Genomic DNA, 57671 nt, shown 5'->3' with positions numbered 1-57671 from the left:
CCGCTGTCGGCGCATCGCGGCTTCCTCGGCTGCGGGCATTTCTCCGCCACCAACGAATCCCTGAGCCGCCACGGCCAGACGCCGATCGACTGGTCGCTGCCGCCGCGCGCGGCGCTGGCGCCCGCCGCGCATTGATCGCACTGCAACATCGCCGGCCCGGCCGCGGGCCGGCACGGCATGCTCCGGATTCGCGTTGACAACGCTGTCAACAACCGCTAGAACAGGCTCCGCGCCCGGATCGTGGCAGGGCGCACGGGGCCGCGGCCGTACCGCGGACGACGACGATGGGCAGGTGGGACGTGCGCAAGCGCAGCGATGACAGGCAGGCAGCGAATCCCCTCCGCAGCACGCCCCCCGCCCCCGGGGCCCGGTCTCGCGGCCTGTCCGCGCTCATCGTCGCCGGTGTGTTGACGCTGTCCGCCGTCGGCGGCGCCCAGGCCGGACACTCTCCTGCTGGCGCGGGCGTCGCCGACGGTGCTTCAGCCCCCACGGTGCATCCCGATCGCTGGCCGGCGGTGACGTGGCCGCTGGCGGCCGACCCCGCGATCGAGGCCCGCATCCGCGCGCTGCTGGCGTCGATGACGCTGGAGGAGAAAGTCGCGCAGACCGTGCAGGCCGACATCAACAGCATCACGCCCGAGGACATGGCGCGGTATCGGCTCGGTTCCATTCTCGCCGGCGGCAACTCCGGGCCGGGCGGCAAACCGTTCGCGACCCGCGCCGAATGGCTGCGGCTGGCCGACGACTTCCACCGCGCCTCCACCGCGCCCCGCGACGGCCGACCGGGCATCCCGGCGCTGTTCGGCATCGATGCCGTGCACGGCCACAACAACGTGGTCGGGGCCACGCTCTACCCGCACAACATCGGCCTGGGCGCGGCGCGCGATCCCGCGCTGGTGGCGAAGATCGCGGCCGCGACCGCGCTGGAACTGCGCGCCACCGGCTTCGACTGGACTTTCGCGCCGACGCTCGCGGTGCCGCGCGACGAGCGCTGGGGCCGCAGCTACGAAGGCTTCTCCGAAGATCCGCACGTGGTCGCCGGCTATGCCGCGGGCATCGTCGAGGGCTATCAGGGCCGTGCCGGCGCGCCGGATTTCCTCGGCGCGGACAAGGTGATCGCCACCGCCAAGCATTTCATCGGCGACGGCGGCACCGCCGACGGCCGCGACCAGGGCGACGCACGGATCGAGGAGGCCGAGCTGCGCGACGTGCACGGCGCCGGCTATCCGCCGGCGATCGCCGCGGGCGTGCAGGCGGTGATGGCGTCGTTCTCCAGCTGGAACGGCGACAAGCTGCACGGCCATCGCGGCCTGCTGGAGGACGTGCTGCGCGGACGCATGGGCTTCGGCGGTTTCGTGGTGAGCGACTGGAACGCGCACGGCCAGTTGCCGGGCTGCAGCAACGACACCTGCCCCGCCGCGGTGAACGCCGGCATCGACATGGTCATGGCGCCCGACAGCTGGCGCGGTTACTACGAGAACACGGTGAAGGACGTGCGCGCGGGCCGCATCCCGATGACGCGGCTGGACGAAGCGGTCGCGCGCATCCTGCGGGTGAAACTGCAGGCCGGCCTGTTCGACGCGCCGGCGCCGTCGCAACGCCCGCTCGGCCGTCGTACCGATCTGGTCGGACATTCCGACCATCGCGCGCTCGCGCGGCAGGCGGTACGCGCGTCGCTGGTGCTGCTGAAGAACAACGGCCGCCTGCTGCCGCTGTCGCCGAAGTCGCGGGTGCTGGTGGCCGGCGACGGCGCCGACGACCTGGCGAAACAGTCCGGCGGCTGGACGCTGACCTGGCAGGGCACCGGAACGCGACGCGAGGATTTCCCCGGCGCCACGTCGATCTGGGACGGTCTGCGCCGCCGGATCGAAGCCGCGGGCGGCGAAGCGACGCTGTCGATCAACGGCCACCACGCAGGCCGCCGGCCCGATGTCGCCATCGTGGTGTTCGGCGAGGATCCCTACGCGGAATTCCAGGGCGACGTACGCACGCTCGCCTACAAACCCGGCGACGACGCCGATCTCGCATTGCTGCGACGGCTGAAGGCCGAGGGCATTCCGGTGGTGTCGGTCTTCCTCTCCGGCCGGCCGCTGTGGATGAACCGCGAGATCAACGCGTCGGACGCGTTCGTCGCCGCGTGGCTGCCGGGCTCGGAAGGCGATGGCGTCGCCGACGTGCTGCTGCGCGGCGACGACGGCGCCATCGCCCACGATTTCCGCGGCCGGCTCTCGTTCTCGTGGCCGCGCACCGCGGTGCAGGTGCCGCTGAACGTCGGCGATGCCGACTACGCCCCGCAGTTTCCGTTCGGCTACGGCCTGCGCTACGGCGAACACGCCGAACTGCCGCTGCTGTCCGAGGATGCGGGCATCGCCGGCGGCCTGGTGCCGCACGGGTTGTATCTGGCGCGCGGCGCCGCGGCGACCGGTTCCCGCATGCAGCTGATCGGCGCGGACGGTGCGGAGATTGCGGTCGCCGGCGCCACCGCCGCGAGCGCCGACGGCAGCATCGCGCTGCGCAGCATCGACCATCGCGCGCAGGAAGATGCGCGCCTCATCGAGTGGCGCGGCAGCGGCCGCGCGGCCTTCGCCCTGAATACGTTTGCAGCCAACGACCTCACCCGCGAGACCAATGGCGACGTGCTATTGATGCTCACGCTTCAACTGCGGGAGGCGCCGACGGCGGACGTCTGGCTGGACGTGGGATGCGGCGCGGACTGCGCGGCGCGGGTGCGGATCGATGCGGATCTCGGGGCGCTGCCGACCCACGCATGGCTGCGCGTCGGCGTGCCGCTGAAGTGCCTGCAGGGCGCGGGCGCGGACATGCGGCGGATCGATCGCCCGCTGCGGATCGAAACCGCCGGACGCCTCGCGCTCGCGCTGACGCGGGTGGAACTGGGGACCAATCCGGATCGCACGCTGGCCTGCACGACGCGATGACGCATTCCGCCGACCGCGACCGCGCGGCTCGGATCATCCAACCATGAAGCCGCGCAGACGGCGAACGCCCCGGGAGGGAACGTGAATCTTTCTACGATCGATACCGTGATCGTGCTGACCTATCTGGTCGGCATCTTCGCGCTGGCGCAATGGGTCTCCCGCGAAAAGGCCGGGCATCGCAAGGACGCGCAGGATTATTTCCTCGCCGGCAAATCGCTGCCGTGGTGGGCGATCGGCGCGTCGCTGATCGCGGCGAACATCTCGGCCGAGCAGATCATCGGCATGTCGGGATCGGGCTACGCGCTGGGCCTCGCCATCGCTTCGTACGAATGGATGGCCGCGCTCACGCTGCTGATCGTCGGCAAGTTCTTCCTGCCGGTGTTCCTGCGCAACGGCATCTACACCATGCCGCAGTTCCTCGAGGAGCGTTACGGCCCGACCATCCGCACGATCATGGCGGTGTTCTGGCTGGGCCTGTACGTGTTCGTGAACCTGACCTCGATCCTGTGGCTGGGTTCGATCGCCGTCACTCAGGTCACCGGCATCGACCAGTTTGCGGCGCTGGCGCTGCTCGGCGGTTTTGCGCTGCTGTACCAGCTGTACGGCGGGCTGAAGGCGGTGGCGCTCACCGACATCGTGCAGGTCGCGCTGCTGGTGCTGGGCGGATTGCTGATCGTCGGCATTTCGCTGGACCGCATCGGCGGCGACGGTGGCATCGTCGGCGGTTTCAACACGCTGATGGCTGCGCATCCGGGCCACTTCGAGATGATCCTCTCGCCCGACAATCCGTTCTACAAGGATCTGCCGGGGCTGAGCGTGCTGATCGGCGGCATGTGGATCATGAACGTCAGCTACTGGGGCTTCAACCAATACATCATCCAGCGCGCGCTGGCGGCGAAGGACATCGCCGAAGCGCAGAAGGGCGTGGTGTTCGCGGCGTTCCTGAAGCTGCTGATGCCGGTGATCGTGGTGCTGCCGGGCATCGCCGCGCTGATGCTGGTGACCGATCTCGAAAAGCCCGACCAGGCCTATGCGAAGATGATGGCGCTGCTGCCCACCGGCGTGCTGGGCCTGGTGTTCGCGGCGCTGATCGCGGCGATCGTGGCCTCGCTGGCGTCGAAGATCAATTCGGTCTCGACCATCTTCACCCTCGATTTCTACGCCAAGCGCGGCCGGACGGGCGAACGCAAGGCGCACGAACAGGCGCATCTGGTGAAGGTCGGCCGGATCGCGGCGACCGTGGCCATCGTGCTCGCGGTGCTGACCGCGAAGCCGCTGCTCGGCGGTTTCGATCAGGGCTTCCAGTACATCCAGGAATACACCGGCTTCTTCACTCCGGGCATCGTGGTGATCTTCGTGCTCGGCCTGTTCTGGAAACGTGCGAACGAGGCCGGCGCGATCGCGGCCGCGGTCGGTTCGTTCGCGCTGTCGATCGCGCTGAAACTGGCGTGGCCGTCGCTGCCGTTCATGGATCGGGTCGGCCTGGTGTTCCTGCTGGCGCTGGCGCTGGCGGTGGTGGTGTCGCTGACCACGCGCGCGCGCGGCGACGCCAACCGCATCCGCACCGACGACGTGCGCTACGCCACCGGCGCATCGTTCAACGCCGGCGCGGTCGGCGTGATCGGCATCCTCATCGCGCTGTACGCGGCGTTCTGGTGACACCGGCAAGGCGGTGAAGGCGCGTCCGGCGTCGCGATGCGCCGGATGCGCTCAGCGGCGGCGGCCCGCGCGCGTCGGCACCGGGCCGGTGGAATCGCGCAGCGACAGCGCGTACGGCACTTCGACCATCGTGCCGGCGCTGGCGTCGCGGATCGAGAGCAGCAATTGTTCCGTGGCGATGCGCCCCATCGCCGCGACCGGCTGGCGCACGGTGGTCAGCGAGGGCCACAGCTGCCGCGCCATCGGCTGATCGTCGAAACCGCAGACCGACAGATCGTCGGGAACGCGCAGGCCGCGCGCGAGCGCGGCGTGCATCACGCCGGCGGCGGTGTCGTCGTTGGCGGCGAAGATCGCGGTCGGCGGCGCGTCCAGGGCCAGCAGCGCCTGCAGCGCGGCCGACCCGGATTCGAACGAGAACTCGCCGGGAATCACCAGCGATTTGTCGTACGCCAGACCGGCGGCGCGCAGACCGTCGCGATAGCCGGCGAGGCGCCATTCGGTGGCGCCGTGATCGCGACGACCCTTCACGTGCGCGATGCGGCGATGACCGAGCGCGACCAGATGCGCCATCAGTTCGCGCACCGCGGCGCGCTCGTCCATCCGTGCGCCGACCCGGGCCTGCGCATCCAACGGCGACACGAACGCCAGACGCGTGCCGGCCTCGGCGAGCCGCGCGAGCAGCGCCGCGTCGTCGGTGAGCGGCGGCACCAGCAGGATGCCGTCGGGCGCGTACTGGCCCACGCATTCGGCGATCACGTCGACGTGCGAATGGCTGTCGTAGTCTACCGGCCGCATCATCATGCTGTAGTGCGCGGTTTCGCAGGCGTCCACCACGCCCGACATCAGGTCCATGATGTAGTGGCCGGGCGGGTTGTCGTAGGCCAGCGCGATCAGGTACGAACGATGCCCGGCGAGGCTGCGGGCCGAAGGGTTCGGTCGATAGTTCAGCGCCTTCGCGGCCGCTTCGACCTTCGCGCGGGTTTCCGGGCGCACGTTCGGTTCGTGGTTGAACACCCGCGACACCGTCTTCATCGACACGCCTGCGGCGCGCGCGACCGCCTCGATTCTCACTCCGGAACTCATCGTCCACCCCGGCCTGCACTCGGGCGATGATACACCGCGTACGGCGCCGCCCCGCCGGGCCCTCAGCGTCGCCGCGGATGCGTCGGCACCGGTCCGGTGGAATCGCGCAGGCGCAGTTCGTAGGGCACTTCGACCATGCCCGCGGCCTCGCCGCGGATCGCGCGCAGCAGCTGCTCGGCGGCGATGCGGCCCATCGCGCGGCTGGGCTGGCGCACGGTGGTCAACGCCGGCCACAGCTGCCGCGCCATCGGCAGATCGTCGAAGCCGAAGACCGAGACATCCCGCGGGATCCGCAGTCCCTGTCCGGACGCGACCCGCATGATGCCGGCGGCGGTATCGTCGTTGGCGGCGAAGATCGCGGTGGGCGGCGCGTCCAGCGCGAGCAGTCGCTCCGCCGCCGCCGCGCCCGACTCGAACGAGAACTCGCCGGCCACCACCAGCGCGCGATCGTAGGCGATGCCGGCCGCGCGCAGACCGTCGCGGTAGCCCGCAAGGCGCCAGTCCGTCGCGCCGTGATCGCGATGCCCCTTGACGTGGGCGATGCGGCGATGCCCCAGCGACACGATGTGCGCCATCATCTCGCGCACCGCGCTGCGCTCGTCCAGATGCGCGCCCAGCCGCGCGTTCGCGGTCTTCGGCGAAATGCTGGCGTAGCGCACGCCCTGCGCATCCAGCCGGCGCAGCAACGCGGCATCGTCGGTCAGCGGTGGCGTCAGGATCAGTCCATCCGGCGCGTACTGGGCCACCGTCTCCGCGACCAGTTCGACGTGATCGCGGTCGTCCAGCTTCACCGGGCGCACCATCATGCTGTAGCGCGCCGGCTCGCAGGCGTCGAGCACGCCTGAAATCACTTCCATCACGTAGCTCGCCGACGGATTGTCGTAGACCAGCGCGATCAGGTACGAGCGATGCCCGGCGAGGCTGCGCGCCGACGGATTCGGCCGGTAGTGCAACGCCTTCGCCGCGGCCTCGACCTTCGCGCGGGTGTCCGCGCGCACGTTCGGCTCGTGATTGAACACCCGCGACACCGTCTTCATCGAGACGCCGGCAACGCGCGCGACGTCCTCGATCCGGGTGGCCCCGCCTGTGATTTTGCCCATGACGTTTCCTGTACCGTCCTGTCCTCTGCGCCGTCGACCGCGACCGGATCAGGCCTGCACGCGTGCGCGCGGCGGATCGGCGCACAGCGCGTCGAGCAGGGCGCGATGCGGCGGCAGATCGTCGACCGCCCGCGCCGCGACCGCGCGCAGCATCCGGAATTCCTCGCGCGCGCGCGCCGACTGCGCGTGCATCGGCCGCAACGCGGCGGGATCGGTGGCGAACTCCATGCCGTAGAGCACGAACTGCCAGCTCGCGGGCAGGAACATCTCCAGGTCGGTCACGAAATCCAGGCGGTGCGGCGGACGGTGCCGCCACAGCGCGAGCAGATCGCGCAGCGACGCAGGGATGCTCGCCGGATCGGCGTTGTCGCGCCAGAACGCGCTGTCGGTGCGGCGTGTGAGGCAATAGTGCAGCTTGAGGAAATCGACGATCCGCGCGTAGCGCGCGTTCATCGCCTCGTTGAAGCGCGGTGCGATCCGGGCGAAATCGCCGTCGGGCGGCAGCAGATGCGCCACGAGATAGGTCGCGATCTCGATCAGGCCGATCCCGGTGGATTCCAGCGGTTCGAGGAAGCCCGCGGCGAGCCCGATGGCGACGCAGTTGCGCTTCCATTGCATCGGGCGCCAGCCGGCGTCGAAGGCGAGCAGCCGCGGCGTGAGCGCGTCCGCCCGCGGGCCGATGTAACGCCGCAGGACGGCTTCGGCGCGCGCATCGTCGCTGTGCCGGCTGGAATACACGTAACCCACGCCGCGACGCGTCTGCAGCGCGATGTCCCAGGTCCACCCGGCCTCGTGCGCGGTCGAAATCGTGTAGGCGGGCAGCGGTGCATCGGCGCGGTCGTCCGGCACCTGCATCGCCAGCGCACGGTCCACGAACAGCGTGTCGCGCACGCTGCGCAACGGCTCGCCCATCGCTTCGCCGATCAGCGCCGCGCGGAAGCCGGTGCAGTCGATGTAGAGATCCGCGACCAGGGTGCCGGCTTCGCGGGTCTCGACACCGACGATGTCGCCCGCTTCGTCGCGCTCGGCGCGGACGACCGTCGCGATCGTGCGCTGCACGCCCAGCGATTGCCCGTGCTCGGCCAGCAGCGCGGCGAAGCGGCCCGCGTCGAAATGGTAGGCATAGTTCATCCGGCCCTGATAATCGGGATCGCCGATCCGCTTCGGCGCGCGGCCGGCATCGGCGACGCGCTTCTGCATGGTCGCGGCCTCGGCGAAGGGCACGCCCGCGCCGGCGTCGCCGAGCAGCCAGTACGGCAGCGGGTCGGGCGCGCCGGGTCGCTGGCTCGGTGTGTTGAACGGATGGAAATAGTGGTCGATGCCGTCGCCGCCCGGCGCGCGCACCCAGTCGACGAAACGGATTCCCTGCTTGAAGGTCGCACCGCACGTGCGCAGGAAGCGCGCCTCGTCGATGCCGATCGCCGAAAGCGTGCCGCGGATCGACGGGAACGTGCCTTCGCCCACGCCGACGCCGGGAATCTCCGACGATTCCACCAGCGAGATCGCGATCGCGCCCGGGGCGCGACTGTTGAGCGTCTTCGCCAGGTAACACGCCGCCAGCCAGCCCGCGGTACCGCCGCCGACGATCAGGATCCTGCGTACCGGATGCATCTCCCCTCCTCGCGAATGTATGCTGCGCCGCAACATCGGATGGCCCGGAATCCGCATGATTTCAGGCGATTCCGCGCTGGATCGGGGGCAATATACGCCCCGATGACTGCGCTGTCATTTTTTTGTTGACAGCGCTGCCATCGTGGGTGCAGTGTCCGCCGCGTGGCCTCGGACGCCGGGGCCCACGCGCTGCGCGACACTCAAACTTCTGGGGAGGACCCGTTCGATGAAACACCGGTACAAGACTCTGTCCGCGACCATCCTCGCCGTGCTCGCGGCAGGCCACGCGGGCGCGCAGGACGCGCCTTCGACGGGCGATGGCGATCAGCAACTCGACGAGATCGTGGTCACCGCCACCAAGCGCAGCACGCCGCTGCAGCGCACCCCCGTCGCGATCTCGGCGATCAGCGCCGACACGCTCGACAAGGAACGCGTGATGACCGTCCAGGACGTCACCTCGCTGGTGCCCGGCTTCCAGGCCACCACCCAGGGCGACCACGGCGTGATCACCCTCACCCTGCGCGGCATCGGCAACGACAGCGCCAAGACCGAATACGCCGACCCCGAGGTCGCGCTGTTCGTCGACGGCATCTACACGCCGCGCGCCGAAGGCGCCGCCGCGCTGCTGATGGATCTGGATTCGGTGGAAGTGCTGCGCGGCCCGCAGGGCACGCTGTGGGGCCGCAACTCCACGGTCGGCGCGGTGAACATGCAGACCGCCAGACCGGTGATCGGCGACAGCTCGGGCACGGTGCAGTTCGGCATCGGCGAATACGACCGCTTCGGCGCGCGCGCCGCGGTCAACGTGCCGATGACCGACACCTGGGCGCTGCGCGTGGCGTTCGCGCACGAACAACACGACGGTTACGTCGATTACCAGGATCCGATCGGACAGATTCCCTCGCTGGCCGACCAGCAGGCCGCATGGCTGGCCAGCGGCGGCGCGGCGGCGGATTTCCAGCCGATCAATCCCAACCTGTTCGTGACCAGCGGCGACAAGTACAACGCGCAGAACCAGTCCGCGTTCCGCATCAGCAGCCTGTGGCAGCCCAGCGACGCGCTGAGCTGGAACCTGTCGGTCGAGTATTTCCGCGACCGCGGCACGCCCAACGCCAACCTGATGCAGAAGCCGCGCGCGGGCCAGCCGTTCTGGTCGGCGCTGATCGACGTCGCGCCGCATCTCGAACGCGACGTGCTCGCGCTGCGCAGCCGCGTCGACTACGACATCAACGACCATCTGAGCCTCAGCTACATCGCGGGCATCAGCGATTTCAGCGGATCGAGCGACTACGACCAGGACGGCGGCGCCCAGGTGCCCACCAGTTTCTCCACCGGCGCGACCTTCCAGCAGGACCGCACCAACTACTCGAACTACTTCAGCCACAGCCACGAGCTGAACCTGAAGACCACCGGCGAGAACACGATCGACTGGATCCTCGGCCTGTACTACGCTGCGGAAGAGAACGACATCCGCTTCGACATCCCGATCTTCAACGGCACCCAGCAGGGCACCGTGGCGTGGCAGGGATCGTTCATCCAGCCCGAGCAGAAAGTGTCTTCCACCGCGATCTTCGGCCAGGCCACCTGGAACATCAGCGACGACGTCCGCCTCACCGGCGGCCTGCGCTATACCGACGATCACAAGGAAAACAACGGCGGTCGCGGCTGGGGCTGGCAATACAACCCGGCGGTGCCGCAGGTGCCGATCTCCACCGGCACCACGCCCGGGCCGGGCACCGGCTTCGGCTTCGGCGTGGGCGGCATCAACGATGGCGAGTACGACCACGAACAGACGACGTGGCTGATCCGCGCCGACGGCGACATCACCGACAAATTCCTGATCTACGGTTCGGTCTCGACCGGCTACAAGTCCGGCGGTCTGCAGGACGGCGGCGTGCCGTACGACCACGAAACCCTGACCAGTTACGAGATCGGCACCAAGAACAGCTTCCGCAACGGCCGCATCACCTGGAACAATGCGCTGTTCTACATGGACTTCCGCGATTTCCAGCTTGCCGCGCCGATCACCTTCGTCGACGGCAGCCGCGGGCTGGGCTTCTCCAACGTGGAAGGCAGCACCAAGGTCTCGGGCTTCGAGTCCGAACTGAACGCGCGGCTCACCGACAACGATCGCCTGCAGGTGGTGCTGTCGCTGCTGCACCAGAAAAAACTCGGCACCCTGCGCTACGCCGGCAGCAACGACTACCAGGGCCTGCCCGCGTGCCCGCCGGCGTCGGGCATCGGCAACTGCCTGGACGTGACCGGCAACGAACTGGCGCACGCGCCGGACGCGCAGCTGCATGTCGCCTACGAACACGATTTCGATCTCGCCAGCGGCGCCCGGATCACGCCGCGGATCAGCGCGCACTACGAGACCGAAAGCTGGCTCAGCCCGTTCAACCTCGGCGACGGCGACAAGCAGAAAAGCTATGCCCGCGGCGATTTCACGCTGCGCTACGAGGCGCCGCAGAGCAAATGGTGGATGGACCTGTACGTCGACAACGTCGCCGACGGACGCGTCCGGACCAACGCCGGCCGCACCCAGGTCTCGCCCGGCAACTTCATCTATCTGTCGCAATACCTGCCGCCGCGCGTGATCGGCGTGAACTTCGGCTTCGGCTTCTGACCGGCGCCGGCAACGGCGCACGGGACACGCAACGGCCCGGCCAGTCCGGGCCGTTGCGCGCATGCGGAGCGCGGCTGTCCTGAACGGCGCGCACCGGATGGCGCGCCGGGCCGCATGTTTCTGAAACACGCATTCTTGAAGCAGGCATGCCTGAAGCAGGCATTCCCGAAACATGTCCTCCCGAAACGCGCAGTTCTGGAACACGCAGTTCCGAAGCATGCATTTCCGAAACGTACACAGCAAACCGCATACGCCCGCGCATGGCGGCATGCAAACGTATGCATGCTTTTCCGCCATACTTCCGGATTACGCTTGCAGGTTCTCCACGACGGACCCCGCTGTGACCACATCCCCCGCTTCGCTGTTGACCATCTTCGGCGCCACCGGCGATCTCGCCCAGCGCATGCTCCTGCCCTCGCTGTACGGGCTGCAGGGTGACGGGCTGCTGCCGGCGTCGATGCGGATCCTCGGCACCGCGCGCAGCACGCTCGACGACGACGCGTTCCGCACCCTCGTCGCCGACGCCATCGCCCGCTTCGTGCCGGCGGAACAGCGCAACGACGCGACCCTGCAGGCGCTGCTGGCACGGGTGCATTACCAGCCGGCCTCGCTCGACGACGACGCGTCCGTCGCCGCGCTGGCCGAGCGCATCCGGGGCCTGCGCAGCGGCGACATCGTCTATCACCTCAGCACCTCGCCGAAGTTCTACGAACAGGCCTGCGCGGCGCTGGCCCGCCACGGTCTGGCCGGCCCCGGCACCCGGGTGATGCTGGAAAAACCCATCGGCCACGATCTGGCCGAAGCCATCGCGATCAACGACGGCGTCACCCGCAGCTTCGACGAAGACCGCGTCTACCGCGTCGATCATTACCTCGGCAAGGAAGGCGTGCAGAACCTGCTGGCGCTGCGCTTCGGCAATGCGCTGTTCGAACCGCTGTGGAACGCGCGCCACATCGAACAGGTGCAGATCACCGTGGCCGAGACCGTCGGCGTCGAAGGCCGCGGCGATTACTACGACCATTCCGGCGCGATCCGCGACATGCTGCAGAACCATCTGCTGCAACTGGTGTGCCTGACCGCGATGGAGCCGCCGTCGCAGTTCGAGCCGACCGCGGTGCGCAACGAGAAGATCAAGGTGCTGCGTTCGCTGCGCCCGATCGGCCGCGCCGAGGTCGCCATGGAAACCGTCGCCGGCCAGTACACCGCCGGCGCGATCGGCGGCAAGGCGGTGCCGGGCTATCTCGACGAGCTCGGCCGCGCCAGCCGCACCGAAACCTTCGTCGCGATGCGCGCGCACATCGACAACTGGCGCTGGTCGGGCGTGCCGTTCTATCTGCGCACCGGCAAGCGCATGCCGAACCGCTGCACGGAAATCTACCTGCAGTTCCGCGAAGTGCCGCATTCGATCTTCGCCCGCGGCGGCGCCGCCAGCCAGCCGAACGCGCTGATCATCAAACTGCAGCCGGAAGAACGCATCGAACTGCAGCTGATGCACAAGACGCCTGGCCTCGACCGCAGCGGCCTGCGCCTGTCGCAGGTGTCGCTGGATCTGGATCTGGACGAGCGCTTCGCGCACGAGCGCCGCCGGCTCGCCTACGAACGCCTGTATCTCGATGCGATTGAAGGCAACGGCACCCTGTTCGTGCGTCGCGACGAAACCGAGGCGGCATGGCAGTGGGTCGATGCGATCCTCGACGGCTGGAACCACGCCGGCAGTGCGCCCAAGACGTATGCCGCCGGCACCTGGGGCCCGAACGCGGCGGTCGCGATGACCGAACGCCACGGCCACAGCTGGCGCGAGTGAGACGACGGCCATGGCCTGGATCGAACACGACTATGCCGACACCGCCGCCCTGACCGCGGCGGTCGCCGGACATCTGCACGCGGCCTGCGCCGATGCGCTGCAGGCGCGCGGCCGCGCGCTGCTGGCGCTGGCCGGCGGCAGAACCCCGTTCCCGATCTATCGCGCGCTCGCCGCCGAGTCGATGCCCTGGTCGGACATCGTCGCGATGCCCGGCGACGATCGCTGCGTCGCGCATGCGCACGCCGCCAGCAACGTCGCCGCGCTGCGCGAGGCCTTCGCCGCGGCCGACGGCCTGCGGATCGAAGCGCTGACCGTCGCCGAAGGCGACGCGCAGGCATCGCTGCGGCACGCGCGCGACATGCTCGCGCGGAATCGCGACGCCTTCGACGCCGTCGTGCTGGGCATGGGCGAAGACGCGCATACCGCTTCGCTGTTCCCCGGCGCGGAGGCGCTGCCCGCGGCGATGACGATGGACGCGCGCGAGGATGCGTTCCTCGTCGTTCCCGATCCGCTGCCGCCGGAAGCGCCGTTCCCGCGCATCACCCTGGGCCTCGCGCGGCTGCTGCGCGCGCGCGGCCTGCACCTGATCGTCACCGGCGCGCGCAAGCGCGACGTGCTGCGCGCCGCGCAGGCGACGCACGACCCGCTGCGGATGCCGATCTCCGCGCTGCTGCACGCGCCGGACGCCACGGTGCACATCCACTGGAGCCCCTGATGAGCCGCTGCCATGAGCCTGCCGTCGTGAGTGTGTTGTCATGAGCCTCCATCCCGTCGTCGAACGCGTCACCGCGCGCATCGCGGACAAGAGCCGGCGCACCCGCGAGACCTATCTCGCGCGCGTCGACGCCGCGCGGCCGCAGGGCCCGACGCGCCGCCATCTGGGCTGCGGCAATCTCGCCCATGCCTTCGCCGCGTCCGGCAGCGACAAGCCGATGCTGAAAACCGGCGCCGGCGGCAACATCGGCATCGTCACCGCCTACAACGACATGCTCTCGGCGCATCAGCCGATGGAGCAGTATCCGACCCTGATCCGGATGGCCGCGCGCAACGCCGGCGGCAGCGCGCAGGTCGCCGGCGGCGTGCCGGCGATGTGCGACGGCGTGACCCAGGGCCGCACCGGCATGGAGCTGTCGCTGTTCTCGCGCGACACCGTGGCGCTGTCCACCGCGGTGGCGCTGTCGCACGAGATGTTCGACGCCGCGCTGATGCTCGGCGTGTGCGACAAGATCGTGCCCGGCCTGCTGATCGGCGCGCTGAGTTTCGGCCATCTGCCGGTGATCTTCGTGCCCGCCGGGCCGATGCCCTCCGGCCTGCCGAACAAGGAAAAGGCCGCGGTGCGGCAGCGTTATGCGGAAGGCAAGGCCAGCCGCGACGAACTGCTGGAAGCAGAATCCGCCTCATATCACGGCGCCGGCACCTGCACGTTCTACGGCACCGCGAATTCCAACCAGATGCTGATGGAAGTGATGGGCCTGCACATGCCGGGCACCGCCTTCGTCAATCCGAACACGCCGCTGCGCGACGCGCTGACCGTGGCCGCAACCGAGCAGGCGCTGCGTATCACCCACCTCGGCGACGACTATCGCCCGATCGGCAGGACGGTGGACGAGAAGGCCATCGTCAACGCGATGGTCGGCCTCGCCGCCACCGGCGGTTCGACCAATCACGCGCTGCATCTGGTCGCGATCGCGCGCGCCGCGGGCCTGATCATCGACTGGGACGATCTCGACGAACTGTCGCAGGCCACGCCGCTACTGGCGCGCGTGTATCCGAACGGCAGCGCCGACGTGAATCACTTCCACACCGCCGGCGGACTGGGCTTCATCATCCGCGAGCTCATCGACGCCGGCCTGATGCACGCCGACATCCGCTGCGTGCACGGCGGCGATCTGCGCCAGCAGGCGCAGGCGCCCGCGCTCGACGGCACGTCGCTGGTCTGGCGCGCACCGCCCACGCAATCGGGCGACACCGCGATCGTGCGCGGCGTGGCCGAGCCCTTCGATCGCGAAGGCGGTCTCCGTCGCCTGCAGGGCAATCTCGGCCGCGCGGTGGTGAAGATCTCCGCGGTCGCGCCCGAACATCGTGCGATCGCCGCACCGGCGAAGGTCTTCGACTCGCAGGACGCGCTGCTCGATGCGTTCAAGGCCGGCGCGCTGGGCGGGGACTTCGTCGCGGTGATCCGCGGCCAGGGCCCGCGCGCGAACGGCATGCCGGAGCTGCACAAACTCACGCCCACCCTCTCGGTGCTGCAGGATCGCGGCCAGCGCGTCGCGCTGCTGACCGACGGCCGCATGTCGGGCGCCTCCGGCAAGGTGCTCGCCGCGATCCACGTCAGCCCGGAAACGGCCTGCGGCGGCGCGCTCGCGAAGGTGCGCGACGGCGATCCGATCCGCATCGACGCCGAAGCCGGCGTCATGCAGGCCGACGTGGCCGACGCGGAATGGGCCGCGCGCGCACCGTCGATCTCCGACCTGTCCGGCAACGCCCACGGCCTCGGCCGCGAGCTGTTCGGCCTGATGCGCGCGAACGTCGGCACCGCCGAGGAAGGCGCATGCAGTCTGTTCTCCAATGATGTCGCCGACGACACGCTGCACGCGCACCGCTGAGGACCGCCGAGCGATGAAAGACACCGTGACCGCTTCCCCGCTCGCGCTGATCGCCGACATCGGCGGCACCAACGCGCGCTTCGCGCTGACCGATCTGTCCGCGGCCACCGCGCAGGTGCTCGAACCGCGCAGCCTCGATGCCTCGCGGTTCGCCAGCCTGCAGCACGCGGCCGAACACTATCTCGACGGCGTCGGCGCCAAACCGCACCACGCCGCGATCGCGGTCGCCAGTCCGGTCAACGGCGAGGAGATCCGGCTCACCAACCGCGCCTGGTCGTTCACGCGCAGCGAACTGCAGCGCGCGCTCGCGCTGGACACGCTGCACGTGCTCAACGATTTCGGCGCGGTGGCGTGGTCGGTGCCCGCGCTGCACGCGAACGAACAGATCGCGATCCACGGCGGCGACGAACCGACCCTGCACGGCCCGATCACCGTGCTCGGCCCGGGCACCGGCCTCGGCGTCGCGATGCTGGTCGGCGGCGCCGGCCGCTGGCAGGTGGTCGAAACCGAAGGCGGGCACGTCAGCTTCGCGCCGCTGGGCGACGAGGAGCTCAACATCGCGCGCTGGTTCACCGCGCGCTTCGGCCGCGTCTCCAACGAACGCCTGCTCTGCGGCAGCGGACTGTCGCACATCGACGCGGTGCTGCGCGGCGCGGTCGATCACGCCACCGGCCAGCACGAGGCGCTGCGCGAACCGGCCGACATCGTGATCGCCGCGCTGGAAGGCCACGACCTCGCCGCACGCCGCACGCTCGCGCGCTTCTGCGCCGTGCTCGGCAGCGTCGCCGGCGACGCCGCGCTGATCCACGGCTCGCGCACGGTGATGATCGCCGGCGGCATCGTCCCGCGCTTCGTGCCGTTCCTGCGCAGCAGCGCCTTCCGCGAACGCTTCCTCGCCAAGGGCCGCTTCGCCGCATATCTCGAATCGGTCAATATCCGCGTGATCACCCACACCGGCCCGGGCCTGCTCGGCGCCGCCATGGCGCTGCGCGCCGACCTCGCTTCAGAAACATCACGATGAGATGCCGCACGATGACGCCCGAGACCCTGCAACGCATCGATGACATCCTCCGCCAGGCGCCGGTGGTGCCGGTGCTGGCCGTCGCCGATGTCGACGACGCGATTCCACTGGCCGAAACCCTGGTCGCCGCCGGCCTGCCGGTCCTCGAAATCACCCTGCGCACGCCGGTCGCGCTCGAGGTCATCCGCCGCATGCGCACCGTCCCCGGTGCGATCGTCGGCGCCGGCACCGTGCTCACCGCGGCCGACCTCGCCGCGGTCGAGGAAGCGGGCGCATCGTTCGCGATCTCGCCCGGCGGCACCGATACGCTCTACGCCGCGGCGACACAGGCCGGCATTCCGCTGTTGCCCGGCATCGCCACCGCCAGCGAACTGATGCGCGGCCTCGAACACGGCTGGACCCGCTTCAAGTTCTTCCCCGCCGAATCCAGCGGCGGCATTCCCGCGCTCAAGGGCTTCGCCGGTCCGTTCGCGCAGGTGAAGTTCTGCCCCACCGGCGGCATCGACGCCGCGAAGGCGCCGTCCTATCTCGCGCTGCCCAACGTGATCACCGTGGGCGGATCGTGGATGGTGCCGGGCGACGCGTTGAAGGCGAAGGACTGGCCCACGATCGGCGCACTCGCCCAGGCCGCCGCCGTGCTGCGCGGCTGACGCCGGCGGGTTATCGACGCAGGCTGGCTTCCCGTAGGCTGGGCTGCCAAGCCCAGCATTTTCGTCAAGCATCACGGCTGGGCTTGGCAGCCCAGCCTACATCGATCGCGTTCAACCAACTCGCATCAATGCCTGGGCCCGCTCGCCGCGACGGCGAGCATTTCCGACTCCGCCCATTCGCGCAGCGCGCGTTCGACCGCCTCGGCCTCGAACGCATGCCACGCATCCAGCGCCCGTTCGCTCTCCAGCATCGCCTTGAACCGCGCATACGCACCGCGCGACGCGAACATCTCGTAGGTGTCCTCCAACCGCGCCGGCAACGACGCCTGCACGAAGCGCACCGCAAGCCGCTTGCCCAGACGCAGATCGTGCCGCGTCGGCACGATCGCGTATCTCGCCACGTCGTCGAGATCCGACGGCAACGCCGCATTGGGCGCATCGCCGAAATCTTCGTCCGAGGTCAGGAAGACCTGCCCGGTTTCGCGCGAAACGAACGCCATGTTGCCCAGCCCCGACGTGTCCGACGCCCAATCGAGCGCCTGGATCAATTCTTCGAGATCGACGGCTGCGGGGATGGGCGTCAGGGGCATCGGCGAGGCGCTTTGCGATGGGATGACGGCAGACGATACCTTCGGCTGCCAGGCGCGGCAATCGTAGCGACACCATCTTCCGATGCACGGCGATGACGCGATGGGTGAAGCGTTCGCTCGATCGCACGATGGCATCGACGAAGCGGCGTAGGCTGGGCTGGAAAGCCCAGCTTTTTCATCGAACTTCGAACATCGGGCTGGGCTTGGCAGCCCAGCCTACGCGGTATCAACCCGCTTCATCGCCGTCGCGGCTCGCACCCCACGCCATCGCCATCGCGATCCAGATGCGGTCCGTAGCCGGGGTCGCCGCGACGCACGGGCGCTGCGCCGGTTGCGCGCGCTTCGCTGCAGTTCGCGAATGCGCGCGATCCCGGTGCGGCGCGTGCGGGCGCAAGTCGAGATGGGGAGACGTCGTAGGCGTTCGGCGCATCGCGGGATGCCGGTGCTGCACCACCGCGATGGCAGTGATAGCTGCCGCGTTTGCGATCGTTGTGGCAACCGTGTTTGTCGAGTCCGCCGCCGTGCGCGGCAGCGTGGCCGGTGAAGCACAGCGCGAATGTCGCAGCGAACGCCTGCACCGCAGGATTGCGTTTCGATGACACCGTACGCGTCAGTATTTCCGCGCCTGCCCTGGCCATGCGGCATTCCCCCTGTGGAACGTCCGCGCTTCGATCCGAAGCGTGTCTCGAGTCTGTTGCTCGCGCGCAACGCGTGTCAATCACTTTCGCGTATCCGCCAGCGGCAGGGCGCAGAGTGAATCATGGTCTCTGTGCTGCAAGGCATGCATGTCGATGGTTGCCGCAATCGACATGCAATATTCGATTCATTGCGCCAATGGCACAGCGATGTGCGGATGCACGCAGCAGGACGTGCATCCGCAGGCTGCGGTGTCATCACACCGGCCGCGTGGTCGCCTTGTACGCACCGGGCAGCAGTGTGATTTCGACGTAGATATCCGGGCTCGGGGTGAAGAACATGTCGGGGTCGCTGGGACCCTGCAGGCGGTCGGTGAAGGCCATGTTGTAGGCCTTGGTCAGGCTTTGGAAATCGCTGGCGTAGTTGTTGTAGAGGGTCGGCTGGTTGGGCTGGATCGACGCGCCGAACCATTGCGCGAGCGTGGCGGTATCCGGCTGCAGCGACAGCAGATAGAACAGTTGTCCGGTACTGAGTTGGCCGATCTGTTGCTGCGCGAGGGTGCCGCTGGCGACATCGAATACGGTGCCGGCGAGGGCCGATGCGGTGCCCGTGGCGGTCGCGTGATCGGCGACGACGCGCGTGCTCGCGGCCCAGCCGAAGTTGAAGCCGGCGAGCAGGTCGCCGACGACGCGACCGGCGAGGTCGTTCTCGATCTGCGTCTGCGGATAGGCGGTCGCGCCGCCGGGATCCGCGGTCCAGTCGACGATGTACGGCGGATTCGCGCCGTAGATGCCGCTGGGCTGATCGAGATCGGTGTTCTTGAGATAGACGCTGAAGTCGCCGACCACGCCGCCGTTGCCGCTGAGGATCATGCCCGGCACGCCCTGCAGGGTCGGGATGCGCGGGTTCGCGCCTGAGGGATTGAGATCGCTCACGGCGGTTGCGGTGAGGGCATACGACTGCCCCTGGCTCCAGGCCGTCGCGATGGTGGAGCCGGGGCTGCCCGCGAATCCGAACAGGGTACCCAAGGACACCGACACGCCGCTGTCGATGGTGGTGTAGCTGGCGACGCTCAGCGACGTGCCCTGCTGCTGCAGCGTGTCGATCAGGCCGCCGCTGCTTGTCCAGTCGTGATACGGCTGGGCGTTGGCGATCATCGTCGGGACGTACAGCGAGGGCGAGAGAATGCGCGCGGTCCCGGTGATGCCGAAGGTGCCGGCATTGGCGACCGTGCTCGCGGCGACGACGGTGCCCGTCGGCACATTGGCGTCACCGGTCAGCGCGTCGAACAGCGACATGCCCGACGGCGAGGACAGCGGATTGTTGGCCGGTGGATTCGCCAGCGAGCCGTCGGCGAGATTGCGGATCGCGATCGAGATCGGAATGCCGACGAAGTCGACGTAGGACGCATCGAGGTTGGTCGACCCGAGCGTGGCGTTCGGAAAGACCGACGGCTCGACATAAGCGTAGACGGTGTTGAAATCGGGATCGTCCGGGTTCTGCGCCGCCGGGATCGTGGTCGAATTCAGCGCCGCGCCGAGGCTGAAGTAGATCCGCCCGCCGGAGTAATCGTTGATCGCGAACGTCGGCAACGCGCCCAGCGACGCCGGTGCGCCCGGAATCGTGGCGGTCATCGCGGCGAGACTGTAGGACGCGGTCGAGGTCGCGCTGCCGGTGCCGAGCGGCTGCGCGTCGCCATAGGTCTGCGCGACGCTGCCGGCGTTGATCTGCGCGCCGAGGAATTTCACGTACACCAGATCGTCGGGCACGCCGGTCTTGTTGACGATCGCGAACACCGCGTTTTCGGTCTGCGGCACCGCGTAGGTGAACTGATCCGCGGTCACGACCGGCGAGAGCCCCGTCGGCACGTTCACGCGCACGTCCACGGTGCCGAGCGCCTGCGCGGGCGAAAGCACGGTGACCTCGGTGTCGGTGACCGTCACCGGATTCGCACCCACGACGCCGAACTGCACGGCTGTGGCGCCGGTGAAACCGCTGCCGGTGATGGTGACGAGGGTGCCGCCGGTGGTCGGCCCCTGGGTCGGCGAGATGGCGGTGATCGAAGCGCTTGAACCGCTGCTGGCGTCCTGCGACATGGTGTGCGTCCTGCGTCGGAAGGGAATTCGGATCGCAGGGTGGTGTTCGCGCGTCTTGTTCCGGCGTCGCATGCGCGATGCCGTCGACCCCCTGTCGATGCGGCCGATGGTGCAGGACGTTGCGCGGGCGGGTCAATCCGGCCGGCGCGCTCAGCGCTCCGCCACCTGCCCCAGCCAGATCACCGCATAGTGCCGGGACACGCTCACGCCGAGCGCGCGCCACGGCGTGTCGCGCCAGGGACCGCGGTTGAGCAGCACGCCATGGTGCTGACGGCTGTTACGCCAGCACGCCATCGCGGCGTCCGCGGTCATGCCGTCTTCGTTCCAGCAGACGATCTCGAAGCCGTCGCCGGTGTAGGCGCCGCGGGTGATCTCGCGCGGCTTGTCCCACATGCAGCGCGCCTCGTCGTGTTCCGGGGTGTAACAGCAGGCGGACCACGGTCCGTCGGTCGACCAGCTGTGGGCAGTGCAGCGGCCACGCGGCGGATGGCGTTCGAGGTCGGCGACATGCGCGCGCGCGACCCGGGTCATGGCATCGGACAGCGGAATCGCCGGCAGTCCGTTCTGCGCGCGATAGTCGAAGACGCGGTCGATCAGCTGCGATGTGGCATCGCCGTCGTCGGCCCGGGCCACCGGAAGACATGCGGCGACGATCAGCAGCGATGCCCACCGGATTCGATGGCGACTGGTTGCGGATCGATCGCGCGGCTCGGGCATGCGGCATTCACCGGAAGATCGGGCGAGTCTAGCGCCCACCCTGCGCGCGGAACTGCGGCGTCCGTCGCGGCTGGCGCCACCAAAGAAAAGGCCCTTGCCCGGGGGGGAAACCGGACAAGGGCCAAGCTCGCCTGTCGAGAGTGTTGCTTAGAAGCGGTAGTTCACGCCGAACAGGTAGGTGCGGCCGTATTCGAAGTACTCGCGCGGCTGCGCGCTGTTGCCGTTGAAGGACGAACGGAAGGGTTCGTTCTCCAGGTTGTTGACCTGCAGGAGGATGCCGAGATTCTCGAGCGGGCCCGACTGGAAGGTGTAACCCAGCTGGACGTCGGTGACGGTCTCGCCTTCGAAGGTGCGACGGGTGCGATCGCCGCCGAAGCCCTGCACTTCACCCACGAACGCCGAGCGGTGACGCTGGCTGACGCGCGCCGAGAAGCCGAAGCGCTCGTAGTAGGCGGTGATGTTCGAGATGTACTTCGACAGGCCCGGCAGCGGTTCATCCGGGAAGTCGGGGCCGAGGGGCTGGATACTGCTCTTGGTGTCCGAATAGTTGGCCTGAATGCCGAAGCCGAGCAGCGGTTCCCACAGCACGTCCAGCGGCACCGAAACGGCGAACTCGAAGCCCTTGATGGTGCCACCCTCGCCATTGACAGGGCGGGTGAAGCCACCGAGATTGCTGGGCGGGACAAGCAGCGGATTGACCGGGTAATCGGCAGGCGTGATCGAAGTATCGTTGATGTCGAAAATGCCCTGCTCGCGATAGATGTAGGTCCTCAGGTCCTTGTAGAAGTACGCGAGGCTGACATAGGCCTTGCTTCCGCCGAAATATTTTTCGTACGAAACGTCGTAGGCGTTGGCTTCCCACGGCTTGAGCTTCGGATTGCCGCCATCGCGCATCCAGAAGCGGGTGAGCTGTCCTGTGGCGGGATCGATCACATTGGGTGCGCCCGTCAGCGGATTCTCCGCGAGACCGACGCCGATGCTCACATTATTGTTCGCGCGCAGATCGTCCATGCGCGGACGTGCCACCTGACGACCGGCGCCGACACGTACGACCTGATCCCAAGGCAGATCGAACGAGAGATTCAGGCTGGGCAGGAAATCGGTGTAGGCGGCGCCTGCTTCGAGCGGACGGCCATTGCCGCCGCCCTGGAATGTCTCCGATCCGCGCGAGGACTGATCGACGCTGACTGCCTGGAAGCCGATATTGCCCTTGACCGGGATCGAACCGATCTCGGTGTTGATGTTGGCCTGGACGTAAGCGGTGGTGACCTGCTCGTTGACTTCCCAGTTCTTGTTCGAAATATCGCCGTTCGCGTTGGCGCGGCGGGTATACAAGGTCTGGTACGCACGGAGTGCGTCGTAACCGTAGATCGAGCCGACGCCGTAGGCGTTGAAGGCGGAGTTGGTGCGCAGATCGGTCGGGATCGGCTGCGAGAAGCCGTCGGTGCAGGCCGGCGAGACGCCGCCGAGGCAGGCGCTGAGGTCCAGGAAGGCTTCGTTCGAGGCGCGGCTCTTGGTGCGGTCGGTCAGGTTGGCGCCGAATTCGAGACTGCTGAACCAGCCGTCGTCGAAGCTGCGCTCGAAGTCGAGGCGGAACGAACTCAGGCTGTCGTTGACCTCGAAGTCCTTGATGTAACCGTCCTGGCCCCAGCCGCCGGCATCGCCGAGGCGGAGGATGTTCGGATCGCCGTAGTCGTAACCGAAGTCGTGACGGAAGAAGCCATCCGGATCGAACACCACGTTGAGCGTGTCGCGCGCCAGCGCCGGATCGACGCCCGCGTAGGTCTCGAGGATCCGCTCCTTGCGCTTGGCATCGGAGTAGCCGATGTCGGCGGTGGCGGTCCAGTGCTCGCTCAGGCGAAGTTCGTGCTTCCAGCCGATGGCGAACAGATCGTCGTAGGTGGCGTTGAAATCGTTGCGGATCACCGGATTGATATTGGTGAACGAGGTGTTGGCCGGCGTGCTTCCCGGCTGGACCGTGCCGCCGAAGGCACCGGCGAATTCCATGCCGCGCTTCTGCTCTTCACGATCGAACTGCGAATAGAAGATATCGAGGACGGTGTGGTAGTTCTCGTTCGGACGGAATTCGAGCACGCCCATCAGGCCGTCGCGCTCGTTGTCATTTTCGAGGTCATAGAGCTTGCCGCCGCCGAACAGGCCGCCGCCGTCGTAACCCCAGGTGTCGCCGAACTGCTTGGCCTGACCGGGATTGTTGAGGTGGGCGTAGCCGAGGGCGATGCCGACGGTGTTGTCGGCGAACTGGTCGATGTAGGAGAAGCTGTAGCGGTAGCCGTTCTCCTTCTCGTCGCCGACCTTGTTCATGTCGCCGCGGACGTTGGCGGCGAAGGCGCGTTTGCCGAAGGCCAGCGGACGCACGGTTTTCAGGTCGACGGTGCCGGAGAGGCCCTGGCCGACGAGTTGGGCATCGGGCGTCTTGTAGACGAGCACCTGACTGACGAGTTCCGACGGGTACTGGTCGAACTCGACGCCGCGGTTGTTGCCGAGGCTGACCTGCTCGCGACCGTTGAGCGTGGTGGTCGAGAAGTCGCCGGCGAAGCCGCGGATGTTGATTTCCTGCGGACGGCCGCCGAAGCGCTGCGCGGTCAGACCCGGCAGGCGCGCGAGCGAGTCGGCGATCGACGTGTCGGGCAGTTTGCCGATGTCTTCGGCCGAGATCGCTTCGACGATCGACGTCGATTCGCGCTTGGTCTCGGTCGAGGCCTCGATACTGCGACGGATGCCGACGACCTTGATCTCATCGATGTCTTCGGCCTGGGTTTGGTTCTGGTCGGCCGACTGCGCATAGGCGCTGTTGGCCAGCATCAGCGTGGCCGAAGCCAGCGCCACGCTCAACAGGTTTCGCTTCAAAGGCTGCATGGATCCCCTCCACAGCAACTGGAATTCGTTGGCAGGTCCATGCGCGATTCCCGTCTGAGGCGAGGTTCCGCAGTTCCCGGCATGTCCGGAGTCCAGCCTGTCCCCGGCATGCAGCCGCGATGGTAGTCGGTGGCCGCACGGGGGGAAGGTGCCTGCATACGTATTCATGCAAAAACCCGTTCAAATCAGCGTCATGGGCGCACGAACGGGTGGAAATCGTCGTCTTTGACAGCCCCGTTCCCGCCGCTGCCGGGCCCCGCTCGCCGCCTGCCTGACCTTGGCACTGACCGCAGCAACCGGGTTTCCCTGGAAAGGCCAGATCGCCGCGGGCGGCACCCTCGCGGGGCGAGGACACCGGCCCGCCGCAACGTCGCGGGAGGATCGTTCAGGCCCGCAGACGTCGGAGGCAGCTCCTGTGGGAGCGACGGAAGTCGCGACAGTCCTCGGCAGGTGTTGACCAGCCTTCGGCTGTTGAAGGCCTGCAATCGGTCGCTCCCGCAGGGGCGCCGGTGACAGGTCCGGTCGCTCCGGCCTCAGCCCTTCGTCCAGAACGCCACCGCCAGGCCGACGAACACCGCCATCCCCACCCAATGGTTGTTGAGGAACGCGCGGAAACAGGCGTCGCGCGCGCGGCTGCGGCCGATGGCGAATTGGTAACCGACCAACAGACCGGCGACGCCGAGCCCCGCCCAGTACGCCGCGCCCAGCGTCATCTGCCGGCCGATCAGCGCCAGACCGGCGAAGAACAGCGCGTACAGCACCCCGAGCGCGACCAGATCGAGATCGCCGAACAGGATCGCGGTCGACTTCGAACCCGCGCGCAGGTCGTCCTCGCGATCGACCATCGCGTACCAGGTGTCGTAGCCGGTGGTCCAGAAGATGTTGGCGACGTACAGCACCCAGGCGATCGCCGGCACCTCGCCGCGGATCGCCGCGAAGCCCATCGGGATGCCCCAGCCGAACGCCAGCCCGAGATAGACCTGCGGCAGATAGGTGTAGCGCTTGAGATAGGGATAGCTGGCGGCCAGGAACACGCCGACCACGCTCATCAGGAGCGTCAGCCGGTTCATCGTCGACACCAGCGCGAACGCGACCAGCATCAGCACCGCGAACACCGCCAGCGCCTCGCGGCCGCGCACCGCGCCGGTGGCCAGCGGCCGCCCCCGTGTGCGCTCGACCAGCGGGTCCAACCAGCGGTCGGCGTAGTCGTTGATCACGCAGCCGGCTGAACGCGTCAGCCATACGCCCAGCGAGAACACCACCAGCGTCCACCACGGCGGCACGCCCTCCGCGGCCAGCCACAGGCCCCACCAGGTCGGCCACAGCAGCAGCAGCCAGCCGATCGGCCGGTCGCCGCGCACCAGCGCCCAGTACTGGCGCAGACGCTCGCGCCAGACGGGAATTTCAGCGGAAATGTCGGAGGTTTCGCTCATCGGTCCGGTCGTGGGTCCGGGGTCGCCGCGCGGAAAGCTCGCGCCGCCCGCCCGAATCGGGGAGAATAGGCGGCACGCGCCTGTAGCTCAGCCGGATAGAGTAGCGGCTTCCGAAGCCGTTGGTCGGGGGTTCGAATCCCTCCAGGCGCGCCATTTTTCCTGCGGACACACGAGTCCGTCCGGAAATATCAGGCCGGCAGCATCGGGTGTTCGATCGCGAGCCCGGCGAACGTGATGGAAAGCATCGACGGATGTGGGGCGGCCGCAACGCTTCGTGCCCACCTGATTGCGCATATGGAGCGTGCCGTGAACCGCGACAACCACTTCGATGCCGACCGACTGGCAGCCGTGACGCGCCTGTGCGCCCTGATCCTCCCGGCCGAAGCGCAGTCGCCCGGTGCCGTCGAGCTCGACGTGCCGGCCTTTCTCGGGGATCTGATCGCACACGCACCCCAAGCCTGGAAGACGCTGTGGGAGACCGGTCTGGAAGCGCTCGATGCCTGCAGCCAGGCACGCATGGCGATGCGGTTCGCGGCGCTTCCGGACGATGCGGCGATCGCGCTGCTGGACGACGGCCTGGCCGGCAGGGCCGATGCCGCACCGCTCACGCCCTTTCTCCAGGCGGCGAAGGCGACGATCGCCAAGGCCTACTACCGCACCGAACATGGTCTGCACGTGGAACTCCGCGTCCGCAAGGTGCCCAGGCCCGCGCCCACGCAGCCCGCGGAAGAGCATCGGCCGTCGTTGCCGAAGACGCATTACGACGTGATCGTGGTCGGCTCCGGCGCCACCGGCGCGTGGTCGGCCAAGGAACTGGTCGAAAAAGGCCTGGATGTGCTGCTGCTCGAAAGCGGTGCGCTGCCGACCCGCAACCCGCGCGCGAAATATCCCTACGAACTGCGGTTTCGCAACCTGTTCGACAACGACGTGCTGCATGGCGCCGCGCAGCCGATCCAGACGCGGCTCTGGGCCTGCGACGAATACCGGGCCGATTTCTTCATCGACGATCTGAAGAATCCCTACGAAGGTGCGGACGCATACACCTGGATCCGCGGCGCGAAAGTCGGCGGCCGCATGAACATGTGGGGCCGCCAGGTCTACCGCTACGGCGAGCGGGATTTCAGTGGCGATTTCCATCCCGCGGGCGCGCCGGCGTGGCCGTTCGGCTACGACGAAATCGCGCCCTACTACGACGAAGTGGAGTCGACGATCGGGGTCAGCGGCGCGGAGGACGGCATCGAAACCCTGCCCGACGGCCGGTTCCTGCCGCCGATGGACTTCACCGACGGTGAGCTGCACCTGAAGGCGCGCGTCGAAGCGCGCTGGCGCGAGCGCAGGATGATCATCGGGCGCACCGCGATCCTGACGGTCGACCATCAGGGCCGCAAGGCCTGTCGTTCGATCGGCCACTGCTACCGCGGATGCGACAGCGGTTCGTTCTTCGATCCGGTCGGTACGATCATCAACGGCCTGGCGGCACGCGACAATTTCCATCTGCAACCGAACGCCAAGGTCTCGCGCCTGCTCTGCGGACAGGACCCGCGCAGGGCGAACGGCGTCGAGTTCGTGGACACCGTCAGCGGCGAACGCCGGAAGGTCTTCGCGAAGTCGGTCGTACTTGCGGCATCGACGATCGCCACGACCCGGATCCTGCTCGCGAGCCGGACCGCCGATTTTCCCGGAGGCGTCGGATCCAGTTCGGGCGTCCTCGGAAAATTCCTGCACGGCCACGTGCACTCGGTTACCTGTTCCGGCAGCGTCCCCTGGCTGCGCAAACCCGTCGGCGTGCACGACGAAGGCCGCTCGAACCAGTTCTACATTCCGCAGTTCCAGAATCTCGGGGAGCGACTCGACGGCGGACACTACGGCGGTTTCGGCATCGAGGGCGCGGTCAAGCACTACATGCAGCCGCGCGATCTCGCCACCCGGCCGGGCTTCGGCGTGGCGTTCAAGCGCAGCATCCGCGAAGACGACAATCCCGCGCACTTTTTCCTGACCGCGTTCGGCACGATGCAGCCGCGCGAGGAGAATCGCGTCACCCTGAGCGAGCGCGTGGACCACTGGGGCGATCCGGTGGCGAAAGTCGAATGCCGCTACGGCGGGAACGATCTGGCCATGGTCGAGGCGATGCGCCGCGCGGTGGAGGAGATCGCCATCGAAGCGGGTTTCGACATCGCCCATGTGACGCCCACCGCCGGCACGCCGGGCATGTGCATCCATGAAGTGGGTTCGGCGCGGATGGGGCTCGATCCGGCCACCTCGGTGGTGGATCCCTGGAACCGGGTGTGGGACATGCCGAACGTGCTGGTGGTGGACGGCGCCTGTTTCCCCAATGTCGGCCCCCAGAATCCGACCCTCACCATGATGGCGGTGGCGCTGCGGGCCAGCCGTCGGTTGGCGATCGATCTGCTTCGTCCGCTCGATGCCCGAGCATCGAGCGATGCGCGCGATGCGCAGCCCGCCTGAACATCGATCCACGACAGGGAAGTAATTGCATGCCATCCCCGAAACATCAGGCCATCGCTTGCCTGCTGTGGTGCGCCGCCTTCGCCTGCGACGCGCAGCCGGACGAGCGCTGCCCGACACCATCCGCCGGCGAAGTCGCCGGCATCCCGGCGCCGGCGGACGGCAGCGGGAAGGCGCGGTGCGTCGATCCGGCGACGAACACCGGCCGCGCCACCGCCAACGCGATCGTCCGGGCCGACGATGCGTTCGGCACCAGCGTGGGACGGGAGTCGATCGGGATCTACACCGCAGGCAGCGTGCGCGGTTTTTCCGCGGTCGCGGCGGGAAACGTGCGGATCAATTCGATGTATTTCGACCAGATCCAACCCCTGTACCCGATGATGCGCGAAGCGACGAACATCCGCATCGGCCTGTCGGCGACCGCCTCTCCGTTTCCGGCCCCGACCGGCATCGTGGATTACACGCTGCTGACCCCCAAAGCGGTGCCATCGACATCCGCGACCGCCGCGATCGACAGCTGGGGTGGCGTCAGCGTGCAGATCGATCGGGATCAGCCGCTGTTGGCCTCGTTGCGCATGGCCGGCGCCATCGGCCTGTACCGGAACGAGTTCCGCAACGGGACGGACAACGCGCAGGTGGTGAGCGCTCTCGCGGGGCGCTGGGCGCCGAACGAACAGATCACGGTGCAGCCGTTCTGGCAGCACTCCACCGTGCGCGACGACGACACCGGCCCCCTGTACATGACCGCCGGCAACTACCTGCCGCCGGAGATGGAACGCCGTCGTTTCGCGGGGCCCTCCTGGCTCGATGCGAACTCGCGATCCGATGTCTACGGCGTGGTGGCCAACGTCGCGATCAGCCCCCGCACGCAACTGCATGCCGGCATCTTCCACTCGCGCATCGACATGCGCACCGATGCGGCCAATCTCTATGTCGGCGTGGATCGCGACGGATACGGTCGACAGATCGCGATTCTCGATCCGCCGAGCGCCTACACCGCCACCAGCGGCGAGACCCGGCTCACCCGCGCCTTCGTCCACGGAAAGACGTCGCACCAGCTGCATCTCAATCTGCGCGCGCGCCGGAAGGAACGCACCTACGACGGCTCTTCGGAGATCGACCTCGGTCCCGCCCGGATCGGAGCGCGGCGCGACATCGAGCGGCCTGAGGTGCGATTCCAGGAACAGTCCCGCTATGCCCTGCGTCAGGCATCGGCGGGCGTGGCCTATCGGGGACTGCTGGGGAAAGCGCTGGAGGTCGGCGCCGGCGTGCAGAAAGTCCGGTACGAAAAGACCACCACGCTTCCCGGCCTCGCACCCGCGTCCAGCCGCAGCGACCCATGGCTCTACAACCTGTCGGTCGTGGGCATGGTGGGGGATCAATTGTCCGTGTACGGCGGCCTGGTGAAGGGCCTCGAAGAGAACGGCGTGGCGCCGGCGAGCGCGGCCAATCGCAACCAGCCGCTCCAGGCCATCGAAACGTCGCAGCGCGATCTTGGCGTGCGCTGGCAGATCCACCGGGACATGCGCCTGATCGTCGGCGCGTTCGATATCGAAAAACCTTATTTCCAGACCGGAAACTCGGGCACCTTCGAACCCCTGGGGTCGATCGGCAGTCGCGGGCTGGAACTCTCCCTCAGCGGAAAGCTCAGGCCGAACCTGACCGTCGTCGCCGGCGGCGTCCTCATGCGTGCCGAGGTCACCGGGCCGCAGGTGGCCGCCGGAGCGATCGGATCGCACCCCGTGGGCATTCCCGACCGGGTCTTCAGGCTCAACATGGACTGGAAACCCGACGCCGCCGGAGGCGCGCTGTCGTTCGACATGGGCGCGGCGCATGCGTCGGCGAAGTGGGCGAACCGAAGCAACACCGTCCGGATTCCGGCGCGCACCATCGTCGATCTCGGCGCCCGTTATCGGATCGCGTCCGGCGATCGGAACATGCTGCTGCGATTCGTCGTCAGCAACGTCTTCGATACATTCGGATTCGAGGCGCTCGCCTCCGGACTGTACGACACGATCCCGGGCCGCCAGGCCTTCCTGTCGCTCACGGCCGATTTCTGAGCATGGACGCCACGTCTTCCGGCGACAACCCGATCGGGCGGCACAAGCCGGCGTTCCGCTTCGTGTTCCTCAGCGTCCTGATGAGCGCGATCTCTTTCAGCATCGTCATTCCGATCCTGCCCAATCTGGTCAGGCAACTGTCGGGAGGCGACTATGCGACGGCCGCGATGTGGATGATGCTGTTCCCGGCGGCGTGGGGACTCGCCCAGATCGTGTCCGCGCCGATCCTCGGCGGCGTTTCGGACCGCTACGGGCGCCGACCCGTGCTGCTGATCTCGTCGCTGGGGCTGGGCATCGACTATGCGCTGATGGCGATCGCGCCGAACCTGTGGCTGCTGCTGGCGGCACGGATCGTGAGCGGCGCCACCGCGGCCAGCTTCTCCACCGCGCATGCCTACGTGGCGGACATCACCGACCAGGACAACCGCGCGGCCTTCTTCGGCAAGCTGGCGTCCGCGATCAGCATCGGCTTCATGGTCGGACCGGTGCTCGGCGGTTGGCTGGGCGAAATCGACCTGCGGCTTCCCTACGTCGCCGCGAGCGCGGCGACGCTGCTCAACGTGTTCTACGGCTGGCTGGTGCTTCCGGAATCGCTGCCGGCGGAGCGCCGCGCCGACCGCGTGAAGATCAAGTCGCCGTTCAACGCCGCCGGCATCAGGCTGCTGTTCGGCAGGGGCGATCTGCGCAGCCTGTCTTCGATCAGCTTCCTCTACAGCCTGTCGAACATGCTCTGGGGCAGCGTCTGGGTGCTGTTCTGCACGCATCGCTTCGGCTGGTCTCCCGTCGGCGTGGGTCTCGCGACGGCGGCGGCCGGCGTGGCCGGCATCGTCGTGCAGACCTGGGCGGTCGGCCGGATCGTCGCCCGGGTCGGCGAAAAAAAGGCGCTCGAGATCGGCACGGCCGTCGCCGCGCTGTCGCTGTTCTACATCGCGTTCTGTCCCGACACCTGGTGGTACGCGCTCAGCATCGCACCGGCGGCGTTCAGTCTGCTGGTCGGGCCGGGATTGCAGGGCCTGGTCAGCGCGGCGGCGAAACCGGACGAACAGGGCGCGGTGCGCGGCGGTCTGCAGTCGCTCGGCGGCATCGCGACCGTGATCGGTCCATCGCTGTATGGCGGCGTGTTCGCCTGGTCGGTCTCGGTCGAATCCTCGGTCGATTTGACCGGGTTGGCGGTGCTGCTATCGTCGGCCTGCATGGTGGTGGCGTTCTTCATCGCCAGACGATTTTCCCGTCCGGCGCGGATCGAGAGCGTTCCCGCGGCGGCATGACGAGACGTGCGGATGACAGGCGAACCCGAAGTCAGGTGGGGCATGATCGGCGTGGGCTCGGTCGCGGAGCACAAGAGCGGCCCGGCCTTCCTGCAGGCGGCGGGCGGCATGCTCGCCGCCGTGGCGTCGCGACGGGCGGACCAGGCCCGCGACTATGCGACGCGCCACGGCGTGCCGATGGTGTTTTCGACGCCCGAGGCGCTGATCGCATCCGACCGGGTCGATGCCGTGTATATCGCGACCCCGCCTTCGTCGCATGCGCGCTATGCCCTGGCGGCGGCGCGCGCCGGAAAACCCTGCTGCATCGAAAAACCGATGACGGTCCACCTGGAAGACGCGATCGAGGTCTGCCAAGCCTTCGAAGCGGCCGATCTGCCGTTGTTCGTCTCCTACTACCGGCGCAGCCTGCCGCGATTCCGGGCGGTGGCGGAAGCCATCGAACGCGGCGACATCGGGGACATCGAATCCGTGGCCTGGACCCTGACCCGCGTCGGCGCGACGCCGGTGGCGGGCGAGAACTGGAGGGTCCATCCGGATGAAGCGCCCGGCGGCATTTTCGAGGATCTGGCCTGCCACGGGCTCGATCTGTTCGACCAGTTCTTCGGCCCCGTGACCGAGGTCGAGGGCTCGACCCTGACCTACCGCGACGCGCCCGTGCCCGAGCGGGTGGAAGCGCATTGGCGGCACGGCGCAGCGATCGACGGGCATGGGCTGTGGGATTTCGCCGCGACACGACGCAGCGACGAAGTCACGATCCGGGGCCACCGGGGCCGCCTGCGCTTCGCGATGTTCGACGATCATCCCATCGAGGTGATCCCCGACGATGGCGATGCGTCGCAGCTGCGGATCGACAACCCCGTACCGATCCAGCTGCCGCATGTGATCGCCCTCAACCGGGCCCTGAATCATGGCGCGCCTCACCCATCGACCGGCCGCTCGGCGCTGCGGACCCAGCGGATCAGCGATCGGATCCTCCGCGGTCCGGACGCGCGGCGCGTTTCGGCCACGACCATCGGCAGCCCGGCGGACTGAGCCCCAACCCGGGCGCGACGCGATCTCGACGGTCTCTGGCCGCCGCATCGCGGCGCTCGCGTTTACCGTCCATGTGCCAACCATCCGTCCGCGGCCGAGTCCGATGACAGGTCGATGGCGACGGGAAACGCGCACGGTGTCATGTCCACGCCCGACGGATCGGCGGCGGCGGGGACATGGCGACCGGAGGGATGTGTTCTTCACGGGTGGGGGAGGATCGGATGGCTCGCGGAGGCGGACAGGACGAGAAATCGCCGCGCAATCGCATCGAGATCCCGAAGATCGAGCTGCCCAGGGGCGGCGGCGCCACGCGCGCGATCGACGACAAGTTCCAGGTGAACTCGGCCAACGGCACCTCCTCGTTCTCGGTGCCGCTGCCGTTCCACCCCGGTCGCGACGGCTTCGGGCCGGCGCTGTCGCTGGGCTACGACTCGGGCGGCGGCATGGGGCCGTTCGGGCTCGGCTGGTCGCTGGACCTGCCTTCGATTTCGCGCGCCACCGGCAAGCGCTTGCCGCGCTATGACGATGCCGCCGGGAATGGTGCCGGGTCGGACGATTTCCAGCTCACGGGCTTCGACGATCTGGTGCCGGCGATGCGCGCCGACGGCACGCCGGACATCGAGGACGTGGGCGGCTATCGCATCCAGCGCTATCGCCCGCGGATCGAAGGCACGTTCGCGCGGATCGAGCGCATCCACAAGACCGGCGAAGTCGCCGCCTACTGGCGGGTGATGCCGGGCGACGGCACCACCACGGTCTACGGCCGCAGCGCCGCCGCGCGGATCTTCGACCCCGAGGCGCCGCATCGGGTGCTGCGCTGGCTGCCCGAGTGGCGTTTCGACGATCGCGGCAACTGCTTCGAGTACCGCTACAAGGCCGAAGACCTCGCCAACGTGCCCGGGCATGCGTCCGAAGCGCTGCGCCGGGACGGCGACGCCGCGTACGCCAACCGCCATCTCAAGCGCATCCTGCATTGCAACCGCATCGCCTATGTGCCGGGCGACGACAGCCCGCCGCACGATCCGCCGCCGCCCGCCGGGCTGGGCTATTTTTTCCAGGCGCTGTTCGATTACGGCGAACACGACGACGACCTCGATCCGATCGAGGCGCGGGCATGGATGGCGCGCGGCGATGCCTGGTCGGACCGCCGCGGCGGTTTCGATCTGCGCAACAACCGGCTGTGCCGCCGCATCGTGTTCTACAACCGCTTCGAGGAACTCGATCCCGGCCAGCCCGATCCGGCGTGGATGCCGACCAAGGGCATCGAGTTCGACTATGCGCACGCCGATTTCTCGCAGCCGGCGGCCGCGCCGGTGGACTGCGAAACGCTGCTCGGCATCGCCGAGGTCGGCTATCGGCCGGACGGTACCGGCGGCCTCGGTCGCACCGCGCTGCCGCCGATGCGCTTCGCCTATCACCCGGCGACGATGGATGCGACCGTCCACCGCAGCACCCGCGCGGACCTGCCGAACGCGCCCAGCGGACTGATGGGGGAAGTCCACGCGATCGATCTCTACGGCGACGGCGCGCCGGGGCTGCTGACCGAAGTCGGCAGCGAATGGTTGTACGCCCGCAATCTCGGCAACGCCCGTTTCGAGCGCGCGCGACCGGTCTGGTCCAGACCGTCCTTCGCCGGCATCGCCGGCGGGACGCTGCAGGTCCGCGATCTCGACGCCGACGGCTCGAAGCAGGTGGTGATCGAGCAGCCGGGTCTCGCCGGCTATTTCGAACTCGAAGAGGACGCGCGCGCGTTCGCGCCGATGGTCGCGTTCGCACGTCCCGCGGTGATGCCGCCGGGCGCGCGACGCAAGCTGATCGATCTCGACGGCGACGGCCGGCCGGAGATCGTGATCGCCGGCGAGCACGCGCTCCACTATCTCGAAAACCGCGGTCGCGAAGGCTACGGCCGATGGTGCAGCGCCGCCTATCCCGCCGGCGAAGGTCCGCAACGCCTGCTGTTCGCCGACGAGAGCGAGGGCATCCATCTCGCCGACATGACCGGCGACGGCCTGAGCGACCTCGTGCGCGTGCGCTGCGATTCGATCGCCTATTGGCCGAATCTCGGCCATGGCCGCTTCGGGCCGCTGGTGCGGATGGACCGCAGCCCGGTGCTCGACGCACCGGAGCGCTTCGATCCGCGGCGGGTGCAGTTCGCCGATCTCGGCGGCAGCGGCGCGGCGGATCTGGTCTACGACGCCGACACCGGCCCGGTGGTGGCGCTGAACTTCGCCGGCAACGGCTGGGGGCCGACGACCCGCTTTCCGGGTCTGGCCGGCGGCCGTCCGGGCACCCAGCTCACCGTCGCGGATCTGCTCGCCCAAGGCACGCCGTGCCTGGTCCGCGCATCCAGCCTCGCCGCCGATGCGGGCGCACCGCTGGCCTGGATCGATCTCTACGGCGGACGGCGGCCGAACCTGCTGGCGCAGGTGGACAACGGCGCCGGCAAGACCGTCTCGATCCATTATCGAAGCTCGGTCCAACTGCAGCTGGAAGACGAGATGGCGGGGCGGCCATGGATCACCCGCCTGGCCTTTCCGGTGCAGTGCGTGGTCCGCACCGAAACCCGCGAGCGCGTCACCAACAGCCTGTTCGTCTCCACCTACCGTTATCGCCACGGTTATTACGATCACGCCGACCGCGAATTCCGCGGCTTCGCCTTCGTCGAGGAGATCGACACCGAAAGCTATTCGGCGCTGGCCGGATCGCAACCCGGCAACGCGCCCGCGCCCGAACTGCACGAGGCGCCGACGCGCACGCGTCACTGGTACCACACCGGCGCGTTTCCCGGCTGGTCGCTGCCCGAACGACTCGCGGACGAATTCGCACCGCTGCCCGCGGCCGCGGCGGGGTTGAACGGACGCATCGACGAAGCCTCGGCGATCGGCTCGCCCGTCGACCGTCTGCGCGCGCATCGCGTGCTCAAGGGCAAACCGCTGCGCACCGAAGTCTGCGCGCTGGACGGCAGCGCGGAAGAGGAACGGCCGTACCGGATCAGCACCCACGGTTACGCGATCCATCTGGTCCAGGCGCGGGGCGACAATCGCTACGGCGTGTATCAGGCGACCGAGACCGAGTCCGTCGAGATCCACATGGAGCGCGACGACGACGATCCGCGGATCGCGCACCGGCTCACGCTCGCGGTCGACGACCACGGCATTCCGCTGCGGGCGGCCGAAGTCGCGTATGCCCGCGCCATCGTCCCCGCCGGGCTGGATGCCGAGGTCGCCGACGCGCAGCGGGCCAGCCGGATCACGATCCGCACGCTGCGCAACATTCCGGATCTCGGCGGGCCCGCGTTCTGGCGCAAGCGGATGATGTGCGAGACCGCCACCTACGAACTGACCGGTGCGAATCCGGGTGCGAATCCGGGTGCGGGTCCGGGTGTGGTTCCGGGCGCCACGCACTGGACGCCGGCCGCGCTGGACGCCGCATTCCTCGCCGCCGCACCGCGCGACTACGCGTCCGCGCTGCCCGCCGGCCCGGCCCGGCGCCTGATCGAACTGGAGCGCGTGCTGCTGGCCGACGACAGCGATCCGGCGATGCCGCCGCTGCCGCTGGCGACCCCCGCGCGCCGCGGCATCGTGCGCGAAACCTACAAGCTCGCGTTCGACGCGACCCTGCGCCAGTCGTTGTACGGCGCCGACATCGCCGACGCGGATCTGGCCGCGGCGCACTACGTGGCGCAGGCCGATCTCGTCGCCGCCGGCCTGTTCCCCGCGGGCGAACCCGCGCGCTGGTGGACCGCATCCGGTCATGTCGAATACGGCGCCGACCCGGCCGCGGCCTTCTTCCGCCCGATCGCCTACATCGACCCCGTCGGCCAGCGCACCGAGGTACGCGAGTATCGCGACTACTTCCTGTTGCTGGACCGCATCCGCGACGCCGCCGGCAACGACATGACCGTCACCGGCTTCGACTTCCACGTCGTCGCGCCGCGCGAAGTGCGCGACATCAACGGCAATGTCTCGGCGGTGGCCTACGACCGCCTCGGCCTGGTCGCGGGTTCCGCGGTCATGGGCAAGGGCGCCGAAGCCGACACGCTGGCCGGTTTCGTGCCGGATCTGGACGGCGCCGATATCGACGCCTTCTTCGCCGATCCGCTCGGACAGGCGCGCGCGCTGCTCGGTCGCGCGACCACGCGCGTCGTCTCCGATCATCGTCATCAGCCCAACTGGTCCGCGGTCATCGGTCGCGCGATGCACGACGCCGACGAAGTCGCGAGCGGCACGCAGGGCCAGTTGCAGATCGCTTTCGACTACACCGACGGCCTCGGCGCGGTGGTGCTGCGCAAGCTGATGACCGAGCCCGGCGAAGCGCTGGCGATGGTGGACACCGGCGGCGGCCCGGTCGCCGTCCGCGTCGACAGCGGCAGCGATCCGCGCTGGGTCGGCAGCGGCCGCAAGGTGTGCAACAACAAGGGTCGCGCGGTCCTCGAATTCAATCCGTATTTCGCGCTGGATCACGGCTACGACGATGCCGACGCGCTGGTCGCCGCCGGTCGCTCGAAGCGCAGTCACTACGACGCCTTCGGCCGCCTGACCGCGGTCGATCATCCCGACGGCAGCCGCGAGGAAACGCGGATCGCGGCGTGGTCGCGCGCCCGCTACGACCGCAACGATCTGGTCGCCGGCTCGGTGTGGCGGGTGCTGCGGATCGGCGGCGCGCGCGGGCCGGCGGCGCAGGCGGCGGCGGTGCAGACCGATCTGCATGCGGACACGCCGGCGATCGAGCATGTCGATGCGCTCGGCCATGTCGTCGCGCGCATCGATCACAACCGCTTCGTCGATCGCATCACCGGACTGCCCGTCGACGAGTCGCTGATCACCCGCAGCCGCACCGACATCGAAGGCAATCTGATCGAGGTCGTCGACCCGCGCGGCATCGCGATCGTGCGCCACGCCTACGACATGGTCGGCACGCGCGCGATCTCGACCACCGCCGACGGCGGACGCCGCTGGCGGCTGTCGGATGCGCTGGGAAAAATAATGCTGGCCGGCGATGCGAAGAACAACCGCATCCGCATCGTCTACGACGCGATGCAGCGGCCCAGCGAATTCCGCGTCCGTCCGTTCGGCGGCGCCGAATTCCTGCGCGAGCGGCACCGTTACGGCACCGCGGCGCACAGCGCCGTCAACGCCAACGGACGGCTGCTGGAAGTGTTCGACGGCGCCGGTACGGTCGCCACGCCGCGCTACGATTTCAAGGGCAATGTCCTGGAAACCCGCCGGCGCTTCCTCGCCGATCCGCGCCTGGTGCCCGACTGGAGCGCGCTGCCCGCGCCCGCACTCGCCGCGGGTGCGCAGACCACGCTGACCGTCCACGACGCGCTGAATCGTCTGACCGCGCTGACCGCGCCCGACGGCAGCGTCGAGACCTACGCTTACAACGAGACCAATCTGGTCGAGACCGTGGCGGTCGCGCCCGCGGGCGGCGCCCCCGTGGCGTTCGTCGAGGACATCGACTACGACGCCAAGGGCCAGCGCAATTTCATCCGCTACGGCAACGGCGTCGAGACCGACTACGCCTACGACGCCGACACCGATCGCGTCGCATCGATCCGCACCCGCCGCCTGGCCGACGGCGCCGTGCTGCAGCAGCTCGCTTACACCTACGACCCGGTCGGCAACGTCACCGCGATCGTCGACGGCGCGCTGCCGACCCACTATTTCAACAATGTCGCGGTGGACCCGGGCGGCAGTTTCGCCTACGACGCCATCTACCGCCTCGCCAGCGCCACCGGCCGCGAACACGCCGCCGCCAACACCCCGCCCGACTGGTCCGACGCGCCGCGCATGATGCTGCCGCACAAGACCGACGGCGATGCGCTGCAGCGCTATCGGCAATCGTTCGAATACGACCGCTCGGGCAATCTCGTCCGGATCGAGCATCACGCCGGCCGCGGCGCCTTCATCAACGCCTGGACCCGCACGCTGGCCTACGCCGCCGCCAGCAACCGGCTCGAATCCTCGACGGTCGGCGCCGCGCCGCCCGAAACCTTCGTCTACGACGTCCACGGCAACACCCTGTCGATGCCGCATCTGGGCGGCCTCGACTGGGACGAGGACAACCGCCTCATCCGCGTCCGCAACAACGCCGGCGACAAGGTCTGGTACGGCTACGACGGCGAGGGCAACCGTGTCCGCAAGTTCGTCGAGCACGCGGACGGCAGCACCGAGGACCGGATCTACGTCGGTCGCTGGGAACGCATCGAACATCGCCGCGCCGACGCATCGCTGCGGGTCGCGCGCGAGACCCTGCACGTGCTCGACGGCCAGACCCGGATCGCGACGATCGAACGCCGCACCGCCGGCGCCGACACCGGTCCGGCATCGCTGACCTGCTACCAGTTCGGCAATGCGCTGGGCACCGCGGTGCTCGAACTCGACGAGCACGCGCAGATCCATTCCTACGAGGAATACCACCCGTTCGGCACCACCGCGCTGCAGTCGGTGAGCACGCTGCGGCGGGTATTGCCCAAGCGCTACCGCTTCACCGGCAAGGAACGCGATACCGAGACCGGGCTGTACTACCACGGCGCGCGCTACTACGCGCCGTGGCTGTGCCGATGGACCGCGCCCGATCCCGCGGGCGCCGCCGACGGCCAGAATCTCTACGCGTATTCGGGCAATCGCCCGATCGGATCGAGCGACCCGACCGGCCTGTGGGAAACGCCCAGTTGGCGCACCGTGGCGATCGTCGCCGCGGTGGTCGTGGTTGGCGCGGTGGTCACGGTGGCGACGGCGGGCGTCGCGGGGCCGGTCATCGCCGGCGCGGTCGCCAGCGTGGGCCTGACCGGCACGGCGGCGACGGTGGCGACCGGCGTCGCGGTGGGCGCCGTGTCCGGCGCGGTGGCCGGTGCGGCCTCGGGCGCGGCGGGCGAAGTCACCCGGCAGACGGTCAACAGCCGCGCGCTGGGCCTCGGCAATCAGGAATTCTCCGGCCGCGCGATCCTGCGCGAAGCCGGTTCGGGCGCGGTCACCGGCGCCGCGGTGGGCGCGGCGATCGGCGGCGCGGCCGCGTTCGCCGGCACCGCCGCGGGCGCCGCGGCGATCGGCGCGGCCGGGCGTGCCGCGACCGCGGCGACGCGCGCGGTGGTGCCCGCGGCGATCCGCTCCGGCGCCTCGACGGCCGCGCGCACGGTCGCCAGCGCGGCGGGCAGCGTCGCCAGAACGTCCGGCGGGCAGGTCGTGCGCCGCGGCGTGGAGGCGGTGGGGCGGCGGATGGCGGCGATCGAGGCGGGCGCCGCGCAGCGCGGCCTGTCGGCGTCGCGGGCGATGTTCCGCCCCGGCTCCGCAGGGCTGCAGGCCGCCGAATCCCAGGCCGCGCGTTCCATCGGCGGCGTCCGGATCGCCGCGTCGGAAAGCACGCCGAGCGGTTCGGGATCGCTGCTGCCGACCTCGTCGCTCAATCCCCGGCAGGCGGCGATGCACGGCCGGCTGCCGACGCCCGGTTCGACCGCGGTCGTGCCCAAACGCGCGGTCTCGATGTCCGACCTGCGCGCGATCGGGCGCGTCACCGGCGACGAGTACAACATGTTTACGATCGGTTCCCGGCGGCTCATCGTCCGCGGCGTGGGACGCGAAATCACGGTGTCGGAAGGCATGTACAAAGATCTGGTGGCGGGCCGATACGGCCGCTGGTCGGGGCATACGCACCCACCCGGCTACGCGATCGATCCGAGTACGGTCGATCGTTCCTTCATGGGTGCGATGGGACAGCAGCGAAGCGGCATCTGGGGCGACGCGGGACACACCGTCTACGGTCTCACCCCTGCCGACGACGCCAGGATCATGGCGGACATCCGCCGTGCGATGAACGAACGCTGGTATGGGAGCGGGCGATGACGCGACAACAGATACGGGCCATCGACGCGGCGGTGGCCGCCGCGGAAGCGGCGCTCGAAGCGCGCCACCCGGCCGCATCCCGGCCGGCGTGGTTCGCCCGCAGCGTCGCCCAGAGCGTGCGCGTGCCTGCGCACGACACGGTCGAAGTGCGTTATCGCGCGGAGCGCAAGGTGCCGCTGAAACCGAATCAGTCCTGGGAGGATTCGCCCGGCGGCCGGCGCCTGATCGAGATCGACGAGAACACCGGCATGCGCCACGTCGTGATCACCCGCGACACCGGCGAATTCCTCGACCTGTTCACCGTCGTGTTCGACATCCCGACGGGCGCGATCGACATCGTCGTCGATGCCGACCTGGACGCCATCGATCCCGAGGGGATCGAATCTCCGGGGTGACGGCGACAGCGCCGGGCAGACCCCGCGCGACGTTCACGCCGCCGCAGACAGGCGGCCACATTCAAGGGCAAGGCAGGAGAGCACCATGACCGCTTCGATCACGTTGATGAGCAGCATCGACCATGCGGATGCGACCCGGATCGCGGCGCTGCAGCAGGCCCTGATCGCGCTGGGGTTCGCGATCGACGCGCAGGAGCGCTCGTCGGGCAAGGCCGGACGCGGCACGTTGCTGGCGGTGCGCGCGATCGAACGCGGCGCCGGTCTCGACATCGACGACCGCGTGCTGCTGAGCGCCGGTGCGGCCGCCGAAATCAATCGTCGCCTCGCCCTCGCCGGGCTGGTCGCCGGGCCCGCGGACGGCCCATCGGAAACGCTGCTGGTCGAGGGCCGCGTGCTCGGATCGGACGGTGTGCCGATCGGCGGGCTCGGCGTCGAAGTGTTCGATCAGGATCTGCGCAGCCGCCAGTCGCTCGGCAGCGCGACCACCGATCCTTCGGGCCGCTACGCCGTGGCCTACCAGGCCGGGCAGTTCCTGCGCGCCGAGAAGGGCTATGCCGACATCGTCGTGCAGGTGTCCGGCGCCAACGGCGAAAAACCGCTGTACGAAAGCGAAGTCCGCTTCAACGCGCCGCCGCATCTGGTCCACGACGTGCGCCTCGATCTGCGCGGGCCATCGCTGTACGACCGGCTGCTGGCGGCGATCGAACCGCTGGCCGCGGCGCAGAAGGTCGCGCTGGAAGAACTCGACGAGAACGACCGCTTCCGCGATGTGCGCTTCCTCGCCGGCGAAACCGGATTCGAAGCCACGCCGATCGCCGCGCTCGCGGTCGCCGCGCGCCTGTCGCGCGACAGCGGGCTCGATCGGGCGATGCTGTTCGCCGCGATCCTCTCCGGCATCTGGCCCGAACCGGCGGTCGATCAGGGCCGCGAACTGCGCGACCTCGACGCGCGCGCCGCGAGCCTGCGCCGCCGTTTCGGCGAACCCTCGCGCGACGCGCTGCGCGACGCGCTCGCGACCGCGGTCGCGCGCGGCATCGTCGACGCGGATGCGCCGCGGATCGAACGCTTCGTCGAGGCGTTCGCCGACTTCGCCGGCCGCGACGGCACGGAGGGCAACCATACCGATCGCCCCGGCCAGGCGCTGTCGCCCGCGCTGCTGCGCGAACTGCTCGGTCCGCAGGCCAAGGATCTCGACCGCCATCTCGACGCCGGCACCGGCGTCCGGCTGGTCGCGCGTTTGAAGCAGGATCCCGACATTCCGGTGGCGCTGCGGCGTCGCGTCGAAGCGCTGGTCGCGCTCGACGACGCGACCCTGGGCGACCGCGATCTTGTCGGCGGCCTCGCCGGCGACATCGCGACGCCCGAACAGGTCGGCGTGCTCGCACGGCACGACGCCAAGGCCTGGACCGGCCTCCTGAAGAAGGCGGGCAAGCGCGAACCGCCGGCCTACGTCGCCGCCGCCGGCGGCGACATGGCGCGCTACGGCGAGCTGCTCGCCGCGCGCTTCCGTTCGCGGTTTCCGACCCAGGCCTTCCTCGGCGACCTGGCGCGCGACAGGAAATCTCCCAAGCCGCTGCAGGCGCTCGCCGCGCTCGTGGACGCGGACCCCGCGATCGATTTCGCGTCCCTGTCGCTCGACCGCTACGCCGCGCGCGCGAAAAAGCGCGCGCCCGAACGCAAGCAGCTGCTCAAGACCGTCGAAGCGCTGAAGCCGGTGCAGCGCCTGTACAAGGTGGCGTCGGACTACGCCGCGGTGAAAACGCTGTCGAAGCACGGCCTCGGCTCGGCGCAGGCGGTCTACCGCCGCGGCCAGGACGCGGTGGTCGACATCCTCACCCGCGAGGCCGGCATGAGCGCGCGCGCGGCCACCCTCGCGTACGAACGCGCCGCCGCCACCTCCGCCGCCAGCCTGCAGCTCGCCGTCGGCCTCGCCGCCGAGGCCGAAGTGTCCGGAATGCCGGTGATGGCCGCGCTGTCCGCCGCCGACACCTCGGCGTTGCCCGAGCTGGGCGCGCTGTTCAATCTCGGCAACGACTGCGCCTGCACCGACTGCAGTTCGGTGCTCAGTCCCGCGGCCTATCTCGCCGATCTGATGCTGTTCCTGTCGAACCGCGACGTGGGCGGCGGTCGCGACGCCCGCGACGTGCTGCTGTCGCGCCGGCCGGACCTCGACTGGATCGATCTCAACTGCGCCAATGCCTTCACGCCCTTGCCCTACATCGACCTCGCGATCGAGGCGATGGAGGATCTGGTCGCCGCGTTCGCGGTCGGCACGCTCACCGCCGCCGAACGCGCGACCCTGCCCGCGGACAGCGACGACCATCCGGTGCCCGCGGCGGCGGTGGCGGCCTTCGCCGGGTTCGTTCCCCCGATCGCGCTCGGCGCCGCGGCGCGCGTGCGCAAGGCCGGCACCAGCTGGGTGCTGCGCGACGGCGACCGCAGCGTCCGCATCACCGCGACCGGCGAGGCGCGGGTCCTGCGCAACACACACGGCACGCCCGCCGAACGCGCGCTGATGCCCGAATACACCAGCCCGCCGGCGGTCGCCGCGCTGGCCGGCAAGAGTTTCCCGTGGACGCTGCCGCTGGACCTCGCCGGCGCCGAAACCCGGCTCTCGCTGTCCAAACTCGGGATCGAACGCGACGCGCTGATGCGCGAACTGCGCGGCCCGGCGGCGCCGAACAACGGCACCGACTTCGAGCTGGCGGCCGCCCGGCTGGGCATCGGCCCCGCACTGGCGACGCTGCTGGTCACGCCCGCCGCCAATCCCGGCCCGCATTGGGGCACCACCACCGCGGCGCAGGCGGTCGCGCGCTGCACGCCGGTGCCCGCCTTCCTCGCCGCGACCGGCCTGAGCTACGCCGACCTGCTGCGCCTGCTCGCGCTGCCCTACGCCAACCCCGCCGGCGCGCTGTCGATTCAGCACCTCGACGACAGCTGCGATCTCGCCCAGAAGCGCATCGTCACGCTCGACGCCGGCCATCTCGACCGGCTGCACCGCTTCCTGCGCCTGGCCCGCGCCCTCGGCGCCAGCACCGCCGACGCCGATCTGCTGGTGCGTCGCTTCGGTGCTGGCGGGAACCTCGCGACCCCGGCCGACCTCGTGGCCATCGCCGATGCCACCCGCGTGCGTGCGCTGCTGGGCGATCTGCCGGTCGACGAACTGGTCGCGCTGTTCGGCCCGATTCCCACCGACGACCGCTTCGATGCGCTGCACGAACCGCTGCTGCCCTCGCTGTACCGGCGCCTGTTCCTCGACCCGCTGGTCCATCGTCCGGTCGATCCTGCATTCGCGGTCTCGGCGGTCACCGCGGTCGCACCTGCGGCGCTGATCGCGCAGCACCGTCCGGCGATCGTGGCGGCGCTGCAGATCGCCTCGACCGATCTCGACGCGCTGCTGCCGCTCGCCGGGCCGGCCCTGTCGCTGGCCAATCTGTCGCTGCTCTACCGGCACGTCCGCGTCGCCCGCGCGCTGGAGCTGCCGCTCGCCGAATGGCTGGCGGTCGCCCGACTGGCCGGCGGCAATCCGTTCGCGAGCCCTGCCGACCTGATCCGCACGCTCGATCTGGTCGCCCGCAGCCGCACGCTGGAACTCGACGCGGCCGCGCTGATGCACCTGCTGGAAGCGCGGCTGGATGTCTCCGGCGCGCTCGCCGCCGATGCCGCCGCGGAATCGCTGGCCGCGCTGCGCGCCGCGCAGCAGGCGATCGATGTCGACACCGCGCTGCCCGCCGCCGACAGCGACCGGCAGTCGCTGATCGAACGCCTCGACGGCGCGCTGGCGCCGCTCGATCCCGACGCGAGCCGCGCCGCGCGCATCGCCGAAGTGGTCGAGAACCGCTTCGTCGCCCGGGTCGAGATCAGCCCGGTGCCGGCGCAGGCCCGGGTGTTCACCGCGGCCGTCGCGGCGCTGCCCTTCACCGCCGTGGTCGACGGCGCCCGCCTGGTGCTGAGTTACACCGGCGTGATGGGCCCTGCCGCGAAGGCGCTGCTCACCAGCGCCGCGGAGGTGGGCCCGGTCGCCGGCAACGCCGCCTGGGCCCCGGCGATCGATGCGCTGGCGCAGCAGCCGCGGCTGCACATCGCCACCGTGTCCACGCGCTACGAGGCGCCGCTGTCGGCCTGGCCCGCGGGTCTGGCGCTGCCGGTCGCGCTGAAGCGCCGCGTCCGTCCGCTGGCGACGCGCAACCGGGTGCAGTTCGACGGGATCATGACCGCCGACGAACGCGCCGCGCTCAACGCCGCCTCGGCCGATCCCGCCTGGATCGCCGCGGTGACCGCGCTGTACGACCAGCCGCGCGCCGATCCCGTCCCCGCCGCCGAGCGCCTCGCCGACTTCGCGACCTGGCAGTTCGCCGCCGCCGCGGACGACGAGGCCGCCGCGGACGCAAAGATCCGCGCCAATCTGCTCGCCCTGCTCGGCGTGCTGCTGCCGCGGGCGCGCGCCGCCGCGTCCGAAGACGCCGCGATCGCCGCGATCGCGACGCTGACCGAACTCGACCGCGAATCGTCGCAGCGGCTGCTGCGCCGGGTCGTCATCGCCGGCGGCTCCCCGCTGGCCCTTCTGACCGATCGCGCCGGCTTCGTCGACACCAGCGGCCCGGTCGCGCCCGCCGCGCTGGCGCCGCAGTTCCAGGCGGTCGATCTGATCCATCGCGCGGCGCGCATCGCCGCCACCTTCCGCATGGGCGCGCGCGAGATCGATCTGACCCTGACGCTCGCCGCCGCCGCCAATTCGGATCTGCTGTCCTTCGCCGCGCTGCCGCTGGCCTACGCCGCGCCGCCGCCGGCACCGCCCGGCCCACCGGCGCTGTCGCCGCTGGCGCGGCTGGTGCGCCTGGGCGAACTGCTGCTGCTCGATCGCAGGACCGCACGCAAGCCGGTGCGCCTGCTCGAACTGATGGCGCGCGTGCTCGCCGATGCCGCGAGCGTGTCGCTCGGCCCGGTCGCCGGCAAACTCGATCTGTTCGCCACCGCCGACACTGCGCTGGCCTGGAGCGCGTCCGATGTCGCCGCGCTGGCCGCCCCGGGCGCGGGCCTCGGCCTCGCCTATCCGCAGGATTTCCGCAACGCCCAGGCCTGGCTCCGGCTCTCCGGCGCATTGACGCTGATCCGCCGCACCCGGCTCGCCGCCGCCGATGCGCTGAAGCTCGCCCGCGCCACGCCCACCGGCGACGATGCCGCGATCGCGCGCCAGGCGATGCGCGCGCGGCTCGGCACGCAGTTCGACGAGGCCGGGCGCCAGGTGCAGGACGCGCTGCGCACGCTGCGCCGCGATGCGCTGTGCGATTACATCCTCACCTACGTCGAGCCCGGCACCGGCGGGTTGCCCGCGTCGCCGACCGGCGGCTGGCGCAAACCCACCGACGTGTTCGCCTATCTGCTGATTGATCCGAAGATGGGCGCCTGCCAGATGACCTCGCGCATCGTGCAGGCGACGATCGCGATCCAGACCTTCGTCGACCGCTGCTTCATGGGCTTCGAGCCCGACGTTTCGCCGCACATGGCCGCGGATGGTCGCTGGGACCAGTGGAAGTGGATGAAGGCCTACCGGCTGTGGGAAGCGAACCGCAAGGTCTTCCTGTTCCCCGAAAACTGGGTCGAACCCGAACTGCGCCGCGACAAGTCCTATGCGTTCAAGGATCTCGAAGACGAACTGCTGCAGAGCGAGCTGACCGAGGACAGCGCGCGCGACGCCTTCCTCAATTACATCGACAAGCTCGACCAGGTGGCCAATCTCGACGTCACCGGCGTGCACTGGCAGGACGGCGACGGCTATGGCCGCGGCGCCTTCCATGTCGTCGGCCGCACCGCCGGCCAGGAGCCGCACGCGTACTTCTACCGTCGCTTCGACCATCCGTCGGAACGCTGGACGCCGTGGTCGAAGATCGAGATCGACCTCAAGAGCGCGCCGGTCGTGCCCTTCATGTACGACCGCCGCACCTTCCTGGTCTGGCCCGAATTCCGCGAACAGAAACCGGAGACCGGTTCGACCATCGCGATTCCGGCCTCGGGCGGCGGCGGCGCGACCGTGCCGGTCGCGCGTCAGCTCATCGCCACCGGCGTCGCACTGTCCGAGCTGCGCAACGGCAAGTGGACGCCGCGGAAAGTCGCGACCGAACTGATGCCCGCCGCCGACCGGCCCGGCCTGCAGGAAGCGTTGGCCTGGATGCCGATCGACCTGCGCCGCACCGCGCCCGACGGCCGCGTCTATTTCCAGGACATGGATGCCCGCCATTACGCCAGTACCGGCGACGTCTACGAATTCCTCGGCTGCCGCGGTTATCCCGAGCGCGCCTCGCGGTATCTGCACATCCAGACCGTCGGCTTCCAGAACATGGGGCTGCAGGCCGCGCGCGATGTCGAGATCGACAACGTCGACCAACTGATCGCCTACGGCACCAGCACGTATCTCGGCGGCACATCCATCCTCGATCGCACGCCGGACCGGGTGAAGATCACCTTCCCGCATCACTTCAACAGTTTCGATCTCAATTACCTGCAGTCGCTGCGGACGCTGTCGGCGCTGCTCGGCACGCCGTCGCCGGCGCACGGCAAGGACCGCTATTCGCTGACGGCGGGCACGCGCGCGCCGTGGATCTTCGCCGACAAGGGCCAGAGCTTCTTCGTCGAACCGGTGTCCGCCTTCGACGACGGACGGATCTTCACCGGCTCGGAGATCCTGGACCTGTGGCGCGAATGGATGGGCGAGGTTCCGCCGATCCTGCAGCCGCTGGTGCAGATGTTTCTCGAATACGCGCTGTGGGTGGACCCGACGCGGCGCCTGCGCTTCTCGATGTTCTATCACCCGCGCGTGTGCAGCTTCCGCAATGCGCTGCTCGAAGGCGGCGTCGGTCAACTGCTGGCGCGGCCGACCCAGTTCGGTCGCGGCGCGCTCGATTTCGATACCCGCTACGGCCCGGTCGACGGCGTCGTGCTGCGCGACGACGCGGACGGCGTGCCGGTGTACCACCCCGTCGAAGATGTCGATTTCAGCCCGCGCGGCGCGTATTCGCAGTACAACTGGGAACTGTTCTATCACGCGCCGTTCCTCGTCGGCACCCAGCTGATGAAAGCCGGCAGGCACGAAGAAGCGATGAGCTGGTTCCGCCACATCTTCGACCCGGCCGGTGCCGACGGCAAGGATCCGGTCACCGGGCTGCCGCTCGCCGCCAACGACACGCGCCGCTTCTGGATCACCCGCCCGTTCTTCGAACGCGAAGCCACCGGCTACACCGCGCAGCGGATCGACAAGATCCTCCGTCTGCTCGCGGCCGATCCTTCCGACCCCGGCGTCGATGTCGCCGCGCGCGACGAACTGATCCGCCAGGTCGCCACCTGGCGCGACAATCCCTTCGACCCGCATCTGGTCGCCGCGACGCGCGACATCGCCTACCAGAAGGCGGCGTTCATCCGCTTCGTCGAAAACCTCGTCGCCTGGGGCGACAAACTGTTCGCGCGCCCGGACGTGGAAAGCGTGATGGCGGGCGGCGCGCTGTATCTCTACGCCAAATCGTTCGTCGGCGACATGCCGGAACGGGTGCCGCCGCGCGCCAAACCGCGCACGCGCACCTACGCCGAACTGGAACAGGACATCGACGCGTTCGGCAACGCGCTGGTCGCGATCGAAGACCTGCTGCCGGTGCTGCCGCCGGTCGGCCCGCCGCAGACGGGTCCAGCGCTGCCGTCGGTGCTGCACTTCTGCATTCCGCGCAACGAGAAGCTGCTGGCGCTGTGGGAGCTGGTCGACGATCGCGTCCGCAAGTACCAGAGCTGCCTCGATCTGCTCGGCCAGCCGCGCAGGACCTCGCTGTTCGCGCCGCCGATCGATCCGGCCGCCGCGATCGCGGCGATGATGGCCGGCGCCGGCGCCGGCGATTCGCTGTCGGATCTCGCCGCGACACTGCCGCCGCATCGCTTCCAGGTGTATCTGCAGAAGGCGAACGAACTCGCCGGCGACCTCAAGGGCTTCGCGGGCGCGCTGCTGTCGGCGCTGGAGAAAAAGGATGGCGAAGCGCTGGCGCAACTGCGGCAGACCCACGAACTCAAGCAGCTCGACGCGGTGCGCGCGATCAAGTCGGCGGCGATCGCCGACGCCGAAACCGCGGTCGCCAATCTCGAGATCGCCCGCGAGATGGCGCGGCTGCGCAACGAGTACTACCGCTCGCGCGAATTCATGAACACCGGCGAGAAGGTCGCGCTCGGGCTCAACACCGCGGCGCTGGTGATTTCGGCCGGCGCCGCCGTCGCCGACACCCTCGGCGGCGTGCTCGCGGCCATTCCCAACTTCAACGCCGGCGCTTCCGGCTTCGGCGGTTCGCCGCACGTCGCCGTCAGCACCGGCGGCATGTCGTTCTCGCGCGCGCTGGAACTGGCGGCCAAGGCGCTCACCCAGGCCGCCGGCATCGTCGACAAGACCGCGGGCATGGTCTCCACCGTGGCCGGGTACCAGCGTCGCTACGAAGACTGGCAGATGCAGGCCGGCACCACCGCGAAGGAGATCGAGCAGTACGGCGTGCAGATCGCCGGCGCCCGGATCCGCGTGGACAACGCCCGGCGCGAACTCGCCAACCACGATCTGCAGTTCGAGAATTCGAAGGCCATCGACGAGTTCATGCGCTCGAAGTACACCAACCGCGAGCTGTACGCGTGGATGGCGGGCGAGATCGGCAAGACCTTCTTCGAAAGCTACAAGCTCGCCTACGCCCACGCCAAACTCGCCGAACGCTGCTACCGCTTCGAGCACGGGCTGACCACGTCGTCGCTGATCGGCTTCGGCGCCTGGGACAGCGCGCGCAAGGGCCTGCAGTCGGGCGAACGGCTGCAGCTCGACCTGCGCAGGCTGGACGCCGCCTATCTCGCCGCCAACAAGCGCAAGTTCGAACTGACCAAGCACGTCTCGCTGGCGGTGTCGGCGCCGCTGGCGCTGATCGAGCTGCGGCGCACCGGTCGCTGCGAACTGGATCTCGGCGAAGAACTCTTCGACCTCGACTTCCCCGGCCACTACTTCCGCCTGATCAAATCGGCCGCGATCTCCATTCCCTGCGTCGCCGGCGCGAACACCACCATCGCCTGCACCCTGCGGCTGCTCGACAACGCGATCCGCGTCGACACCCGGCTGCCGGGCGGTGCCGCCGGCTATCCGCGGCGGATGCAGGCCGACGGCACGCCGCTGGACGATCCGCGCTTCCGGGTCGAACAGGTGCCGGTCTCGGCCATCGCCACCAGCAGCGGGCAGAACGACTCGGGGATGTTCGAGCTGGCGCTGAAGGACGACCGTTTCCTGCCGTTCGAAGGCGCCGGCGCGATCAGCCGCTGGTCGATCGAACTGGTCGAGGACGAAACCCTGCGCGCCTTCGATTACGACAGCATCGCCGACGTGATCCTGCACCTGCGCTACACCGCACGCGAGGAAGGCGGCGCGTTCAAGGCCGCGAGCGTCGCCCATCTGCGCAATCAGCTGGTCGCGGCGCAGAGCCGGCTGGAGATGCGGCGCGTGTTCCGGGTGTCCTCCGACTTCGCGTCGAGCTGGGCCGCCTTCCGCAACCCCGCCCCCGGCGCGGTGCCGGAACTGCTGCTGCATCTGGATCGCAGCCGCTTCCCGGGCGGCGACGAGCGCCTGGTGAAACTGCGCAACGTGCAGCTGATGGCCGAATACCCGCCCGCCGCGGGCGGGGCCGGACCCGACTTCGAGGTCGAGTTCGGCGCGCCGCCGCTCGCCGCCGCCGCGACCTCGGCGCTCGCGCTCGATCCCGACGATCCGCTGTCGCGCTACGGCGACAGCGCCGCCGTGGGATTCGGCCCGACCGTGCTGGGCGCCACCGGAACCGACTGGCGGCTGCGGTTCCGTGAAGTCGGCGGCGATTTCGCCGACTTCGACCCCGACGCGCTGGAGGACGCCTACCTCATCGTCGGTTACACGGTGCAGCCGGCGGCGCCCTGAGCGGCGACGACGGCGGTGGCGGGCGCGGACCCACCCGCACCCGGCCGCCGCCGCCGGGCCGCGCCCTTGAAACCCCGGAGATCGCGCCCAATTCCGGCGCATCCCTTCGTTTCAACGGCATCCCCAGGAGCTACCGGATGAGCACCGACACCCCCACCGCGCCCGAAAGCGGCGCCCAGGTCGAGACCCACGCCTTCCAGGCCGACGTGCAGCAGGTGCTGCAACTGGTCATCCACTCGCTGTATTCCAACAAGGACATCTTCCTGCGCGAGCTGGTGTCCAACGCTTCCGACGCCTGCGAGAAGCTGCGCTTCGAAGCCATCGCCGCGCCGGCGCTGCTGGCCGACGGCGGCGAACTCACCATCGACCTGCTGCTGGACGCCGACGCACGCACGCTGACGATCCGCGACAACGGCATCGGCATGTCGCGCGAGGAGCTGATGCAGAACCTCGGCACCGTGGCGCATTCGGGCACCCGGCGCTTCCTCGACAGCCTCGCCGCCGGCCAGCGCGCGTCCGGCGAAAGCATCGATGCGCAGTTGATCGGCCAGTTCGGCGTCGGCTTCTATTCCGCCTTCATCGTCGCCGACCGCATCGACGTGACCAGCCGCCGCGCCGGCCACGATGACGCCTGGATCTGGCGCTCGAACGGCGACGGCCAGTTCAGCCTCGAAGCCGCGCCCGCCGACACGCCGCGCGGCACCGCGCTGCGCCTGCATCTGCGCGAGGACGCCGGCGACTATCTGCAGGACTGGAAGCTGCGCTCGCTGGTGCGCACCTACTCCGACCACGTCGCGTTCCCGATCCGCATGGCCGCGCCGGCCCCGAAGGCCAATGACGGCGAAGACGGCGAAGACGGCGAAGAGGCCGCGGCACCCGCGCTCGAAACCGTCAACCAGGCCTCGGCGCTGTGGACGCGATCGAAGAGCGACCTGAGCGACGACGATTACAAGGCCTTCTACAAGCACGTCTCGCATGATTTCGCCGACCCGCTGGCGTGGACCCACAACCGCGTGGAAGGCAACCAGAACTTCACCTCGCTGCTGTACCTGCCGGCGCACGCGCCGTTCGATTTCCAGGCCGGGCGCGACGAACGCAAGGGCCTGAAGCTGTACGTGAAGCGCGTCTTCATCATGGACGCCGCCGAACAGATGCTGCCGGCGTATCTGCGCTTCGTGCGCGGCGTGGTCGACTCCGACGACCTGCCGCTGAACGTGAGCCGCGAACTGCTGCAGGAAAGCCGCCAGGTCGAACGCATCAAGGGCGCGCTGACCAAGCGCGTGCTCGACCAGCTGGAGAAGATCGCGCGCGACGAGCCCGAGCAGTACACGACGTTCTGGAACGCCTTCGGCGCCACCCTGAAGGAAGGCGTGGTGGAAGACGGCGCCAATCGCGAACGCGTGCTCAAGCTGCTGCGTTTCCCGACCACGCGCAGCGCAAGCGCCGACGAGCGCGCCAGCCTCGACGACTACATCGGCCGCATGACCGGCCTGCAGGACGAGATCTACTACCTCACCGCCGACGGCTGGAACGCGGCGCGCAACCATCCCAAGCTCGAAGCGCTGAAGGCGCGCGGGGTCGAAGTGATCCTGATGCACGAACGCATCGACGACTGGATGTCGGGCTACCTGCACGAATACGCCGGCAAGCGCCTGCGCAACGTGGCCAAGGGCGAGATCGACCTCGACAAGCTCGGCAGCGCCGAGGACAAGGCGAAGCAGGAAGAAACCGCGAAGGCCGCGGCGCCGCTGGTGGAAACGCTGAAGACCGCGCTGGGCGACCGAGTGAAGGACGTGCGCGTCTCCAACCGTCTGGTCGATTCCGCCGCCTGCCTGGTGCTGGACGAATACGAGATGTCGCTGCAGATGCAGCAGCTGATGAAATCGCTGGGACAGGACGCGCCGGCCTCCGCGCCGATCCTCGAGATCAACCCGGAACACGCGCTGCTGAAACGCGTCGCGGCCGCGCAGGACGACGACGCCCGCGTCGCCGATTACGCCGCGCTGCTGTTCGAACAGGCGACGCTGGCCGAAGGCGGCACCCTGGACGACCCGGCGGCGTTCATCGCGCGGATGAACCGGCTGCTGGTGGGCTGAGGCAGAGGCGCTGACCCCGACGGGGATCGGCGCTCACCGGGGCGCGGGATCGCGCTCCGGTGACTGCGCGGCATCGGCGGGCCGTGCGCCCGCCGCCGCATCATAGGCTTGTTGCAGCGCGCGGCGCCGCGACGCTTCGTCCGCCGCATCCGCCACCGGCACCGCAACGTCGCCACGCGCCGCGAACGCCGCATCCTCCTCGGCCAGCGCGCGCAGGAAGGCCTGATATTCGACCGACTCGCGCAGCGCATCGCGGACGAAGCGCGCGATCAGGGCCTCGTCCTCCTCGCCGAGCCGCAGCGCGGTGGGCATCGACTGCAGGCGCCGCCGCAACACCGGATCGGCGATCTTGTCGAAACCGATCTCGATCAGGAACACGCGCGGCTGCGAGGTCGCGAACACGCCGCTGCGCACCGCATCCGGATCGCGCGCGATCTGGTCCTGCCACTGCACGATGCGCTGGCGCAGCGTGGCTGCGAGTTCTTCCGAATCCATGCGCATGTTGCCGTTGATCGCGGCGTTGACCGTGCGCCACAGGCCCGGCACCCGAGGCTCGCCGTCCCGCGGATCGGAAGGATTGCTTTCGACGTTGAGCACCACGATCGCGTAACTGCGGATGCCGCGATATCCGAAGCGGCGCAGCGTGTTCACCAGCCCGTTGTAACGACCGATGGCCTGCAATGGCCCGGTGATGCCGAGGTTGTCGGCAACCCCGCCATCGATCAGATGCCGATAGCGCCGCGGCTCGACGCTGTCGGGACACTGGCCGGTATCGCTGTAATCGGCCACGTTGACCGGGCTGAAGATGCCGGGCACCGCCGCCGACGCGGCGACCGCGCGCGCCACCGGCACCGGCGCGAGATCGCTGCACAGATCGTCGAAATTCTCCTGGGTGAATTCCACCCGGCGGCCGTCGAGCATGTCGGTGGCGCCGATGCGCACGAACGGCCGCTCGCGCGGCATGTCGGCGAAGGTCGCCCCGGCGAACAGCGTGTCGTCGAGCACGGCGGCCAGATGATCGCCACGGCCGAAGAACGGGCTCGACAGCGCCCACGCGCGCCGCGGCCGCAGCACCGCGCCCAGCACTTCGCCCTGCAGGTCGCGCCGCAGCACGCGCGTCGGGTAGTCCTCGAAAAAACGTTCTCGATGCAGCGCGTAGTAGGCCGCGGTGAAACTGCCGCCGGAGATCGCGGAAATGAAATCGACCTCCTGCAGCAACGTGGTGTCGCGGCCGTCGATGCGCACCGGCTGCTGCCGCAACGCATCCAGCAGGTGATACGAGGCCGCGGCCGAACGCATGCCGCCGCCGGAGAAGGTCAGGCTCAGCAGCAGCGTGTCTGAATTGCCCTCGCCGCGCGCCATGTTCTGCACCCGATACTGCGCCGCGCGATCGACCGCGGGCGCGGCCGGCGGATTGCGCGCGGGCTGCAGAGCGGCGCAGGCGGACAACAACAGCGCGGCGAGAGACGCTGCGAACGGCCGAAGGCGCCCCGGACCGGACCTGTGCTGCCGCATGCGCGTTTCCTCCCCGCAGACTTGGGCAACGCTAGCACAGGAGGTCACGGGGATCACAGGCGCGGACACGATCGGCGGGAATGCGATCGGTCCGAATCTCCCAACGTCGGTACGCCTCCGGCAAATCGATGGCTGCGCGGGTTGGGTCCCGCGGCTTTCCCGTCATTCGCGGATCTGGCGTTCGATTTGTTCGGCCCGTGACACCCAATCGGCGAGATCCACGTTCTGGGGATCATCGTGCCCGTCGGGAATTCCCTCGTCGATATTGAAGTGATACGCGGGAATCAGCCAGCGGCCGGCCCTGAGGCTCGCGACGATATACGCCAACGCAAGCCGTTGCGTCTGAGCCGCCCCGAAACCGGGATCGGGGGCACGCCAAGCCCAGCTTCCCGGTGGTTTCATCCGGACCTGGATATTTTCGACATGGACAAAAACCCGACGCGCAGCATTGAACTGCACCTCGACCTTGGTGGCGCTCCTGGGCCGATCGGCAGCCCAGTCCAGGAACGTTCGCGAACGTCCGTCCCGACTGATGATGAGGTTGACCTTGTTCGACAGGCCGTCCCATCCCGTCAGCCGGTTCGTCCAGTGCCCCGGCAGATCGATCTCGACAGGGAATGCGGATGCGTTCGGCAACTCCGGCGAACTGGTGTCATGAATGACGAAATATCGTCGCGTCGACGCGTCTCCCGAGGCCAAAGGGCCGCCGAGGTCCGCGCTGCCGATCGCGTTCCGATCCAGATACCGTTGGACCTGCACGACCTCCAGATCGATGGGCTTGCCAACACGGGCCAGCAGCCATGGTGGAATGGGCTGCACCACGGCACCGCTCCCCTTCGGTTTCACTTTACGAAGCAGGCAGACCGTCTGCGCCTCCGGCGTTCCGGCAAAACGCAGGGTGGTCGTATCGAACCGACATCCGCCGAGGATGCTCCCGGCCGGCGCCGACAGCGGGATGCACATCGTCGCCGCGACGATGGCGATGGTGATGCTTCTGGGGATCGTCATGCGCATGTTCGCTCCGAATTCCGGTACGACTTCAGTGTTTGCATTTCGCGGGCAGGCGAACCGATTCCGCGGCCATCGCGTAGTCGCCCGGGCTCGCATTGCGGGCATCTTCCGCCAAACAAAACACCGTCCCTTCGAGGTAGTCCCTGACGATGTTCCAATCCGCATCCTGTCGAATGTAGCCGAGCAGGGTGGCACTCACGTTCACGGGATCCTGCGTCGGCGTGAATCCGCGCTGCAGCCAAGCGCTCCTCAGATCCTCGCGCTTGTGCGCACTCGGGTCTTGGCATGTGTAGGAATGGAACTGCACGATGCCGCCGTTCGGACATTCCGCCGTCGGTTCGAAGAACCGCTGTGCATGCGCGGCAGAATAAGAGTCCTGCACCATGTGCAACAAGGATCCGGCCGCCATCATCCGCTTGTGCGCGTCTCCCTTGAGCTGGTAGTGGTACGCGAAAAGGAAATTGATGGTCCAGCCCGATTGCTCCTCGAAGTAGTCCCTCAGCTCCACAGGCGAGATGCGGTCCATCTTGGTTTCCGGATCGAGTCGTCCGGTGGCCACCAGATAGGCGAACTCGGCCCAGAGCAGCGCGCGATGCCGCGTCGTGGCTGCAGGCTCTCCATCGCCCGATGCCATGGCATGCAGGAACTGAAGGTCGCCGTAGTGACTGCGATAGGTGAGGTAGTAATCAGACCCGATCGCCGCCGGCTTCCCTTGCCAGTTCCGCCCTGTGGTCGCGATCAGCCGCGCATCGTGCATCCAGGACAGGAATCGGCCCTGTCGCAGCGCGAAAAGCAATTGGTTCGGATCGTCGTTCCACCATACGCCGCGAACCAGGGAGTCATATTTGTTGCCCCTGGGCTCGATCGATCGCTCGGTGTCATCGGCGCAGATCAATGGCGTATGCACCGGTCCGGGATGCGCCTGCATACAGGCGCGCGCCAATTGGGTGATCTCCTCGTGCACCGGCTCTGCGACTCTGCCCAGCGGCATCCCGGAATCCTGCCCATACTTGTTTTGCAGAGGATTGATGTTATGGGCTGCGGCAAGGCCGACGGCAAGCAGATCCATCATGACGAACACGATCCCGCGAACCTTGCGCATCAATCTTCCCCTTCATCCTTGTCGTTGAAGCATAACGCCTTCCGGCCGATCGCCGGGTCGGGATCGGTGGCAGGCTCGTATCATTTCCAGGCATGCCGGTGACAATGGCCGTGATCCGTCAATGCGGGAGCATGGGCCCGGGACAGAACGCTACCGGCTTCGGAGCGACGACGTCGCTCAGGCGTTGCCGCGATCGCGCAGCAGCACAGCGATCTCGTCCAGCCGCTCGCGGATCGCATGCAGGGCCTGCAATTGCCGGTCGTCGCCCTCCGCGACGCTGGCGACCGGCGACTGCCTGCGCAGCAGTTCGCGGCGGCGCAGGATCTCGTCGCGCACCCGATGCGCATCGACGATGCCGACCAGCTGCATGTTGTGCGCCTGCCCCGGACTCTGCCCCGCGGTTTCGATCCGCAGGATGCTCAGATTGAACTGGCGCATCAGCGGCCCTTCGATGAAAGTGACGTCCTGGATGTTGTCCAGCGGAATCGTCTTCTCGACCTGGAACAGGATGCCCTTGCGGAAATTGAGGTGGCGGTCGTCGAGCTCGCACCGCAGCTTGCGGTAATAGTGTCCCGCCCACCACTGGCCCAAACCCAACACCCAGATCACGATCAGCGGGCTCAGGACGATCGTCAGCAGCAGGATCCAGGCCACGTACAGCACCATGTACGGACGGACCAGCGGATTGAATTCGGCCCGCAGGGTGTTGGTGTCTGACATCGTCGGCTTCCGGTGAACGCGCGCAGGCACGATTTTGCCATGGGACAGCGCGATGATGGACTGACCGCACGGCGATTCGGCAGTTCGAGCGACGCGCGCCAGCCCCTGGTAGCGTTCATTGCGCAGCCGCGCCGCTCACGATGATGACTTCCCGGGTTTCCAGAAAAAAACAACAGATCGTCGAGACATAGTAGAAAAACAGCCAATGCCCGGAAAACCCGCGCACCTCGTTCGCCCTGAAGGCGGTGTACTCGGCCGACGTGATTTCACGCACGACCCTGGCGTGATCCATCAGAAAATATGCCCCGTCCCGCATCACCGGGCTGCCGCCTTCCGTGGCCTGGATGAACAACATGAAGTTGACGATCGCATAGGCAAGCATCACGCCCCCCAGGATCGCCGCCGGCAGCGGCAACACCTTCGCGATCCGCAGCAGGGACGTGCGAGCGCCGAAATCGCGCCGCAGCAGGAAAACGAGCGGAACGAGAATCGCGAAGATGCCCAGATGCAACAGCCAAATCGCAGGAATCCGGGCGGCAACATTCACGCCGCGCAGCGCGGCAAGATGCACCAGCAACGCGGCGACGAAGCCGATCGCGGACACCGTGCCCAACAGAAGACGAACATTCCGCGTCATCGACATCCAAAGCCTCGATCAGACCGCAAGTCAGAAGCAGAGAACAAGGACACCCACGAATCAAAGCAGAGAACAAGTGAAGCGTCCTCGTTAATTCGATCCATTTGGAAGTAGAGTTCCCACCGAAGGAGCTCCCC

31 protein-coding genes and 1 tRNA gene (1 of these 32 running past the window's edge) are annotated in these 57671 nt (G+C 68.7%); 18 read left to right on the top strand and 14 right to left on the bottom strand.

From position 1 onward, the window contains the following. The 3 genes from ung to ABD974_RS16770 all read left to right on the top strand — a co-directional run. Positions 1-135 carry the final stretch of a uracil-DNA glycosylase gene (gene ung / locus ABD974_RS16780; protein WP_345304492.1) on the top strand. 582 nt of this gene lie to the left of the window's left edge, so only the last 135 of its 717 coding nucleotides appear in the window; the start codon falls outside the window, past its left edge; the stop codon is at positions 133-135. A 269-nt stretch (positions 136-404) separates the two neighbouring features. After that, positions 405-2936, top strand: a complete 2532-nt coding sequence (locus tag ABD974_RS16775; RefSeq protein ID WP_345304491.1) for a glycoside hydrolase family 3 protein — start codon at positions 405-407, stop codon at positions 2934-2936. An 81-nt stretch (positions 2937-3017) separates the two neighbouring features. Beyond that, the gene (locus ABD974_RS16770) at positions 3018-4595 is read left to right on the top strand and encodes a sodium/sugar symporter (RefSeq protein WP_345304490.1); all 1578 of its coding nucleotides are present in this window, start codon (positions 3018-3020) and stop codon (positions 4593-4595) included. 51 nt (positions 4596-4646) lie between these two features. Here ABD974_RS16770 and ABD974_RS16765 read toward each other — a convergent pair whose 3' ends face one another. The 3 genes from ABD974_RS16765 to ABD974_RS16755 form a co-directional block, all read right to left on the bottom strand. Next, the gene (locus ABD974_RS16765) at positions 4647-5666 is read right to left on the bottom strand and encodes a LacI family DNA-binding transcriptional regulator (RefSeq protein WP_345304489.1); all 1020 of its coding nucleotides are present in this window, start codon (positions 5664-5666) and stop codon (positions 4647-4649) included. A 74-nt stretch (positions 5667-5740) separates the two neighbouring features. Next, positions 5741-6778, bottom strand: coding sequence for a LacI family DNA-binding transcriptional regulator (locus ABD974_RS16760; RefSeq protein WP_345304488.1), 1038 nt, complete (start codon positions 6776-6778; stop codon positions 5741-5743). Positions 6779-6826: 48 nt separating this feature from the next. Next, positions 6827-8389 carry a tryptophan halogenase family protein gene (locus ABD974_RS16755; RefSeq protein ID WP_345304487.1) on the bottom strand — a complete coding sequence of 521 codons (1563 nt, stop codon included), beginning with the start codon at positions 8387-8389 and terminating at the stop codon, positions 6827-6829. A gap of 226 nt (positions 8390-8615) precedes the next feature. Between ABD974_RS16755 and ABD974_RS16750 the strand changes: the two genes are divergently transcribed. From ABD974_RS16750 to ABD974_RS16725, 6 genes are all read left to right on the top strand, one after another. Beyond that, a complete protein-coding gene (locus ABD974_RS16750; protein ID WP_345304486.1) occupies positions 8616-11015 on the top strand; it encodes a TonB-dependent receptor in 2400 nt (799 codons plus the stop codon). A 340-nt stretch (positions 11016-11355) separates the two neighbouring features. After that, a complete protein-coding gene (zwf, locus tag ABD974_RS16745; RefSeq protein WP_345304485.1) occupies positions 11356-12819 on the top strand; it encodes a glucose-6-phosphate dehydrogenase in 1464 nt (487 codons plus the stop codon). 10 nt (positions 12820-12829) lie between these two features. Continuing rightward, a complete protein-coding gene (pgl, locus tag ABD974_RS16740; RefSeq protein WP_345304484.1) occupies positions 12830-13534 on the top strand; it encodes a 6-phosphogluconolactonase in 705 nt (234 codons plus the stop codon). 40 nt (positions 13535-13574) lie between these two features. Then, positions 13575-15425, top strand: coding sequence for a phosphogluconate dehydratase (gene edd, locus ABD974_RS16735; RefSeq protein ID WP_345304483.1), 1851 nt, complete (start codon positions 13575-13577; stop codon positions 15423-15425). 25 nt (positions 15426-15450) lie between these two features. Continuing rightward, on the top strand, positions 15451-16446 hold the full coding sequence (glk, locus tag ABD974_RS16730) for a glucokinase (RefSeq protein ID WP_345304482.1): 996 nt from the start codon (positions 15451-15453) through the stop codon (positions 16444-16446). A gap of 11 nt (positions 16447-16457) precedes the next feature. Beyond that, entirely contained in the window at positions 16458-17096 is a 639-nt protein-coding gene (locus ABD974_RS16725; RefSeq protein ID WP_345304481.1) for a bifunctional 4-hydroxy-2-oxoglutarate aldolase/2-dehydro-3-deoxy-phosphogluconate aldolase, read from the top strand. 125 nt (positions 17097-17221) lie between these two features. Here ABD974_RS16725 and ABD974_RS16720 read toward each other — a convergent pair whose 3' ends face one another. The 6 genes from ABD974_RS16720 to ubiA all read right to left on the bottom strand — a co-directional run bounded on the left by ABD974_RS16720 (position 17222) and on the right by ubiA (position 25445). Next, positions 17222-17686: a hypothetical protein gene (locus tag ABD974_RS16720; protein WP_345304480.1), complete on the bottom strand. Its 465-nt coding sequence runs from the start codon at positions 17684-17686 to the stop codon at positions 17222-17224. A gap of 236 nt (positions 17687-17922) precedes the next feature. Then, positions 17923-18324 carry an excalibur calcium-binding domain-containing protein gene (locus ABD974_RS16715; RefSeq protein WP_345304479.1) on the bottom strand — a complete coding sequence of 134 codons (402 nt, stop codon included), beginning with the start codon at positions 18322-18324 and terminating at the stop codon, positions 17923-17925. 255 nt (positions 18325-18579) lie between these two features. After that, on the bottom strand, positions 18580-20418 hold the full coding sequence (locus ABD974_RS16710; protein WP_345304478.1) for an IPT/TIG domain-containing protein: 1839 nt from the start codon (positions 20416-20418) through the stop codon (positions 18580-18582). Between the two features lie 150 nt (positions 20419-20568). Continuing rightward, a complete protein-coding gene (locus ABD974_RS16705; RefSeq protein WP_345304477.1) occupies positions 20569-21051 on the bottom strand; it encodes a CAP domain-containing protein in 483 nt (160 codons plus the stop codon). Between the two features lie 231 nt (positions 21052-21282). Next, positions 21283-24012 carry a TonB-dependent receptor gene (locus ABD974_RS16700; RefSeq protein ID WP_345304476.1) on the bottom strand — a complete coding sequence of 910 codons (2730 nt, stop codon included), beginning with the start codon at positions 24010-24012 and terminating at the stop codon, positions 21283-21285. A gap of 533 nt (positions 24013-24545) precedes the next feature. Continuing rightward, positions 24546-25445: a 4-hydroxybenzoate octaprenyltransferase gene (gene ubiA, locus ABD974_RS16695; protein ID WP_345304475.1), complete on the bottom strand. Its 900-nt coding sequence runs from the start codon at positions 25443-25445 to the stop codon at positions 24546-24548. A gap of 76 nt (positions 25446-25521) precedes the next feature. Between ubiA and ABD974_RS16690 the strand changes: the two genes are divergently transcribed. The 9 genes from ABD974_RS16690 (at position 25522) to htpG (ending at position 52549) form a co-directional block, all read left to right on the top strand. Beyond that, positions 25522-25598, top strand: a tRNA-Arg gene (locus tag ABD974_RS16690). 153 nt (positions 25599-25751) lie between these two features. After that, positions 25752-27911 (top strand): GMC oxidoreductase, encoded by a 2160-nt coding sequence (locus tag ABD974_RS16685; RefSeq protein ID WP_345304474.1) that lies wholly within the window; start codon positions 25752-25754, stop codon positions 27909-27911. Positions 27912-27940: 29 nt separating this feature from the next. Next, the gene (locus ABD974_RS16680) at positions 27941-29971 is read left to right on the top strand and encodes a TonB-dependent receptor (protein ID WP_345304473.1); all 2031 of its coding nucleotides are present in this window, start codon (positions 27941-27943) and stop codon (positions 29969-29971) included. Between the two features lie 2 nt (positions 29972-29973). Next, the gene (locus ABD974_RS16675) at positions 29974-31239 is read left to right on the top strand and encodes an MFS transporter (protein ID WP_345304472.1); all 1266 of its coding nucleotides are present in this window, start codon (positions 29974-29976) and stop codon (positions 31237-31239) included. Positions 31240-31251: 12 nt separating this feature from the next. Next, positions 31252-32271, top strand: coding sequence for a Gfo/Idh/MocA family protein (locus ABD974_RS16670; RefSeq protein ID WP_345304471.1), 1020 nt, complete (start codon positions 31252-31254; stop codon positions 32269-32271). Positions 32272-32492: 221 nt separating this feature from the next. Further along, the gene (locus ABD974_RS16665) at positions 32493-40115 is read left to right on the top strand and encodes a SpvB/TcaC N-terminal domain-containing protein (RefSeq protein WP_345304470.1); all 7623 of its coding nucleotides are present in this window, start codon (positions 32493-32495) and stop codon (positions 40113-40115) included. Then, positions 40112-40510, top strand: a complete 399-nt coding sequence (locus ABD974_RS16660) for a hypothetical protein (protein WP_345304469.1) — start codon at positions 40112-40114, stop codon at positions 40508-40510. The genes ABD974_RS16665 and ABD974_RS16660 overlap by 4 nt, the downstream gene beginning before the upstream one ends. Before the next feature lie 85 nt (positions 40511-40595). Next, complete coding sequence (locus tag ABD974_RS16655; protein WP_345304468.1) at positions 40596-50453, top strand: Tc toxin subunit A-related protein; 9858 nt, start codon at positions 40596-40598, stop codon at positions 50451-50453. A gap of 137 nt (positions 50454-50590) precedes the next feature. Beyond that, entirely contained in the window at positions 50591-52549 is a 1959-nt protein-coding gene (gene htpG / locus ABD974_RS16650) for a molecular chaperone HtpG (protein ID WP_345304467.1), read from the top strand. A 33-nt stretch (positions 52550-52582) separates the two neighbouring features. Here the strand turns inward: htpG and ABD974_RS16645 are convergent, their stop codons facing one another. The 5 genes from ABD974_RS16645 to ABD974_RS16625 all read right to left on the bottom strand — a co-directional run bounded on the left by ABD974_RS16645 (position 52583) and on the right by ABD974_RS16625 (position 57540). Beyond that, positions 52583-54064, bottom strand: a complete 1482-nt coding sequence (locus ABD974_RS16645; RefSeq protein WP_345304466.1) for a patatin-like phospholipase family protein — start codon at positions 54062-54064, stop codon at positions 52583-52585. A gap of 162 nt (positions 54065-54226) precedes the next feature. After that, positions 54227-55078, bottom strand: a complete 852-nt coding sequence (locus tag ABD974_RS16640; protein ID WP_345304465.1) for a hypothetical protein — start codon at positions 55076-55078, stop codon at positions 54227-54229. A 25-nt stretch (positions 55079-55103) separates the two neighbouring features. After that, positions 55104-56177 carry a hypothetical protein gene (locus ABD974_RS16635; protein WP_345304464.1) on the bottom strand — a complete coding sequence of 358 codons (1074 nt, stop codon included), beginning with the start codon at positions 56175-56177 and terminating at the stop codon, positions 55104-55106. A gap of 177 nt (positions 56178-56354) precedes the next feature. Continuing rightward, a complete protein-coding gene (locus tag ABD974_RS16630; protein WP_345304463.1) occupies positions 56355-56897 on the bottom strand; it encodes a PH domain-containing protein in 543 nt (180 codons plus the stop codon). A 115-nt stretch (positions 56898-57012) separates the two neighbouring features. Then, positions 57013-57540 carry a hypothetical protein gene (locus ABD974_RS16625; RefSeq protein ID WP_345304462.1) on the bottom strand — a complete coding sequence of 176 codons (528 nt, stop codon included), beginning with the start codon at positions 57538-57540 and terminating at the stop codon, positions 57013-57015. Positions 57541-57671: the final 131 nt, after the last annotated feature.

The organism is Lysobacter hankyongensis (genome assembly GCF_039543145.1).
GTDB classification, from domain to species: Bacteria; Pseudomonadota; Gammaproteobacteria; order Xanthomonadales; family Xanthomonadaceae; genus Lysobacter_I; species Lysobacter_I hankyongensis.
Note: the sequence above shows the minus strand (reverse complement) of the source record. Positions and strands in the feature narration are given on the sequence as shown.

Bases quoted from the DNA above. Each gene is read 5' to 3' on its own strand.
- ABD974_RS16760 (WP_345304488.1), bottom strand. From the start codon at position 6,778: ATGGGCAAAATCACAGGCGGGGCCACCCGGATCGAGGACGTCGCGCGC.
- ABD974_RS16755 (WP_345304487.1), bottom strand. From the start codon at position 8,389: ATGCATCCGGTACGCAGGATCCTGATCGTCGGCGGCGGTACCGCGGGC.
- ABD974_RS16750 (WP_345304486.1), top strand. From the start codon at position 8,616: ATGAAACACCGGTACAAGACTCTGTCCGCGACCATCCTCGCCGTGCTC.
- pgl (WP_345304484.1), top strand. From the start codon at position 12,830: ATGGCCTGGATCGAACACGACTATGCCGACACCGCCGCCCTGACCGCG.
- edd (WP_345304483.1), top strand. From the start codon at position 13,575: ATGAGCCTCCATCCCGTCGTCGAACGCGTCACCGCGCGCATCGCGGAC.
- ABD974_RS16725 (WP_345304481.1), top strand. From the start codon at position 16,458: ATGACGCCCGAGACCCTGCAACGCATCGATGACATCCTCCGCCAGGCG.
- ABD974_RS16720 (WP_345304480.1), bottom strand. From the start codon at position 17,686: ATGCCCCTGACGCCCATCCCCGCAGCCGTCGATCTCGAAGAATTGATC.
- ABD974_RS16715 (WP_345304479.1), bottom strand. From the start codon at position 18,324: ATGGCCAGGGCAGGCGCGGAAATACTGACGCGTACGGTGTCATCGAAA.
- ABD974_RS16710 (WP_345304478.1), bottom strand. From the start codon at position 20,418: ATGTCGCAGGACGCCAGCAGCGGTTCAAGCGCTTCGATCACCGCCATC.
- ABD974_RS16700 (WP_345304476.1), bottom strand. From the start codon at position 24,012: ATGCAGCCTTTGAAGCGAAACCTGTTGAGCGTGGCGCTGGCTTCGGCC.
- ubiA (WP_345304475.1), bottom strand. From the start codon at position 25,445: ATGAGCGAAACCTCCGACATTTCCGCTGAAATTCCCGTCTGGCGCGAG.
- ABD974_RS16680 (WP_345304473.1), top strand. From the start codon at position 27,941: ATGCCATCCCCGAAACATCAGGCCATCGCTTGCCTGCTGTGGTGCGCC.
- ABD974_RS16675 (WP_345304472.1), top strand. From the start codon at position 29,974: ATGGACGCCACGTCTTCCGGCGACAACCCGATCGGGCGGCACAAGCCG.
- ABD974_RS16670 (WP_345304471.1), top strand. From the start codon at position 31,252: ATGACAGGCGAACCCGAAGTCAGGTGGGGCATGATCGGCGTGGGCTCG.
- ABD974_RS16665 (WP_345304470.1), top strand. From the start codon at position 32,493: ATGGCTCGCGGAGGCGGACAGGACGAGAAATCGCCGCGCAATCGCATC.
- ABD974_RS16660 (WP_345304469.1), top strand. From the start codon at position 40,112: ATGACGCGACAACAGATACGGGCCATCGACGCGGCGGTGGCCGCCGCG.
- ABD974_RS16655 (WP_345304468.1), top strand. From the start codon at position 40,596: ATGACCGCTTCGATCACGTTGATGAGCAGCATCGACCATGCGGATGCG.
- htpG (WP_345304467.1), top strand. From the start codon at position 50,591: ATGAGCACCGACACCCCCACCGCGCCCGAAAGCGGCGCCCAGGTCGAG.
- ABD974_RS16645 (WP_345304466.1), bottom strand. From the start codon at position 54,064: ATGCGGCAGCACAGGTCCGGTCCGGGGCGCCTTCGGCCGTTCGCAGCG.
- ABD974_RS16640 (WP_345304465.1), bottom strand. From the start codon at position 55,078: ATGCGCATGACGATCCCCAGAAGCATCACCATCGCCATCGTCGCGGCG.
- ABD974_RS16635 (WP_345304464.1), bottom strand. From the start codon at position 56,177: ATGCGCAAGGTTCGCGGGATCGTGTTCGTCATGATGGATCTGCTTGCC.
- ABD974_RS16630 (WP_345304463.1), bottom strand. From the start codon at position 56,897: ATGTCAGACACCAACACCCTGCGGGCCGAATTCAATCCGCTGGTCCGT.
- ABD974_RS16625 (WP_345304462.1), bottom strand. From the start codon at position 57,540: ATGTCGATGACGCGGAATGTTCGTCTTCTGTTGGGCACGGTGTCCGCG.